Consider the following 57,671-nt stretch of genomic DNA (forward strand, 5'->3'; position numbering starts at 1 on the left):
GATGTTGCCCGGTAGCCTGGCGCTGGGGCGCTGGGGAGAAGTGCGCCTGTCACTGGAACACGATTATCCACAGCCGCTGACCGTGCTGGTGTTCGATCACGTGCCCGAAGGACTGGTAGTGGATAACCTGCCGCAATCCATCTCACTGCGCCCCGGTGAGCGCGGCGAGTTGGGCTATCGCGTGCGCCCCCTGCGACGTGGGCATTTCAATTTCAGCCGCTGCGAAATCCACTTGCCCAGCCCGTTGGGGCTGTGGTCGGCGCGACGCTGGATCGAAGCCTCGGATGCCACTCGCGTGTATCCGGACTTCGCGCGTTTATCCGGTGCCCGGTTGCAGGGTGTGGATAACTGGCTGAGCCAACTGGGCGTACGTCAGCACCAGCGGCGCGGACCAGGCCTGGAGTTTCATCAATTACGCGAATTTCGCGACGGTGACAGCCTGCGTCAGATCGACTGGAAAGCCACGGCACGCCAGCGCACGCCGATTGCCCGCGAGTATGAGGATGAGCGTGACCAGCAGATTGTATTCATGCTCGATTGCGGCCGACGCATGCGCAGCCAGGACGACGAGTTGTCCCACTTCGACCACGCGCTGGATGCCTGCCTGTTGCTGAGTTATGTCGCCTTGCGCCAAGGCGATGCAGTCGGGCTCTGTACCTTTGCCAGCGATCAGCCGCGTTACCTGGCGCCGGTCAAGGGCAGCGGCCAATTGAACGTCTTGCTCAATGCAGTCTATGACCTGGAAAGCACACGCCAGACCGCTGACTATGAGGCCGCCGCCAGCCAATTGCTGGCTCGGCAAAAACGCCGCGCCTTGGTGATCGTGGTGACCAACCTGCGTGATGAAGACGACGAAGCATTGATGGGTGCCATCAAGCGGATCGGTCGACACCATCGGGTACTGGTCGCCAGTCTGCGAGAGGAAGTACTCGACCAACTGCGCCAGGCCCCGGTACAAACCCTACCCGAAGCACTGGCTTACAGCGGCGCGGTTGACTACCTCAACATGCGCAACCAGCTGCATGATCGCCTGGGCGCTCATGGGTTGTCGGTGTTGGATAGCCTGCCGTCAGAGTTGGGCGCCGCGTTGGTGACACGTTACCTGCACTGGAAAAAAGCCGGAGTGTTCTGACGGCAAGCGCACGGCCACGGTAGGCACAGGCCCCCCATGGCCGACTGCACATGAATAATCAGACAGGGGCCTGCTGAGGGTCGAAACTGAAGTAATGCAACAAGGCGCTGATCAGCTGTGCGTATTCTTCGCACGCCTGACGCACGCGGAACCCCGAGTCGTAATGCTGCGGGTTGACATCTTCACGGCTCCACAAACAGGTCGCGGTAAGGTCAACCGCCTGAAACTCGCCGTCCGGCCCTGGAATCTTCAGGCGCAGCTCAAAATCTGCGCCGATCATCATTGGCAACTGACTGATCAGCATCAGCCCTTCTTCAGAGACGTCGCCCAGATAGCCGATTGGCTTGTCCGTAAGCCGATTGAACACCTGCAGGAAATAAGGTAGCTGATGCCGTTCGATCCGTCGTTCGATAAACATGGTGAGGTCGCCATCCAATAAAGCCAGTGATTCGGAACAAGCCCATCGCTCTCCCTGGATATCGGTGTGACAAGAAATCGTTGCCACGAGACAGCTGCCGAATCCGGGCATTACATTCTTTTGAACAGAAAGTTGTACAAACATCTATTCAAAGAATAACCCAAGACTGGAAAGAGGCCAGTTATGAAGCGACGAATACCATCATAAAGACGCCGGCCGTGGTTGCGCCGCGGTCACGCCAGAGAAATGCCCCAGCTGACGCAGGGTATCGAGCCGGGCTTGGGCTCGGTAAGCGTACTCGCTTGATGGGTATTGGCTGATGATGAATTGGTAGGTTTGGGCAGCATCGACGAACAGTTTCTGGCGCTCCAGGCACTGCCCGCGCAACATCGAAACCTCGGGCTGCACATAGCGGCGGGTGCGGCTTTCACGGTCTACCTGGGACAATTCCAGGGTGACCCGTGCGCAGTCACCCACCCCATAGGCGCGGTAAGCGTTGTTCAAATGATGGTCCATCGACCAGCGGGTGCAGCCGACAACACTGACGGCCAGGGCAGCAACGAGCAAAATTCGCATGGGGGTTCTCCTGTCTTGTGCAGTGTATCGACCTATCGTCCAAAATCTTCAAGGGCGTTCACCTTTCCACCGCAGCAAAAACAAGCCGATCGTCGATAAGTAGTGCAAACGAACAATGACTACAACGAAAGAGCATAGTAGCCTTCCCCAGCGCTTGAACTCAGGAGTCTGTGCATGTCCGTCCGTCGTACCAAAATCGTCGCCACCCTTGGCCCGGCCAGCAACTCGCCGGAAGTCCTCGAACAGCTGATTCTGGCTGGTTTGGACGTTGCCCGTCTGAACTTCTCCCACGGCTCCCCGGACGAGCACAAGGCTCGCGCCAAGCTGGTGCGGGACCTGGCCGCCAAACACGGCCGCTTCGTGGCGCTGCTGGGTGACCTGCAAGGCCCGAAAATCCGTATCGCCAAATTCGCCAACAAGCGGATCGAGCTGAAGATCGGTGACAAATTCACCTTCTCCACCAGCCATCCGTTGACCGAAGGCACCCAGGACGTCGTAGGCATCGACTACCCGGATCTGGTCAAGGACTGCGGCGTCGGCGACGAACTGCTGCTGGACGACGGTCGCGTGGTAATGCGCGTCGACACCGCTACCCCGACCGAACTGCATTGCACCGTGATCATCGGCGGCCCGCTGTCCGACCACAAAGGCATCAACCGTCGCGGCGGTGGCCTGACGGCACCAGCCCTGACTGAAAAAGACAAGGCAGACATCAAGCTCGCCGCCGAAATGGAAGTGGACTACCTCGCCGTGTCCTTCCCGCGCGACGCCGCCGACATGGAATACGCACGTAAACTGCGCGACGAAGCCGGTGGTACCGCCTGGCTGGTGGCCAAGATCGAACGTGCCGAAGCCGTGGCTGATGACGAAACCCTGGATGGCCTGATCAAGGCTTCCGACGCCGTCATGGTTGCCCGTGGCGACCTGGGCGTGGAAATCGGCGATGCCGAGCTGATCGGTATCCAGAAGAAGATCATCCTGCACGCACGCCGCCACAACAAAGCGGTGATCGTTGCGACCCAGATGATGGAGTCGATGATCCAGAACCCGATGCCGACCCGCGCCGAAGTGTCCGACGTGGCCAACGCCGTGCTCGACTACACCGACGCCGTGATGCTCTCGGCTGAAAGTGCCGCTGGCCCGTACCCGCTGGAGGCCGTCCAGGCCATGGCGCGTATCTGCGTCGGTGCTGAAAAGCACCCCACCAGCAAGACCTCCAGCCACCGCATCGGCAAGGTCTTCGAAAGCTGCGACCAGAGCATCGCGTTGGCCGCCATGTACACCGCCAACCACTTCCCGGGCGTTAAGGCGATCATCGCCTTGACCGAAAGTGGCTATACGCCGTTGATCATGTCGCGCATCCGCTCGTCGGTGCCGATCTACGCGTTCACCCCCCACCGCGAAGCCCAGGCCCGTGCGGCGCTGTTCCGTGGCGTCTATACCATTCCGTTCGATCCGGCTTCGCTGGCCCCGAACGAAGTCAGCCAGAAAGCTATCGACGAGTTGGTCAAGCGCGGCGTCGTCGAGAAAGGTGACTGGGTCATCCTGACCAAGGGCGACAGCTACCACACCACCGGCGGCACCAATGGCATGAAGATCCTGCACGTGGGCGACCCGCAGTACTGAGTGACACGCTGAAAAACATGTGGGAGGGGGTTTGCTCCCGATAGCGGTGTATCAGTCAGTTTATGTGTGACTGATCCACCGCTATCGGGAGCAAGCCCCTCCCACATTTGAACGTGCACCTTTCAAACAACTCGGTCGACTGTGGCCTGCAATGGCGTCAGTCAAGGCGAATCTCGCGGCGGTAGGATTCAGTACTCAACCACGAGGCAGGAACACATCGGCCAGCAGTTGATTGCGCGGCAGTCCTGCCAGAAACAAGCGCTTGGAAAGGGCTTCGACGCTGTCAGGATGCCCGCAGACCAAGGCCAGCGTTTGCCTCGAAATAAGCCGCAGCTGCCCCAATGCCTGGGCCAACTCATCTGCGGTCCACAACTCCACCGTAAGGTTCTGATGCTGCGCGGCCAGCGCCGTCAGGGGTTCGGCCAGGTAGTGAGCCTGGGCATCATGAGCCAGGTGAATGACGCGGATGGCACCTTGGTGATCCTGGCGCAACGCTTCACGCAACACCCCCCACAACGGACCCAGCCCAGTGCCGGAGGCCAGCAGCCAAAGCGGCCGGGCTTGCCAGTCGGGATCATACTGCAGCGCCCCGCCCCGTAACTCACCCAGGTTTAAAGCATCGCCGATCTTGAAGTGGCGAGCGGCATCACTGAATGCCCCGGGTTGACGGCAATCGATATGAAACTCCAGGTACGGGTCCTGCTGGGGCAAGCTCGCCAGGGAATAGGGACGTGCCACCTGCCCTGCCCACAACACCAGATGCTGCCCGGCGCGGTATCGCAGGCCACGCTCGGGTTGAAGGCGCAGGCGCAGCACCGTCGGACTCAGCCAATCGGCGCCCACCACCTGCGCCGCCATGCCGTCGCGCAGCGGGTCAAAGGCTTCGACCCGAAGGTCGCCGACCACCCGACACTGGCACGCCAGGCGCCAGCCGTCCTGGCGTTGCGCCGGGCTCAACGCCTGAGGTTGCTTGTCTTCAACTTCGCCCTGGCAACGCACCAGGCAGGCATGGCAACTTCCGGCGCGGCAACTGAAGGGCACAGCCACCCCCGCCTGGTTCAAGGCGTCCAGCAGGTTGCTGCCGGTAGTCACCGGCCAATGGCGTTCGCCGACGTACAGTTCAGGCATAAACGGACTCAATCACAAGGGGCGCGCACAGGGAATCATGCCTGCGACAGTTTGACCATAGTCGGGTGTATCAGCCACCGTGCCGGGTTATACTGCCGCGCCTTTTTAGCGTCGCGCCTGCACCAGTGGCGTGCCTTGGAAAGGTGGTTTCAGCCGACCGATGCACCCTCACTGAAGCCACCTTATTGAATGTTCCCTTATAGAGGAGCGCGACTCATGACCGTGATCAAGCAAGACGACCTGATTCAGAGCGTTGCCGACGCCCTGCAATTCATTTCCTACTACCACCCCGTTGATTTCATCCAGGCGATGCACGAGGCCTACCTGCGCGAAGAATCGCCGGCCGCCCGTGACTCCATCGCCCAGATCCTGATCAACTCGCGCATGTGCGCCACCGGCCATCGCCCCATCTGCCAGGACACCGGTATCGTGACCGTGTTCGTGCGCGTGGGCATGGATGTACGTTGGGATGGCGCCACCATGGGCCTGGACGACATGATCAACGAAGGCGTGCGTCGCGCCTACAACCTGCCGGAAAACGTCCTGCGCGCTTCCATCCTTGCTGACCCGGCGGGCGCGCGCAAGAACACCAAGGACAACACCCCGGCGGTGATCCACTACTCCATCGTCCCTGGTAACACCGTGGAAGTGGACGTGGCCGCCAAGGGCGGTGGTTCCGAGAATAAGTCGAAAATGGCCATGCTCAACCCGTCCGACTCGATCGTCGACTGGGTGCTCAAGACCGTTCCGACCATGGGCGCCGGCTGGTGCCCACCGGGCATGCTCGGCATCGGCATCGGCGGCACCGCCGAGAAAGCCGCAGTGATGGCCAAGGAAGTGTTGATGGAATCCATCGACATCCACGAGCTGAAGAAGCGCGGCCCGCAGAACCGCATCGAAGAGATGCGCCTGGAGCTGTTCGAAAAGGTCAACCAACTGGGCATCGGCGCCCAGGGCCTGGGTGGCCTGACCACCGTGCTCGACGTGAAGATCATGGACTACCCGACCCACGCCGCGTCCCTGCCGGTGTGCATGATCCCCAACTGCGCCGCCACCCGCCACGCGCACTTCGTGCTCGACGGTTCGGGCCCGGCGTCGCTGGAAGCGCCACCGCTGGACGCCTACCCGGAGATCGTCTGGGAAGCCGGCCCATCGGCCCGTCGCGTCAACCTCGATACCCTGACACCCGAAGAAGTGCAGAGCTGGAAGCCGGGCGAGACGGTGTTGCTCAACGGCAAGATGCTCACGGGTCGCGACGCGGCGCACAAGCGCATGGTCGAGATGCTGAACAAGGGCGAAACCCTGCCGGTGGACCTCAAGGGCCGCTTCATCTACTACGTCGGCCCGGTTGATCCGGTGCGCGAAGAAGTGGTTGGCCCGGCCGGCCCGACCACAGCGACGCGGATGGACAAGTTCACCCGTCAGATCCTTGAGCAAACCGGCCTGCTGGGCATGATCGGCAAATCCGAGCGCGGCCCGACCGCCATCGAAGCGATCAAGGACCACAAGGCCGTGTACCTGATGGCCGTGGGCGGCGCCGCTTACCTGGTGGCGCAGGCCATCAAGAAATCGCGCGTCGTCGCTTTCGCCGAACTGGGCATGGAAGCGATCTACGAGTTCGATGTGAAGGACATGCCGGTCACCGTTGCGGTGGACAGCAAGGGCGAATCCGTACACATCACCGGTCCTGCGATCTGGCAGAAGAAGATCAGTGAAAGCCTGGCGGTGGAAGTCCAATAAGTAAAGGTGGGAGGGGGCCTTGCTCCCTCCCACACAAGTTTCGGGCAGCCCATGCTATGGTGCTCGCCCCCACTGCGCCTGTTCATCCTCGTATGATCGCAATCCCTCGCCCCCTGCGCCTGACCTTCTATTCCCTGCTGATCGTCGCCGGTGCGCTGCTGGCGGCAGCTGTGGCCACGCGCCATGCCGAACGCCAGGCCTTGGTGGACGACGCTGCCCGTGCCAATCAACAGCTGGCGTTGTATGCCAACTCGCTGCACACCCTGATCGAACGCTACCGTGCCCTGCCCGCCGTGCTGGCGCTGGATTCGGAGATGATCAACGCCTTGAAAGGCCCGCTGGACGCCACCACCCAGGACCTGCTCAACCGCAAGCTGGAACGCATCAATGGCGCCGCCCAGTCGTCCACCCTCGAATTGATGGACCGCACCGGCCTGGCCGTGGCCGCCAGCAACTGGAACCTGCCCAGCAGCTATGTGGGGCACAACTACGCGTTTCGGCCGTATTTCAGCCAGACCCTGAGCCAGGGCACCGGGCGTTTTTACGCGGTGGGGGTGACCACCGGCATACCGGGTTACTTTCTTTCCAGCGCCGTGGTCGACGAACACGAGCAGTTTCTCGGCGCCATGGTGGTCAAACTCGAATTCCCTGAGCTTGAGCGTGAATGGGCCCAGGGTAACGACCTGCTGCTGGTCAGCGACGCGCGCGGGATCGTGTTTATCGCCAACCAGCCGGGCTGGCGCTACCGCAACCTGCGTGCGCTGTCGGCCAGCGACCTGGCCGAACTCAAGGCCACCCGCCAATACGACAAGAAACACCTGCAGCCGCTGGAGACCAACACCTTGCAGCGCTTCGGCGACAACAGCCACCTGATGCGCGTCAACGGCCCCGACGGCAACGCCAACTACATCTGGGAATCGCTGCCGCTCAAAGCCGAAGGCTGGACCCTGCACCTGCTGCGCAAACCCCAGTTCCCGTTTGAAGACCAGCGCAACGCCGGCCTGGCTGCCGCCGGGTCCTGGCTGGCATTGGTGTTCCTCGTGCTGTTTTTGAGCCAACGCTGGCGCCTGGCGCGTCTGCGTCAACGCAGCCGTGAAGAGCTTGAGCAATTGGTCGAGGAACGCACCCAGGCCCTGCGCACCGCCCAGGATGGCCTGGTGCAGTCGGCCAAGCTGGCGGCACTGGGGCAGATGTCCGCTGCCCTCGCCCATGAAATCAACCAACCGCTGACCGCCCAGCGCATGCAATTGGCGACCCTGCGGCTGTTGCTCGACCACGGCCGCGTGGACGATGCCTACAAGGCACTCACACCACTGGATGACATGCTCACCCGCATGGCCGCGCTGACGGGCCATCTCAAGACCTTCGCGCGTAAAAGCCCCAGCGGCCTGCGCGAACGCCTGGACCTGGCCACCGTGGTCGATCAATCCCTGCACCTGCTCGACGCACGTTTGCGCGATGAAGCCATCGGCGTGGTGCTGGACCTGACCCGCCCGGCCTGGGTACGCGGCGACGCGATCCGCCTGGAGCAGGTGCTGATCAACCTGCTGCGCAACGCCCTGGATGCCATGGCCGACAAGCCGCACAAACGCCTGGAAATCCGCCTGCACGCCGACCAGCAGCTCTGGCAGTTGAGCGTCAGCGACAGCGGCGGCGGGATTGCCGAAGAACACTTGAATAACGTATTCGACCCCTTCTTCACCACCAAGCCGGTGGGTGACGGGCTCGGCTTGGGGCTGGCGGTGTCCTACGCTATCGTGCATGAACTGGGCGGACGCCTGATCGCCGGCAACCGGGGCGACGGCGCGATATTTACCCTGACCTTGCCTGTCGCGCTGGAGACGCCCGACCTATGTTGAACGCGGTGATTGTGGTGGATGACGAAGCCAGCATTCGTACGGCCGTCGAACAATGGTTGAGCCTGTCCGGGTTTGCGGTGCAGTTGTTCAGCCGTGCCGAGGAATGCCTGGCGCAGTTGCCCAGGGACTTCCCCGGCGTGATCCTGAGCGACGTGCGCATGCCCGGCCTCAGCGGCCTGGAACTGCTGGCCGAAGTGCAGCGGCGCGATGCCGACTTGCCGGTCATCCTGCTCACCGGCCATGGCGACGTGCCGATGGCCGTCGAAGCCATGCGCGACGGCGCCTACGACTTCCTGGAAAAACCCTTCAGCCCGGATGCGCTGCTCAATAGCCTGCGCCGTGCATTGGATAAACGCGGGCTGATCCTGGAAAACCGCCGCCTGCATCGCCAAGCCGATCATCGCGCCCAGCTGGAGTCCAGTCTGCTCGGCGTATCCAAGAGCTTGCAAACCCTGCGACGCCAGGTGCTGGACCTGGCGACGCTGCCGGTCAATGTGTTGATCCGCGGTGAGACCGGCAGCGGCAAAGAGCTGGTTGCGCGCTGCCTGCATGATTTCGGCCCGCGAGCGAAAAAGCCGTTTGTCGCGCTCAACTGTGCCGCGATCCCCGAGCAGCTGTTCGAAGCCGAGCTGTTCGGCCATGAAAGCGGCGCGTTCACCGGCGCCCAGGGCAAGCGGATCGGCAAACTGGAATACGCCCACGGCGGCACGCTGTTCCTCGATGAAATCGAAAGCATGCCCTTGGCCCAGCAGGTAAAACTGCTGCGCGTGCTGCAAGAACAGAAGCTGGAGCGCCTGGGTTCCAATCAGAGCATTCATGTGGATTTGCGCATCATCGCGGCCACCAAGCCGGACCTGTTGGAAGAGGCCCGCGCCGGGCGCTTTCGCGAAGACCTGGCGTATCGTCTCAACGTCGCGCAACTGCGCCTGCCGCCGCTGCGCGAGCGCCGCGAAGACATTCCGCTGCTGTATGAGCATTTTGCCCAGGACGCCGCCCAGCGCCTGGGACGCAGCGCCGAGCCGCTAAGCGGCCCCGCGCTGGGACGCCTGCTCAGTCATGACTGGCCAGGCAACGTACGTGAACTTGCCAACGCGGCCGAACGCCAGGTGCTGGGGCTTGGCGAGCCGGAACCGGAGGGCATCGAGGCCGGGCAATCCTTGGCGGCGCAGCAGGAAGCCTTTGAGGCGCATTGCCTGAAAGCTGCCCTGACCCGGCATAAAGGCGATATCAAGGCGGTGCTGGCCGAACTGCAACTGCCGCGCCGGACTCTCAATGAAAAGATGCAGCGGCATGGGTTGGCAAGGGAGATGTTTCTTTAGCGGTCTTCCGATCGCCATCGGGGGCAAGCTGCCATAAGCGGATTTCCGCTCATCACTCCAAAACCATCAGCAACTTTCCGCTCAAAAAAACCTTGAAACCCTTCTATTCCGGGCCTTCCTCTACCTGGCACAGCTTCTGCTACAGCCCAAGCCAGGCAGTGCTCAGGCACGCTCCATAAAAACAACTAGATGAAGGATCCTTCAATGGATAACTCCAACACCTTGCCTCTGGGGTCGGCGGCTGCGCCGGCGAAAGCACGCACCACCAGCAGCCGGATCAGATCGATCTTCAGCGGCTCCGTCGGCAACATGGTCGAGTGGTACGACTGGTACGTCTACGCCGCGTTCTCGTTGTACTTCGCCAAAGCCTTCTTCCCCAAAGGCGACACCACCGCCCAATTGCTCAATACCGCCGCGATCTTCGCCGTGGGTTTCCTGATGCGCCCAATCGGCGGCTGGCTGATGGGCCTGTACGCCGACAAGGTCGGGCGCAAGAAAGCCCTGATGGCCTCGGTCTACCTGATGTGCTTCGGCTCACTGTTGATTGCCCTGAGCCCAGGCTATGAAATCATCGGTATCGGTGCGCCCATCCTGCTGGTGTTTGCCCGCCTGCTGCAGGGGCTGTCGGTCGGTGGCGAATACGGCACCTCCGCCACTTACCTCAGCGAGATGGCGACCAAGGAGCGTCGTGGTTTCTATTCCAGCTTCCAGTACGTCACCCTGATCTCGGGCCAGCTCATCGCCCTGGCGGTGCTGATCGTGCTGCAGCAAGTGCTGACCACCGAGCAACTGTATGCGTGGGGCTGGCGCATCCCGTTCGCCATCGGCGCGCTGTGCGCAGTGGTTGCGCTGTACCTGCGGCGCGGCATGGAAGAAACCGAGTCGTTCACCAAGAAGGAAAAAGCCAAGGAAAGCGCGATGCGCACCTTGATGCGCCACCCCAAGGAACTGCTCACCGTGGTCGGCCTGACTATGGGCGGCACCCTGGCGTTCTACACCTACACCACCTACATGCAGAAATACCTGGTGAACACCGTCGGCATGAGCATCTCCGACTCCACCACCATCTCAGCGGCGACGCTGTTTCTGTTCATGTGCCTGCAACCCCTGGTGGGCGGCCTGTCGGACAAGATTGGCCGTCGACCGATCCTGATCGCCTTCGGCATCCTCGGTACCCTGTTCACGGTGCCGATCCTCACCACCCTGCACACCATCCAGAGCTGGTGGGGCGCGTTCTTCCTGATCATGGCGGCGCTGATCATCGTCAGCGGCTATACCTCGATCAACGCAGTGGTAAAAGCCGAGCTGTTCCCGACTGAAATCCGCGCCCTGGGCGTAGGCCTGCCGTATGCCCTGACCGTGTCGATCTTCGGCGGCACCGCTGAATACATCGCGCTGTGGTTCAAGAGCATCGGCATGGAAACCGGCTATTACTGGTATGTGACTGCGTGTATCGCGGTGTCGTTGGTGGTCTATGTGACCATGAAGGACACACGCAAACACTCGCGCATCACCACCGACTAACTGGATGATGAGATAAAACCTGTGGGAGGGGGCTTGCTCCCGATGGCGGTGGGTCAATCAATATATTACTGACTGACACCCTGCTATCGGGAGCAAGCCCCCTCCCACATTGGGTATGATGTTTGCCCCGAAACCGAGAGCAGAACTGGCCCATGTCCGACGATATCCACTTCTACGAACCCGCCAACGGCCACGGCCTGCCCCATGACCCGTTCAATGCCATCGTCGGCCCACGCCCGATCGGCTGGATCTCATCCCACGACCGCGAGGGCCGCCTGAACCTGGCGCCCTACAGCTTCTTCAATGCGTTCAACTACATTCCGCCGATCATTGGATTTTCCAGCGTGGGGCGCAAAGACAGCCTGAACAATATCGAGCAGACCGGCGAGTTTGTGTGGAACCTGGCGACCCGCCCACTGGCCGAGCAGATGAACCAGAGTTGCGCGGCCGTTTCGCCAGAGGTGAATGAATTCGAGTTGTCTGGCCTGACGCCGGTGTCGTCGAAAGTCGTCGGCGTACCGCGAGTGGGCGAGAGCCCGGTGTCGTTCGAATGCAAGGTGACGCAGATTATCCAGCTGCAACGCGCCGACCAGCAGTTGGTACCCAGCTGGCTGGTGCTGGGCGAAGTGGTCGCGGTGCACATCGCCAAATGGCTGCTCAAGGACGGGATCTACGACACCGCCGCCGCCGAGCCGATTTTGCGCGGTGGCGGCCCGGCGGATTATTTCCAGCTGGGGCCGGAAGCGCTGTTCAAGATGTACCGCCCAGGCGCCACCAAAGCCTGACTGAAATACGCCCAGACTGTGGGAGGGGGCTTGCCCTAATGCCAGTCAGTTAGGGCTTTTTGTAGGAGCGAGCTTGCTCGCGAAAAACTCACAGGCACCGCGTTCATTCAGAAAGCCCGCGTTATCGTTGACGTTTTTCGCGAGCAAGCTCGCTCCTACAGACGGCGGTGTACGCTTAACTGACTGGCATTAGGGCAAGCTCCCACATTAGTTTGTGGCAGTTGTCCAGGTCAGCTGGCCTTCCACGTCCACATCGACCAGGCATTCAAGCTGCACCGCCGCCGCATCATCGGCGTCGGAAGCCGTCTTGAACGTCTGCCCATCGAGAATCTTGTGAAAACGCGGTGCGCCCATGCCGTCCAGTGCCTTGACGGCGACGGCGGCGCTGTAGCCGCCCTCTCCCGGTACTACGGCGGAAACGGCTTCGTGGCGGGCAAATTGTTTACGTGCCATGTTTGAACGTCCTGGCCAATGAAAAGTCGGCCATTCTAACGTTCTAGCCGGCCAGTTGCAGGTACTCGCCGTAGGCTTTGACGGCGGATGCATCGGTGAAGGTCTGGAAGTCCATGCTGCGCACGACCATGTCGTTCAGCAACTCGGTGAAGATCATCAGGGCCGGGGAATTGAAGTAGGCGCTCATCGCCTGCTCGCTGCTCCAGAAGCCCGAGATCAGCCATACATCGGGGTCGGTCTGGGAATGCTGCACGGTAAATTGCAGGCAACCCTGGGCCTGTCGGCCCGGTTCGATCAAACTGCTCAAGCGTGCACCGAGTTCGGTGCTGTACCCGGTACGGGCACGGACAAAGGCCATATGGCTCGCGGGAATGGGGGTGGACATGTTCGACTCTCCCGTTGAGAAGTGATGCTCGGCAAGCACTGTGAGGGCGTGTTGCCACAGGATCAAAGATAGCGGCGCCGGTGTGGGCACGGTTAGTCAATTCCTGCTGGCTTATTGCACAATCCTGCGAGAAGCGTAGGCAGGACGTTCCAGCGCTGGATTTATTCCAGCCCCGAACGGCATATTTCAGGGAGATGACAGCCGCCTTGCTTGCCTGATTCACGATAAGCCGCAGGATCAGGCAAGGATTGTGCAGAATCGACGTAACACTTTTTGAATACCCACCACTAAGCTGAGCACCATTCAACCAGTGTGTAGAGGACGCCCCATGTCGTCGCCCGACCTCAAGCCCATGCCCCTCGATGCCGAGATGGAAAAGCAGCGTGCCGAACTGGCCAGCATCGTGCACCGCCATACCTGGGAAGATGGCTCCTACGGCACGGCGATCACTTCGCTGTACCTGAACCGCCACAACACGCCGCGTGACTTCATGCCGGTGCTGGTGGAGCCGGCACTGTGCATCCTCGCCAGTGGCAGCAAGGAAGTGCGCCTGGCCGACGAAATCTTTGCCTACGACCCGCTCAATTATTTGGTGTTTTCGGTGGCCATGCCGGTGGCCGGGCGAATTATCGACGCCACCCCCGAAGACCCCAACCTGTCGGTGCGCATCAATATCGACCCGGCCCAGCTCACCGCACTGATCGCCGAGGCCGGCCCGATGGGCGTGCCGTCGCGTCCGACTTCCCGAGGCATGTACGTCGACCGCATCGACCATCAGTTGCTTGATGCCGTGCTACGCCTGACCCGCCTGCTGGATACGCCCAAAGATATCGCGATGCTCGCCCCGCTGATCAACCGCGAAATTCTCTACCGCTTGTTGCGCGGGCCCCAAGGCTATCGCCTGTATGAAATTGCCGTGGCCAACAGCCAGAGCCACCGAGTGAGCCAGGCGATCAAGTGGTTGAACGGCAACTACGAACAGCCGCTGCGAATCGATGACCTGGCCCGGGAAGTGAACCTGAGCGTCTCGACCCTGCACCACCGTTTCAAGGCGATCACCGCCATGAGCCCGCTGCAATACCAGAAACAACTGCGCTTGCAGGAAGCTCGGCGGCTGATGATTGCCGAAGGGCTGGAGGCCTCGGCGGCGGGGTATCGGGTGGGATATGAAAGCCCGTCGCAGTTCAGCCGGGAGTACAGCCGGTTGTTTGGCGCGCCGCCTTTGCGCGACTTGGCCCGGTTACGCCAAAGCATCTGATGCAATGAAGATCAAAATGTGGGAGGGGGCTTGCTCCCGATGGCGGTGTATCAGCTACACATCAGCTGACTGACACACTGCTATCGGGAGCAAGCCCCCTCCCACATTGGGTCCTGCGTATGTTCAGTCGAGGCCGCGGGGCAGCTGGAGGGTCACCCGCAATCCACCCTCGCGCAAATTCTGCAAACTCACCTCACCGCCATGGCTATGGGCGATATTGCGTGCAATCCCCAACCCCAGCCCATAGCCCTGCTGCTGCCCGGCCAGGCGAAAGTGCGGTTCGAACACCTGCTCCAACCGCTGCTCCGGCACGCCGGGGCCTTCGTCGTCCACATGCAGGACGAACTCGGCGCCATCGTCCTCGATGTGCAAATGCGCGTTCTGCCCGTATTTCAGCGCATTGTCGATCAGGTTGCCGATGCAGCGCTTGAGCGCCAGCGGCTTGCCCGGATAGGTGGTCAGGGCCTGCCCATGCTGGGTCACTCGCCCATTGCCGTTGGGCGCAAGGTAGGGTTCCACCAGGCATTCGAGCACGTGGTTGAGGTCCACCGGCTGGATGTTCTCGTGGATATCGGTGTCTTTCACGCATTGCAACGCGCCCTTGACCAGCAATTCCAGCTCATCCAGGTCGCGGCCGAATTTGGCTTGCAGGTTTTCGTCTTCGAGCAATTCCACGCGCAGGCGCAGGCGTGTGATGGGTGTGCGCAAGTCATGGGAAATCGCGCTGAACAACTGGCTGCGCTCAGTCAGGTAACGGCTGATGCGCTCACGCATGGCGTTGAACGCACGGCCGACTTCCACCACTTCACTGCCGCCGCCTTCGGCCACCGGCTCAACATCCGCCCCCAGGGACATGTCCCGCGCCGCCCGCGCCAGGCGCTTGAGCGGGCGGCTCTGCCAATGCACCAGCAGGCCGATGAACAGCAGCAGGAAACCGCTGGTCAACACGATAAACCACACCTGCTGGGCTGGCAGGCCTTGTTCTTCAAGGCTGGTGTAGGGTTCGGGCAACAGCGAGGCGATGTACAACCATTCACCTGGAGCGAGCTGGATCTGGGTGACCAGCACCGGCGGGTTGACCGGCTCCAGGGTCAACGCGTAGTGAGCCCAGGAGCGCGGCAGTTCGTCGAGCTTAAGCCCGGCATTGAAAATGCGCAGGTCTTCGGCGCTGACGAATTCCACCGAAATATGTACATCGGCGCCGAGGGTCTGGCGCAGCACGTCGTCCACGGCTACCAGCACCGCCTGCTTGCGCGGGGTTTCGGGCAATACCTGCATGTCCAGCGGGCGATCGTTGAGGGTCACCACAAAACGCGTGCCGCCCATGCTGCGCAACTGGTCGAGCACCAGCGGGCGATAGGCCACTGGTAATGAACGGAAGTAACTCACGCTGGCGGTCATCGAATGCGCCAGGCTACGGGCAGCCGTCACCAGGCCTTCGAGCTGGGTAGCGCGCAGTTGCGACACCCAAATCACGCTGGACAGCGCCTGGGCGAACAACACGGCGAGCAAGGTCAGCAGCAACATGCGCCCCAACAGCGAGCGCGGCACAGGCAAACGGCGGCGGCGTTCGCTCAGGTGTTCAGTGGGCATTGCCGGCAACCACGCTGGCTGCCAGTTGATAGCCGCTGCCGCGCACGGTGCGGATCAGCCGGGGTGGTTTTTCGGTATCGCGCAGGCGTTGGCGCAAACGGCTGACGGCCATGTCGACGATGCGGTCCAGCGGCATCAGGTCGCGGCCCCGGGTGGCGTTGCCGATGGTGTCGCGGTCGAGGATCTGTTGCGGATGGTCGAGAAACAACTTGAGCAAGGCAAAGTCGGCGCCGGAGAGGATCACCTCTTCGCCGTCCACATGAAACAGGCGATGGCTGATCATATCCAGGCGCCACTCATCGAACACCAACACCTCGCCGCCACTGCTGCGCTCCTGGCCGAACTGGCAGCGCCGCAGCAGCGCCTTGATCCGCGCCTGCAGCTCGCGGGGGCTGAACGGCTTGCCGATATAGTCATCGGCGCCCAGTTCCAGGCCGATCACGCGGTCGGCTTCGTCGGAACTGGCGGTGAGCATGATGATCGGCACCTGCGCCTGGCGCGGGTGCTGGCGGATCCAGCGGCAAAGACTGAAACCGTCTTCATCGGGCAACATCACGTCCAGGATGACCAGGTCGCACGGCGCCTCGTTCATCGCCTGGCGGAACCCCGCGCCATCGGCCACGCCACGGACCTGGAAGCCGGCGCGACTGAGGTAGGTTTGCAGCAATTCGCGGATTTCCTGGTCGTCGTCGACGAGGAGAATCGATTTACTGATTACGCTCACGGGGTCCTCCTTGTTGTTATGAGGCCGTCACAGCCTAAGCAAATGCCTGCTCAAGCGCCACACCCGCACCGGTCAACCCGGAGTACGGCGCGGTCACCAGCCACACCGGGATGCCCTTGAAGTAGTCACTCATGCAGCCTTTGTCGGCAAAGCTCCTGGCAAAACCGCTGCGGATAAAGAAGTCGGCAAACCTCGGTATCACCCCGCCTACGATATACACACCGCCACGCCCGCCCGTGGTCAGCACATTGTTGCCGGCCACTCGGCCCAGCCAGATGCAGAACTGGTCGAGCACTTCCAGCGCCACCGGATCGCCCGCCAGGCCCGCCGCCGTGATGGCCTCGGGCGTGTGCAGCACCGGGGTGTGCCCGTCCACCGCACAGATCGCCCGGTACAGGCGCGGCAAACCGCCACCGCTCAACGCGGTTTCAGCGCTGACGTGGCCGATCTCGCTGTAGATGTGTTGCCACAACTGGGTTTCACGCGGGCTGCTCAGGGGCAGGTCGACATGGCCGCCCTCCCCCGGCAACGCCGCCCAACGGCCTGCGCCGAGGTCCAGCAAGGTACCGACGCCCAGGCCGGTGCCCGGGCCGATCACCACGGCCGGGCGCAACGGCTCCGGGGTACCTTCGCACACCACGCGAAATTCATCGAGCTGCAAGCGGGTCATGCCCAGGGCCATGGCCGAGAAATCGTTGACCAGCAGCAATTCGTCTACCTGCAACGCCTGGCAGAAAGCCGTCTTGCTCAAGCGCCAGTGATTGTTGGTGAACTTGAATTCATCGCCGCTCACCGGGCCGGCCACCGACAGGCACACCGCGCCAATGTCACCCAGCGCCAGGCCTACCTCCCTGAGATAGACCTTGATGGCCTCCTCAGGGCTTGCGTGATCCACCGTGGCCTGCACGCGGATCGAATGCAGTGCCTGATCCCGCCACAACGCAAAACGGGCGTTGGTACCCCCGATGTCACCGACCAGCGCTAACTTCACTTAAGCGTCTCCAAGGCACAGGTAAAGGCGCTGGCGCCTTGCTCTGCGGAGCTTGCGGCCAAGCGCATGAATGCAAACAACTCGCGACCGGCGCCCACGTTATTGCCCAGCAGGCCCGTGGCCGGCGTGCGCGCGGCAAATTCTTCGGCGTCCACCTTAAGCTCCAGGGTGCCGGTAACGCCATCGACGCGAATGATATCGCCATCCTGGACCCGCGCCAGCGGCCCGCCGCTCTGGGCTTCGGGGTTGACGTGGATCGCGGCGGGGATCTTACCCGAGGCGCCGGACATACGCCCGTCTGTCACCAGGGCGACTTTGAACCCACGGTCCTGCAACACGCCAAGGAACGGCGTCATTTTGTGCAATTCGGGCATGCCGTTGGAGCGCGGGCCCTGGAAGCGCATCACCGCGACAAAGTCTTTTTCCAGCTGGCCTGCCTTGAAGGCGTCGGCCAGGTCCTGTTGGTCCTGGAACACCACCGCCGGCGCTTCGACCACTTGGTGCTCCGGCGCTACTGCCGAGACTTTCATCACGCCACGGCCGAGGTTGCCTTCCATTACCCGCAGGCCGCCTTCCGGCGAAAACGCACGGGCCACGGGGCGCAGGATGGTTTCATCGAGGCTTTCGATGGGGCCGTCGCGCCAGATCAGTTCACCGTCGACCAGGAACGGCTCCTGGGTGTAACGGCTCAAGCCCCTGCCCGCCACGGTGTTGACGTCTTCGTGCAGCAGGCCGGCCTCGAGCAGTTCGCGGATCAGGAACGACATGCCGCCCGCCGCCTGGAAGTGGTTGATGTCAGCCTTGCCGTTCGGGTACACGTGCGACAGGGTCGGCACCACCTCGGAGAGGTCGGCCATGTCCTGCCAGGTCAGGATAATGCCCGCCGACATGGCGATGGCCGGCATGTGCAGAGTGTGGTTGGTGGACCCGCCCGTGGCGTTGAGGGCGACGATGGAGTTGACGAGGGACTTCTCGTCGACGATCTCGCCGATCGGCGTGAAGTTGCCGTTGGCCTTGGTCAGGCGTGTGACCTGGTGCGCGGCCTCGCGGGTGAGTGCATCGCGCAGCGGCGTATACGGGTTGACGAACGAGGCGCCCGGCAGGTGCAGGCCCATCACTTCCATCAACAGTTGGTTGGTGTTGGCGGTGCCATAAAAGGTGCAGGTGCCGGGGCTGTGGTAGGACTTCATTTCCGATTCCAGCAGCTCTTCGCGGGTGGCCTTGCCTTCGGCGTAGCGCTGGCGCACATCGGCTTTCTGCTTGTTGGAGATGCCCGACGGCATCGGCCCACCGGGCACGAAGATCATCGGCAGGTGGCCGTAGCGCAGCGCGCCCATCATCAGGCCGGGGACGATCTTGTCGCAGATGCCCAGCATCAACGCTGCGTCGAACATGTTATGGGACAGCGCGACCGCCGTGGACATGGCGATCACTTCACGGCTGAGCAGGCTCAGCTCCATGCCCGGCTCGCCTTGGGTCACGCCATCGCACATGGCGGGCGTGCCGCCGGCGAACTGGCCGACCGAGCCGACTTCGCGCAGGGCTTTCTTGATTTGTTCAGGGAAATGTTCGTACGGCTGATGCGCCGAGAGCATGTCGTTATACGAAGAAACAATTGCCACGTTGGCGGCATTCATCATGCGCAGGCTGTTTTTGTCTTCGGTGCCGCAACCGGCCACGCCGTGGGCGAAGTTGGCGCACTGCAGCTTGCCGCGCATCGGACCGTCGCTGGCTGCGCCGCGAATGAGCGCAAGGTAAGCCTCGCGGGTGGCGCGGCTGCGGGCGATAAGCCGTTCGGTGACCTCAAGGACGCGGGGATGCATGTATAGAACTCCAGGCTAACGGATGTGGCGACCTGAGTGTCTATGCTGATCAAACGCCCGCAGCGCATGGATGGCAGGCAGTCGTTTGGATCATCGGACCAGTTGATTCAGGTCACTCGTTGTAGATTGAACAAAATATTGCCACTAAAAAGGCTTGTTTTCTATTTTTATGCGAATAATCTTGTAATTCTTACAACAAATCGACGATAGGCACTTTCCAATGACTCTACGTATCGCAATCAACGGTTTTGGCCGTATCGGCCGTAATGTTCTGCGCGCACTGTATACCCAAGGCTACCGCCAGGATTTGCAGATCGTCGCCATCAATGATCTGGGCGACAGCTCGATCAATGCCCACCTGCTCAAATATGACACCGTGCATGGCACATTCGAAGCAGAGGTCGCCCACGATCAGGAAAGCCTGACCGTCAATGGCGACCGGATCGCCGTGAGTGCCATTCGCAACCCGGCCGACCTGCCGTGGGCCGCGCACAAGATTGACGTGGTGTTCGAATGCACCGGCCTGTTCACCGATCGTGACAAGGCCGCCGCCCATATTAGCGCCGGTGCGCGCAAGGTGATCATCTCTGCCCCGGCCAAGGGCGCGGATGCGACCGTGGTCTACGGCGTAAACCATGACATTTTGCGTCAATCGCACCAGATCATCTCCAACGCGTCGTGCACCACCAACTGCCTGGCGCCGGTGGCCCAAGTGCTGCACCGCGAATTGGGCATCGAAAGCGGCCTGATGACCACGATTCACGCCTACACCAACGACCAGAACCTCACCGACGTCTACCACACCGACCCGTACCGCGCGCGTTCGGCCACCCAGAACATGATCCCGAGCAAGACCGGCGCCGCTGAAGCCGTCGGCCTGGTATTGCCGGAACTGGCGGGCAAGCTGACCGGCATGGCCGTGCGCGTGCCGGTGATCAACGTGTCGCTGGTGGACCTCACCGTGCAGCTGAAAAAAGAAGCCACGGCCGATGAAGTCAACGCGCTGTTGAAGCACGCCAGCCAGCACTCGAAAATCCTCGGCTACAACACCCTGCCGCTGGTTTCCAGTGACTTCAACCATAACCCGCTGTCATCGATCTTCGATGCCAATCACACCAAGGTGAGCGGCAAGTTGCTTAAAGTGCTGGCCTGGTATGACAACGAGTGGGGCTTCTCGAACCGGATGCTGGATAACTGCCTGGCGCTGTGTAACGCTGAATAACACGACCTGCTCGTTCCCACGCTCTGCGTGGGAATGCAGCGCCGGACGCTCTGCGTCCCGCTCCGGAGGTCGTGACGCGGAGCGTCACAGGATGAATTCCCACGCAAAGCGTGGGAACGATCAAGCCACTTGCCATTTGAGTTGATGATAAGCATTATCATTAACTGCAAATCGGTCTGGTATCACTGTGAGCCAATCTCGCTTCAACCACGTCTTTCTCACCCAACGGGTGATTCTGCTGCGCACGCTGCAACGCATGGTGAATAACCACAGCACCGCCGAGGACCTGTTGCAGGAAACCTACCTGCGCGTGACCCGGGCCCTGAGCGAGCGGCCGATCGACCACCTTGAACCCTTCGTCTACCAGACCGCGCGCAACCTGGCGCTGGATCATTTGCGTTCGCGCAGGATCCAGGCCCGCACCCTGCAGGAAGATGTACCGCTGGATATCCTGCAAAGCGTTGCCGCCCCGATCAGCACCCCCGAAGACGCGACCCAGGCCGAGCAATTGCTCGAGCACCTGAGCGTCAGCCTGGGCCAGTTGAGTGCTCGCCAGCAGCGGATCTTCATCCTCAGCCGCCTGCACGGTTGCAGCTACCAGGAAATCGCCGATCAGTTGCAGGTGTCCTTGAGCACCGTACAAAAGGAACTGAAGTTGATCATGGCCATCTGTGTAGGTGTGGCCGAACGGCTGGATCAGCCTTAAGCTTCACGCCGACAGAAGTGTCGATCCAGGCTGTAGGAAAAATGAGTAGAACGTGGCGAAGACCCGAGGAACACCGTGACGGACCCGAATAAACTGCGCCCCCACGAGCTGGCTCATGAGGTGCTGCAAGACACGGCCATGGACCAAGCCCTCGATTGGCTGATCGCCTTGCAGTGCGCGCAACCCGGCCAGCAAGCGGCATTTCAAGCCTGGCTGGCCGAGGACCCCGCGCACGCCCATGCCTTCAGCAAAGCCCAGGCCGCCTGGGGTGCCGCGCCCGTACACAGCGCCGCCGTGGCCCTGGCCGCGCCACGCAAACCGAGCGCCTGGCGCCGGATCAAACCGCATTGGAAACCCCTGGCCACCGCCGCCGTGCTGCTGCTCGGCCTGTTCAGCTTCAGCAACCTGCCGGTACGCCTGCAGGCCGACCACCTCACCGTGGTCGGTGAACGCCAGCGCCTGCAACTGGACGAGGGCGCCAACGTATTGCTGAACACCAATTCGGCGTTTTCCAGCCGCATCAAGGACCACCAGCGCATTGCCCGCCTCTACCAGGGCGAAGCGTTTTTCGACATCGCCCCCAGCCGTGGCCTGCCGCTGGAAATCGACGCCGGCCCGGTGCGCGCCAGCGTGCGTGACACCGCGTTTGCCGTGCGCTATCTCGACGGCGAAGCCCAGGTGCAAGTGCAGCGCGGCGATGTCGACCTGAGCAACACCGTCGACGACGCCCGGGTGCGCCTGAGTGCCGGTGAAAGCATCCGTATCGGCCCCAAGGGCTTCGGCCAGCCGGCCAAGCTGGACGCCGGCAAGGACCTGGCCTGGGTCCAGGGCCGCCTGGTGTTCGAAAACTGCCCGATGGGCGAAGTGCTGGCAGAGCTGCGTCGCTATTACCCGGGCTGGATCGTCAACACCAACAACAGGCTCGCCAGTGTCGCCGTCACCGGTAACTATCGGCTCGACCAACCGCTGGACGTGGTGCGTTCCCTGGCCCACATCACCTCGGCCAAACTGTCGGAATACCCGGCGCTGGTGATCTTGAACTAAATGAGAATTATTTTTACTCGATGCTGACCGGCGATACGTCTCGTTATAGCCAATGCAACTGATTCCTATTTGGTTCAGTTCGCAACTATAAGATTCGTATCTCCGGAGCGCTCTCGATGTCCTCTCGTTTCAACCGCCGGTCTTGTTCGCCCGTCCTGTCCCTGCTGACCGCCGCCATACTGATGGCCGGCGTGCCGGCAATGGCCGCCACTGCCGCCGAACCCGCACCGCGCAGCCAAGGCACCTACAGCTTCAGCATCGAACAGCAGCCCTTGGTGTCGGCGCTGAACGCTTTCACCGGCGTGACCGGCTGGCAAGTCGGCCTGCCGGCTGAGTTGGGCCAGGGTGTGTCGTCCCCTGGCGTGCGTGGGGCGTTGTCGCCGGAGAAGGCGCTGGAACGGCTGTTGGTGGGGACCAACCTGAGCTATCGCAAGCTGGGCAACAACAACATCGTCCTGGAGAAACGTGCCGCCGGCGGCGCCCTCAACCTGCAGCAGGTGACCATCAGCGCCACCCGTACCGAGCAGGATGTGGACAGCGTACCGAGCATGGTCAGCGTGCACGACCGCCAGGAACTGGACCGCCAGAACGTCAACACTACCCGTGAGCTGGTGCGCTACGAACCGGGCGTGTCGGTGGGCGGCGCCGGCACGCGCTCGGGCAATGCCGGCTACAACATTCGCGGTATCGACGGCGACCGCATTCTTACCCAGGTCGACGGCGTGGAAGTGCCCGACAACTTCTTCAACGGCCCCTACGCCAAGACCCGGCGCAACTACGTCGACCCGGAAATCGTCAAGCGCGTGGAGATCCTGCGCGGGCCGGCCTCGGCCCTGTACGGCAGCAGCGCCATTGGCGGCGCGGTGAGCTATTTCACCCTCGACCCGGATGACATCATCCAGCCCGGGCAGGACGTCGGCGCCCGCCTGAAGACCGGCTACAGCTCCGCCGACGAAAGCTGGCTGACGTCCGCCACCGTAGCCGGCCGTGTGCAGGACGTCGACGGTTTGCTGCACCTGAGCCAGCGCAACGGTCACGAAACCGAGTCCTATGATGGCAACAACGCCACCGGCCTGGCCCGCACCGGCGCCAACCCCGAAGACGCGCGCACTACCAACGTGCTGGCCAAACTGGGTTGGAATTATGGCGACGATAACCGCCTGGGCCTGACGTACGAGAAGTACAAGGACGATCGCGACATCAACCTGAAGAATGCGGTGGGCGGCCCGTTCATTGGTGGGCGCGGCTTCAACCTTTACCGTGACCGTCGCGGCAACGACACCATTACCCGTGAACGTTTCGGCCTGGAAAACAGCTTCGCCCTTGAGTCGCCGGTCGCCGACCGCATCAAGACCAGCCTCAATTACCAGATCGCCAAGACCGACCAGACCACCGCTGAAATCTATCAGTCGGGCCGTCGCGTACTGCGCACCCGCGACACCCTGTACGAAGAAAAGCAGTGGGTCTTCGATGCACAGCTGGACAAGGCCTTCAGCCTTGGCGACACCGAGCACCAGGTGACCTACGGCACCACCCTCAAGCAGCAGAAAGTCACCGGTTCGCGTGAAGGCAGCGCCACCTGCCTGGCGGTCGGCAGCGGCTGCACCGCCATCGGCGCGCCCAGCCCGTCGGCCGGCGACAGCGTGAAGAAATCCAGCGATTTCCCCGACCCGACCATCAACACCTATTCGCTGTTCGCCCAGGACCAGATCAGCTGGAATAAATGGACCTTCCTGCCCGCCGTACGCTACGACTACACCCGGCTCAAGCCCAAGCTGACCGAGGAATTCCTCAGCACCGTGAACCCCACCGGTGAATATGCGGTCGACGGCAAGGACAAAACCTGGCACCGCGTCACGCCCAAGTTCGGCCTGACCTACGCCCTGACCGATCAATACACCTGGTTCGGCCAATACGCCGAAGGTTTCCGCACACCGTCCGCCAAAGCGCTGTACGGCCGCTTCGAAAACCTCAACCTGGGCTACACCGTGGAGCCCAACCCCGACCTCAAGCCGGAAACCAGCAAAGGCATCGAAACCGGGCTTCGCGGCAAGTTCGACGAGGGCTCGTTTGAAATCGCGGTGTTCTATAACAAATACCGCGACTTCATCGACGAAGACAACGCGGTGGTCGGCGGCACCGTCGAGCAGTTCCAGGCGGTGAATATCAAACGCGCCACCATCAAGGGCGCCGAAGCCAAGGGCCGCCTGAACCTGGATGCCTTCGGTGCGCCGCAGGGCCTCTATACCCAGGGAGCGGTGTCCTACGCCCATGGCCGCAACGACGACAACGGCCAGCCGCTCAACAGCGTCAACCCGCTCAAGGGCGTCTTCGGCCTGGGCTACGATCAGGACAGCTACGGCGGCCTGCTGAGCTGGACCCTGGTGAAGAAACAGAATCGCGTCGACAGCAGCACCTTCCACGCCCCGGACGGCGATACCAGCGGACCGTTCAAGACGCCGGGGTTCGGCATTCTCGACCTGAGCGCTTACTACAAAGTCTCCCACGACGTGACCATCAACGGCGGCGTCTACAACCTCACCGACAAGAAGTACTGGAACTGGGACGACGTGCGCAGCTACGACAGCGTCGGCGAAGCCGCGGTGACCGGCCCGGCCAACCTTGATCGCCTGACCCAGCCGGGCCGCAACTTCGCGATCAATGTGATCTGGGACATCTGACGCCACCCGCTGCATCTCGCCGCCATGATCGAGCGGCGAGGTGCGGAATTTTTACTGTGCCGCGTCTTCCTGTTCGTCTAGTTGATAACCGCCCTCTTCAGAGCCAGAAAGGCGCTCCCCCTCTCAAGGACTTTTTCATGACCGCTTCTCCTACCGCAGAACGTCCAAGCCTGCGCTCCCAGCGCCTGAACCAGATCACCCACGCGCCACACACCAGGCTCGATGCGTTGGTAAAGGCCCACGCGCCGTTTGCAACCCAGGCCAACTTCGCCCGCTTCGTGGTGGCGCAGTACCTGTTCCAATCGGAGTTGGTGGCGCTGTACAACGATGCCGAACTGAACCGGATCATTCCCAACCTGGCCGAACGCTGCCGCGCAGATGCCGCCAGACTCGACCTGGGCGACCTCGACACCGAGGTGCCGGCCCCGGTTGCCGGGGCGGTGAACAACCCGAGTGTGGCCCAAGCCCTGGGCTGGCTGTTCGTCTCCGAAGGCTCCAAACTGGGTGCTGCCTTCCTGATCAAACGGGCCGTGGGCCTGGGCCTCAGCGAAACCTTCGGCGCGCGTCACTTGGGCGAGCCGGCGGGCGGCCGCGCCGAAGGCTGGAAAAGCTTCACTCGCACCCTCGATGCAATGCAATTGAGCGTCGAGGAAGAAGCCGCCATGGATAAAGGCGCCATCGATGCGTTTGTGCGCTTCACCGTCTTGCTGGAACAGGCGTACGCTAGCGCCCCTGAACTGGCCTGATCTTGAATTGAAATGCAATCAACTGTGGGAGGGGGCTTGCTCCCGATGGCGGCGTATCAGTCGACGCATTCAGTGACTGACACGCCCTCATCGGGAGCAAGCCCCCTCCCACACTTCGACCCTATTTCAAGCTGATTTCTTGTGACCTCCTGATTGCACACACCATGACCGGCAAAACCCAATCCACCTCGAAAATCGCGCAGATCCTCTACGGCCTGCTGGCCTACGTCAGCCTGGGGATCGGCTTGGTGGCGATTGTCATACCGGGTTTGCCCACCACCGAATTCATCCTGCTTGCCGCCTGGGCCGCGACCAAAAGCTCGCCACGCCTCAGCGCATGGCTGGAAAACCACCGTCTGTTCGGGCCGATCCTGTTCAATTGGCGCAATGGCAAGATCATCGCGCGCCGGGCCAAAGTCAGCGCCACCGTCAGCATGGTTCTGTGCGCCGCCCTGATGCTGGTGATGCTCGATCACGGCTGGCCGATCTACCTGGCAATCGCCGGCATGAGCTTGGGCAACCTGTGGATCTGGTCGCGCCCCGAGCAGCTTGCACGGCCCGTATAACGCTGCGTGTAGGGGTTTTCCTACCGCTCATCGCCTGTTATTCATGAATTGATTTGTGACGCCGATGTTTCAGACATGGCGCCGAATGGACTTGGCTCTGCGCATCTCAACAAGTCCATTTGTGAGTGAACCTATGTTCGACACCCTCTCCATCCGCTTGAAAATCGTGCTGCTGTCCGGCCTCTGCCTGTTAGGGGTGATCGCACTGGTGGTTGGCATCAATATCTACAACACCAACCAGAACGATCAGTTGGTCAGTGACTCAAGCTCACGAATGCTGACTGCCAGCGTAGAACAACTGCTGCAAGCCAAGGCGGCCGAACAGGCCGTGCAGTTGCAGAAAACCTTCAACGAAAACCTGCTGGTGGTCGCCGCCCTCGCCGATCAAGTCAAAGACCTGCGCACCCTAGGGGCCAAGCGTTCGCTGGACGCGGGTGCCCTGCGCGAAGACATCAACCAGAGCGTAAAAACCGCTTTTGAGCGTAACACCAAGGTGCTGGGCATCTGGCTGTCGTTCGAACCCAACGGACTGGATGGCAAGGACAGCGAGTTCATCGACGACAAAGCGCGCGTTTCCAACGAAAAAGGCCGCTTCTCCAGCTACTGGAGCCGGGCCGGCGGCGACAGCCTGAACACGATCATGGTTGAAGATGACCTGACGAAAACCAGCCTCAACCTCAGCGGCACGCCCTACAACATTTGGTACACCTGCCCACGGGACACTCGGACTACGTGCCTGTTGGACCCGTACGAAGACACGGTGGCCGGCAAACCCGTGCTGATGACCACCATCTCCCTGCCCTTGATCGTGGATGGCAAGGTTATCGGCGTCGTCGGTGTCGATATCGCCCTCAACGCCCTGCAAGCGGTCACCGACGCGGCGCAGAAAGACTTGTTCAACGGCGCGGCGCACTTGGAGGTGCTGTCCAGCACCGGCCTGATCGCGGCCTACAGCGGTGAACCGGCCAGAGTGGGCAAGAACCTGATCGACACGCTTGGCGCCGAAGGCAAAGAGATCGTGCAACTGCTTGCCAACGACCGCCCCATGATCCGCGAACAGGACGAGACTATTCGCGCCGTGTACCCCGTCAAGCCGATACCCGACGCCAAATCCTGGGGCGTGGTGATCAAACTGCCCAAAGCGGTGATGCTGGCCGATAACGTGAAGCTGCAAGGTGTGCTTGATGACGCACAGGCCACAGGCACCCTCAAGGCCTTGCTGGTAGCGGCTGCCGCCGCCCTGGTAGGCCTGCTGCTGATCTGGCTGACGGCCACCGGCGTGACCCGCCCGATCAACAGCGTGGCGGCCATGCTCAAAGACATCGCCAGCGGCGACGGCGACCTCACCCAGCGCCTGGCCTACAGCAAAAAAGACGAACTGGGCGAGCTGGTGAACTGGTTCAACCGCTTCCTCGACAAGCTGCAACCGACCATCGCGCAGATCAAACAAAGCATCACCGAAGCGCGCGGCACTGCCGACCAATCCTCGGCCATTGCGCGCCAGACCAGCGAAGGCATGCAGGTGCAATTTCGCGAAATCGACCAGGTGGCCACCGCGTCCAATGAGATGAGCGCCACCGCCCATGACGTCGCCAACAGCGCCTCCAACGCCGCCAGCGCGGCACGCGGTGCGGATCAGTCGGCCCGCGAAGGCATGTCGATCATCGAACAAAGTACTCGTGATATCACCACGCTTGCTGAAGAAGTCAGCAAGGCCGTCGGCGAAGTCGAGGCGTTGGCCGTCAACAGCGAACAGATCGGTTCAGTCCTGGAGGTGATCCGCAGCATCGCCGAACAGACCAACCTGCTGGCGTTGAACGCGGCGATCGAAGCGGCGCGCGCCGGGGAAAGCGGACGCGGTTTTGCGGTGGTGGCCGATGAGGTGCGTAACCTGGCCAAGCGCACCCAGGATTCGGTAGAGGAAATTCGCCTAGTGATCGAACGCATCCAGAGCGGCACCCGTGGCGTGGTGGCGACCATGCATTCGAGCCAGCACCAGGCCCAAAGCAATGCCGGGCAGATCCACCAAGCCGTGCAGGCCCTGGGCAAAATCAGCGACGCGGTGACGGTGATCAGCGACATGAACCTGCAAATCGCCAGCGCCGCCGAACAGCAAAGCGCGGTGGCAGAAGAGGTCAATCGCAACGTCTCCGCGATCCGCACCGTCACCGAAACCCTCACCGGCCAAGCCACCGAATCGGCAGCCATCAGCAGCCAGCTCAATGCCCTGGCCAGCCAGCAAATGAAGTTGATGGATCAGTTCAAGGTCTAAATAACACCACACCTCACTGTGGGAGGGGGCTTGCTCCCGATAGCGATGTGTCAGTAACAGATAAGTCGGCTGACACTCTGCTATCGGGAGCAAGCCCCCTCCCACACTGGTATCACCTTTTTCCTTACAGGCCGGTCCAGGCTTGGACGAACGCGGTCAGGTCTTCCTTCGGCGCGGTGCGCGGCGGGTTCTGGGGGGTGCCCAGGTAGAGGAAGCCAATCACTTCCTCGCCGGGTACCAGCCCCAGGCCTTTGGCGACGTGGGCCGAGTAGGACAACTCACCCGTGCGCCACACGGCACCAATCCCCTGGGCATACGCCGCCAGCAGAATGCCATGGGCCGCGCAGGCGGCTGCCAGCAGTTGTTCGGATTTGGGCACCTTGAAGTGCTCCTGCAGACGGGCAATCACCACCACTACCAGCGGCGCGCGCAACGGGCCGTTCTGGGCTTTATCGATGGCGGCTTGCGGGGCATCGGCGTCTTGCAGGCGGGCGGCTTCGGCCAACAGCGTACCCATCTGCTCACGGGCTGCACCTTCCACGGTGAGGAAGCGCCACGGGCGCAGTTGGCCGTGGTCGGGCGCACGCATGGCGGCGGCGAACAGCACGTCGCGCTGCTCCTGGGTCGGTGCCGGTTCCAGCAGGCGCGGCACGGAAACACGGTTGAGCAAAGCGTCGAGAGCCTGCATTGGCCACCTCCAGAAAAAAATGTGCGCTCATTCTAGCGGAATGAATCGGGATGCCACCAAACGATAATTGCTCTTATTCAAACTGCCCCGCCCTGTTAGACTTTGCCCCCACATTTTCCGCCTTCGTTCAGGAAACTCGATGTTCCGTTCGTTACTTCACCTGTGCGCAGCGTTGATGGCCCTGGGCCTGACCGCCTGCGACGACGCCCCGCAGTTTACCCAGGCCGAGCCGGGTGAAGCGCGCGCTGGCGGTGCTACCACGGTGAACAAGCGCGACCAGAACGCGTTTTCCCTGCCCTCGGCCAACCTGGCGCCCACCCGCCGCCTGGACTTCAGCGTCGGCAACAGTTTCTTTCGCAGCCCCTGGGTGATCGCGCCCTCGACCACCACCGCACGTGACGGCCTGGGCCCGCTGTTCAATACCAACGCGTGCCAGAACTGCCATATCAAGGACGGCCGGGGCCACCCGCCGCTGGCCGATGCGCCCAATGCCGTGTCGATGCTGGTCCGCCTGTCGATTCCGGATGCGCCACCTTACGCCAAGCTCATCGAACAGCTCGGCGTAGTGCCCGAGCCGGTCTACGGCGGGCAACTGCAGGACATGGCCGTGCCCGGCGTAGCGCCGGAAGGCAAGGTGCGGGTCGATTACACACCGGTCAACGTCCAGTTCAAGGACGGCACGGTGGTCGAGTTGCGCAAGCCTGACCTGCAGATCACCCAGCTCGGCTACGGCCCGATGCACCCCGACACGCGTTTCTCTGCACGCATCGCCCCGCCGATGATCGGCCTGGGGCTGCTCGAAGCCATCAGCGACGCCGATATCCTGCGCAACACCGATCCGAAAACCGCTGACCGTGAGGCCATCGTCGGCCGGGCGAATCGGGTGTGGGATGACGCCGCGCAAAAAACCGTGCTGGGGCGATTTGGCTGGAAAGCCGGGCAACCCAACCTCAATCAACAAAATGTTCACGCGTTTTCTGGTGATATGGGCCTCACTACCTCCCTGAGACCCTTCGATGACTGCACCGACGCCCAAGTCGCCTGCAAACAGGCACCCAACGGCAACGGCCCCGAAGGCGAGCCGGAAGTCAGCGACAACATCCTGCGCCTGGTGCTGTTCTATACGCGTAACCTCGCCGTGCCGGTGCGCCGCGACGTCGATGCGCCGCAGGTGCTGGCCGGTAAAAACCTGTTTTACCAGGCCGGCTGCCAGGGCTGTCATAAGCCGACGTTCACCACGGCCGCCAACGCCGCCGAACCTGAGCTGGCCAATCAAGTGATCCGCCCCTACAGCGACTTGCTGCTGCACGACATGGGCGAAGGGCTTGCCGACAACCGTACCGAATTCAAAGCCGGTGGCCGCGACTGGCGTACCCCGCCGTTGTGGGGCATCGGCCTGACGCAAACCGTGAGTGGTCACACCCAGTTCCTGCATGACGGCCGCGCCCGCAACCTGCTCGAAGCCGTGCTCTGGCATGGCGGGCAAGCGCAAGCGGCGCAGCAGCATGTGTTGTCGTTCAACGCCGAGCAGCGCGCCGCGTTGCTGGCGTTCCTGAATTCTCTATAAGCTTTGCCCCAATTACAGAAGGGAGCTCGACATGTTCCGTCCCAAGTTGTTGTTCACCAGCCTGGCCGCCCTTGCCCTCGGCGCCTGCTCGCCCCAGGACCCGCAAGCGGTGACCTCGGCGGCCATCGCCAAGCAAGTCATCCTGCCCACTTACAGCCGCTGGGTTGAAGCCGACCGCCAACTGGCCGTCAGCGCCCTGGCCTACTGCCAGGGCAAGGAAAGCCTGGACACCGCCCGTGCCGACTTCCTCCACGCGCAAAAAGCCTGGGCCGAGTTGCAACCGCTGCTGATCGGCCCGCTGGCCGAAGGCAACCGCGCATGGCAAGTGCAGTTCTGGCCGGACAAGAAAAACCTGGTGGGTCGCCAGGTCGAACAGTTGGTCGCCAGCCAGCCACAGATCGACGGCGCCGCCCTCGCTAAATCCAGCGTGGTGGTGCAAGGCCTGTCGGCCTACGAATATATCCTCTACGACGCCAAGCCTGACGTCGCCGACGAAGCCCAGAAAGCCCGTTACTGCCCGCTGCTGATGGCCATCGGCGAACGCCAGAAAGCCCTGGCCGAAGAGATCCTGGCCAGTTGGAACAGCACCGACGGCATGCTGGCGCAGATGAGCAAGTTTCCGAACCAGCGCTACGCCGATTCCCACGAAGCCATTGCCGACCTGCTGCGTGTGCAAGTGACCGCCCTGGATACCCTGAAGAAAAAACTCGGCACGCCGATGGGCCGCCAGACCAAGGGCATCCCGCAACCGTTCCAGGCCGATGCGTGGCGCAGCCAGTCGTCCCTGCAGAGCCTGGAAGCCAGCCTCGCGGCGGCCCAGACCGTATGGGTAGGCGTCGACAACAAAGGCCTGCGCGGCCTGTTGCCGGCCGATCAGAAAGCCCTGGCCGACAAGATCGACGCCGCGTATGCCGCGTCACTGAAACTGTTCGCCAGCAACCAGCGCTCCCTCAACGAACTGTTGAACGATGACGCCGGGCGCCAGCAGCTCAACGATCTCTATGACAGCCTCAACGTGGTCCATCGCCTGCATGAAGGCGAGTTGGCCAAGGCGCTGGGCATCCAACTGGGCTTCAACGCCAACGACGGTGACTGATGATGCTCAGGCGACAGGCTTTGGCGGTAGGCAGCGTGCTGCTCAGTGCATTGACGTTGGGCGGCTGGACGCTGTTCAAGCAGAAAGACAAGAGCCCCCTGCTGCTGTCGGCGCGGGATGACGCCGACGGCAAGCACTACGCCGTCGGTTATCGCCTGGACGGCACGCAGGTGTTCGCCACCCAGGTCGGCCAGCGCTGCCACGACATCGTCAACCACCCGACGCTGCCGATCGCGCTGTTCGTCGCCCGCCGCCCGGGCACCGAGAGTTACCTGGTCGACCTGCGTGACGGCGCGCTCCTGCAAACCATCACCTCGAACCCCAATCGCCACTTCTATGGGCACGCGGTGATCCACAAGAGCGGTGACTGGCTGTACGCCACCGAGAACGACACGTCCGACCCCGGCCGTGGCTTGCTCGGCGTGTACCGGTTCGAAGACGAGCGGTTGGTGCACAGCGGGGAAATCTCCACCCATGGCATCGGCCCGCACCAGGTCTCTTGGATGCCCGACGGCGAAACCCTGGTGGTGGCCAACGGCGGCATTCGCACCGAAGCCGAAAGCCGTGTGGAGATGAACCTCAACGCCATGGAACCGAGCCTGGTGCTGATGCACCGCGACGGCCGCCTGATCAGCAAGGAAACCCTGGGCCAGCAGATGAACAGCGTGCGCCATATGGGAATCGCCAGCGATGGCACCATCCTCACCGGGCAGCAGTTCATGGGGCCGTCCCAGGAGCGCTCCGAGCTGCTCGCGATCAAGCGTCCGGGCCAGCCGTTCGTGGCCTTTGCAGTGGCCGATGCGCAGTTGCAGGCGATGGGGCACTACACCGCCAGCGTCGCGGTGCACAGTGAGCTGCGCCTGGTGGCGTTGACGGCGCCGCGTGGTAATCGGTTTTTTATCTGGGACATGGACAGTGGCGAGTTGCGCCTGGACGGCCCGCTGCCCGATTGCGCCGGGGTCGGCGCGGTGGCGGACGGCTTTGTCGTGACCTCGGGCCAGGGGCGCTGCCGCCTCTACGATTGCCGTCAGAAACAGCCGGTAGCGACGCCGCTGACCTTGCCTGCAGGGTTATGGGATAACCACCTGCACCTTATGACGTAACCACCCGCCTCGATCTCAAGGCTCCTGCGCCGACGCCCAGGAGCCTAGCCGCCGACAACCACCAACGCCTGGCACATCGCCTACGCAATCTGTGGAATTGCTTCTCATCCGAGAGACTTGTCCCACAACAACTTGCGAAGCTACCCCTTATCCCCTTCCTTGTTCTGACGAAGACTGCGGCGCTCAGCGCAGTGCCGCTTGGTCGTGCGTGCTCGCGCTTCGTTAACCCTGCACACGTCTTCACAAGGACTCCATTATGACCATGCCGGGCCGCCGGATGATTATCATGCTCAGCCTCGTTCTGTCAGTCGTGCTGATGCTCGCCGGCTACAAGACGTACTGGATTTATCAGCAACTGCAGCGTTTGCATGGGCCAACGCCACCCGTCAGTGTGGCGACGTCCAATGCCTTTGAAATCCCCTGGCAGCGCCAAATGCCTGCCGCGGGCACGCTCAAGGCGTTGCAAGGTATCAACCTGAGCACTGAGGTGCCCGGTGTCGTCACACAGTTGCACTTTGAGTCAGGGCAAAGGGTCGAGGCTGGACAGACCCTGCTGCAGCTCGAGCACCAAACCCAACAGGCAGAGTTGGACGTGGCAAAGGCCGACCAGCGCCTGGCCCGTCAGAACTTTGAGCGCGGTCGAAAACTGGTGGACATCAGCGCCATCTCCAAAGGCGAATTCGATCGGCTCGGTGCTGAACTCAACCGCAACACTGCCCTCGTTGCACAGCGCACCGCAGCGCTGGAAAAGAAACACATCACCGCCCCTTTCACCGGCACCATCGGCATCCGCCAGGTCAACGTGGGTGATTACCTGCAAAGTACCCAGGTTATCGCCAGCCTGCAGGACACTCGCCGCCTTTACGTGGACTTTTATGTGCCCGAGCAAGCCGTTCAACTGATCAGGATCGGGCAGCCGGTTCAGGTTGAAGTCTCGGCACGCCCAGGCACCTTCAGCCTCGCCGAGGTGAGCGCCATCAACCCGATCGTCGATGACAGCACGCGAAATGTGCTGGTGCGCGCGACGCTGCCCAACCCACGCGACGACCTGCTCCCGGGAATGTTCGCCCATTTACGGGTGCTGCTGGACGAACCGACTGCGCAAACCGTGATCCAGGAAAGTGCGATCGCCTTCAACCCTTATGGTCAGTACGTTTACGTGATAACCCGAGGCAACAACGGCGAGCCGCAGGCCTCCGATAACGGCGATACACCGCAACTGATAGCCGAGCAGCGCTTGATCGAAACGGGCGAGCGTCGCAATGGCCTGGTGGTGGTTTCCAAGGGGCTGAGCAAGGGCGAACAGGTGGTCACCGCCGGCCAGCTCAAACTGAAACACGGCACACCCGTGCGGATCAGCATTGACCGAAGCCAGCCGGATGGGCAGCCGATGCCACATCAGGAGGGCGCAGAATGACCTTCACCGACCGGTTCATCCGTCGCCCGGTACTGGCCGTGGTGGTCAGTCTGTTGATCGTGCTGCTGGGCTGTCAGGCCTACGAAAAACTGCAGCTGCGCCAGTTTCCGCAGATGCAGAACGCGCTGATCACTGTCACCACCGTCGCCCCGGGTCTGAGTGCGCACACCATCCAGAGTTACATCACACAACCCTTGCAACAAAGCCTGGCCAGCGCACAGGGCATCGACTATATGACGTCTTCCAGTCGCCAGAATATCTCGATTATCTCTATCTATAGTCGGCTCGACGCCGACAGTGACCGCTTGTTCACCGAGCTGCTGGCCAAGTCCAATGAAGTCAGGAACCAGTTGCCCAGCGGGATTGAGGATCCGGTGCTGAGCAAAGTTGCAGTGGACAGCACCGCGCTGATGTACCTGAGTTTTTCCAGCAAAACCATGAACAATGCTCAGATCACGGACTACCTGCAGCGCGTGGTCCAGCCGCGACTGGTGACACTGCCGGGCATGGCGCAAGCGCAGATCATCGGCAGCCAGAGCTTCGCCATGCGCCTGTGGCTCGACCCGATAAAACTCGCAGGGTTTGGTCTGAGCGCCGCTGACGTGACCCAGGCAATCAGACGCTACAACGTACAATCTGTCGCGGGGGACCTTACCGGCGAATATGTCGTCACCAGTGCGACCACCAACACTGAACTGCAATCGGCCGAGGGGTTCAGTGCGATTCCCGTGAAAACCGACGGCGACAATCAGGTGCGCCTGGGAGACGTCGCACGCGTGGAGCTGGGCTCGCAAAATTACGACAGTTTCAGCACCTTCAATGGCACCCCTGCGGTTTATATCAGTATTCAAGCCACACCCGACGCCAACCCCCTGGAGTTAGGCAAGCGTGTCCGCGAACTGATCCCACACCTGCAATCGCAGCTCCCGCCCGACTTGCATTCGGATATCGCTTACGATTCGACGCTTTACATCAATGCCTCGATCGACCAAGTGCTGTCCAGCCTGGTAGAAGCCGTACTGATTGTAGTGTTGGTGGTGTTTTTGTTCCTGGGCTCCTTGCGCTCGGTGATCATTCCCGTCATCACCATTCCGCTGTCGCTGATTGGCACCTTGTTCCTCATGCAGCTGATGGGCTATTCCATCAACGTCCTGACGCTGCTGGCCATGGTTCTGGCGATCGGCCTGGTGGTCGATGACGCCATCGTGATGATGGAAAACATTCACCGCCACATCGAACAGGGTAAGTCCCCACTTGAGGCCGCGATCAAGGGGCAAGAGAGGTTTGCATCCCGGTGGTGTCGATGACCATCACGCTGGCCGCAGTCTATACACCCATCGGTTTCATGCAGGGCCTGACCGGGGCGCTGTTCAAAGAGTTTGCCCTGACCCTGGCCGGCGCTGTGGTGATTTCCGGGATCGTGGCGTTGACGCTGTCACCGATGATGTGTGCCATTTTGCTGCGCCCTGAAACACAGCCACAGGGCCTGACGCGGGTGCTGGACCGATTCTTCAACGCGTTGAAAACGCGCTATCAGCGCCGTCTGCACCAGATCATGCAAGCGCAGTCCGTGGTAGTGGTATTCGCCGCGCTCGTACTCTGCCTGATCCCCGTCATGCTCACGTTCACCCTCTCGGAGTTGGCGCCCGACGAGGACAAGGGCCTGATTTTTATCCTGTCCAATGCGCCCCAACCGACCAACCTGGCGTACCTGAACCGCTACACCCAGGACTTTATCGAACCCTTCAAAACCTTTCCCGAATACCAGGCATCCTTCCAGATCAACGGCCTGGACGGCGTACATTCAGGCGTTGGCGGCTTCCTGCTCAAACCCTGGGAGGAACGTGAACGTACACAGATGAGCGTCCTGACACCCTTGCGCGAAAAACTCGACAACAACCCCGGCCTGCAAGTCTTCGCGTTCAACCTGCCTTCCTTGCCAGGCACAGGTGAAGGGCTGCCCTTTGGCTTTGTCATCAGCTCCCAGCAGGACCACAACTCGATGATCGGCGTGGCCGAGCGCATCAAACAACGCGCGATCGACTCAGGAAAGTTTGCCTACGTGGATATCGACCTGGCCTTCGACCGACCCGAAGTAACGGTCGAAATTGACCGGACCAAGGCCGCCCAGATGGGCGTGTCCATGGAGGATCTGGACCTGACCTTGAGCACCCTGCTGGCTGAAGCGGAAATCAACCGATTCAGTATCGACGGTCATCTCTACAAAGTGATTGCTCAAGTGGAGCGCAGCTATCGGGACAACCCCGCCTGGCTGAGCCAGTACGCAGTCAAAAACGCCAAGGGCCAATTACTGCCCTTGTCGACGCTGACCACAGTCTCCAGCCCACAGGTTCGGCCACGGCAGTTGAATCAGTTTCAACAGCTCAATTCAGTCACGGTGTCGGCCTTTCCGATTGTGGGTATGAGCAACGCACTGCAGACCCTGCAAACCATCGCCCAGGAGGAGGCGCCAGCGGGCTATACCTTCGATTACCGCAACGCGACACGTCAGTTCGTGCAGGAGGGAAATGCGCTATGGGGCACGTTTGGCCTGGCGTTGGCGCTCATCGGCCTGGTATTGGCGGCGCAGTTTGAAAGCCTGCGCGATGCCCTGGTGATACTGGTGACGGTACCGCTGTCGGTATGCGGTGCATTGATCGCACTGTTTCTGGGTTGGTCCACCCTGAATATCTACACGCAAATCGGGCTGGTCACGTTAATCGGCCTGATCAGCAAGCACGGCATCCTGATCGTTGAGTTCGCCAATCAACTGCGCAAGGAAAAAGGCCTGTGCGCGCGCGCTGCGGTCGAACAAGCGGCTGCGATTCGCCTGCGGCCGATTCTGATGACGACCCTGGCAACGGTAATGGGCGTCGTCCCGCTGATTTTTTCCAGCGGTGCGGGTGCGGTCAGTCGGTTCGATATCGGTATGGTGATCGCCACCGGCATGTCGATTGGTACCCTATTCACCCTGTTCGTCCTGCCGACGGTGTACACGGCGCTGACCAAAGCTGACAAGGTGCCCCCTCAATAGCGTGATCGGTGAGTGCGCCTTCAGTTCACTGCAGTGACTTGCGCTCACCCGATTGCCCCCGCTGAGTCCCAAAAAAAGGGCCTCGCATCGCGAAGCCCTTCCTGGGGGGTTCAATCGTTTCAACTCTGCGGCCTCATCGCTTGAGACATCCCGAACATGAATAACAGCAATTCATGATCGGGCTTGGCCGCCACACTGACCTTGGCGACACGTGGCTGCAGGCATAGCCCACCGCCTTGCGCCGCACTGAGTACCTGTGTGCGAGGCTGTTCCCACGCAGCCAGGGCGAGGGCTGCAATGCCCAACGCCCCGACCAGGAACACACCTCGTGCTATTTCTAGCTTCATCTGGTTAAACCCTTGATAGCGCTGCCAAACGCCGTCTCATAAAAGTAGCTGAGTTTTTTCCAGTCGGTATCGTTCCACGACGAATGGCGGCGCAATTGCAGCATGTCATGGGAGGCGGCCCGATAAGCGGTCAGACGCTGGCGACATTTTTCAAAGTCCAGCAACGCCACTTCCACAGTCACCGCATCGCCCTCGCCGGTGACCCGCACGAAGATGTGCTTGATATACAGGCAACCATGCTGCCAGCGCCCTTTGTGCATGCGCGCCAGGGTAGTGGCCAGCTCCTTGAGCAGGCGTTCATGCACCTCCTCGCCGTATTGCTCACGACCACCGGCGGCGTACCAGTTTTCGATCTCGTCGAAACCGTCCAGCGAAGCGGTGACCAGCAAGGCTTTCCATTGATGCTCGGGGTCGCGTCGCGCCTCGCAGAACACCATCTCCGGCACCCGTACATCGAGCAAGCGCAGGCCCCTGAGGGCATCACGTTCACGCAACACGGTCGGACGTCCAAACGGATGCAGCCAACTGCGGTAGATGTGGCCGGTCTGGCGCTTGCAGTAGAGCAAACGGCCATTGGAACTGACCACCCGCTGTACGCCACTTTCACCGCCACGCCGACGATTGGGCTCTTCTACCCATTCGCCCTGCTGGCGCCAGAAAAAATCAAATCGTTCTTCGGGAGCTACATGACTGCCGACTACGCACTCAACTGCCATCCTGTTACCTCTTACGCAATACATAGACTCGCCACATGGCGTAGAGCGGCATGAAGTCCAGGGATTCCTGAACCCGGAAACCGGCCTGCTCGAATTCTGCCTCGACAGTAGCAGCCGGTAACACAAACCGGTTTTGGTAACCTTCCTGCTCACCTTTCTTACGACGACGCACTTCGGCGCGCTTACGCTTCCAAGCCTTGAAATTGCCATCCACCCACAGCGAGATAATCACGCTGTCACGGGTAACACGTTGAAACTCCCGCAGTATTGTCATCCTGTGCGCTGGGTCACCGATGTGGTGCATCAAGCGCATGCAGAAAATACTGTCGACCGAATTATCTGGCAAATCGATATCAAAGGCAGATGTCTGCAAAGGACGTACCCGTTTCACCACTTCCGGGGGTTGGGCCACCGTGGCGACCTTCAACATCGAGGCCGAATTGTCGGCCCCGATAATCACGCGGTTGGGTTTCTCGGCCAGCAACGGCCAGAATCGCCCTGCACCACACGGCAGGTCTAACACCAGGCCGGGCTCACCGGCCATGGCCAGCGCTGCGCGCGCCAGCTGCTCGTCGCGTTTGTGGGACCACCGGCGGGCCAGATTGTCCTGATGCTTGAGCAAATAGCGGTGAGCGTGGTTATCGTCGTACTTTTCAGAAAACTCTAACTTGATCGGCGAAGGCATCTTACATCTCCAATTACTGATGCCTACAACCCTAAGCAGCGAACTGTGATCAACAAGTCAACTCGTTGTGAAAAACTTGTCCTGTCCAATTGCATACATTTCAAGACTTTACAGAAACATTCAGTAGCATCGGGCCATCTTCGCTGAAAAACCGGCGTCGTGCAGCAGCAAATTGTCAGACTGAGCGGTCAGGTTTTGACTTGATCCAATTCCACATGAAAACGGCAACCATTGGGCTCCATGGTGCTCAGAGTCACGCTCCAGCCTTGGTTCTCACAGATGCGCTGCACCAGCGACAAGCCCAAGCCCAGCCCCTCGCCGCGCTTCTCGCTGCCCCGCACAAACGGCTCGAACATCGCCTCACGCTTGTCTTCAGGAATGCCCACGCCGGAATCCTCCACCACAAAACCGCTGGGCTCCAGGGTGAGGCGGATAAACCCTTGCTCGGTGTAATGCAGTGCATTGCGCAACAGATTGCCCATCACCGCATGCAGGAAGGTGGTGTTGTAGCGGGTATCCAGCGGATTGCCTGGGCAGTAGATCAGTTCAAGGCCCTTTTGCTCGATGGGCCCGCGCCAGATCCCGAGCAGGTCCTCAGCCACCTGTGTCAGGTTGACCTGGGCCGACATGGCGGCATCGTCATGCTGGGCACGGGCCAGCATCAGGAAGGTCTGCACCAGTTCGCGCATTTCTTCACAGGCCCGGGCGATTCGCTGGACCTGGTTGCGCCCCCGTTGATCGATTGCCGGGTTCTCCAGCAACAGCTCGCAGGAACTGGCCAGCACCATCAAGGGTGTGCGCAATTCATGGCTCACATCGCTGGTAAACAACTGCTCGCGAGACAGCGCCTGGCGCAAGCGACCCAGGGTGGCATCGAACGCCACCGCCAACTCGCCCACTTCGTCGGCCGCATAATCCGGTGCCAGAGGCGGGGCAAGCCCGAGCAACTGGTCGCGATGGCGCACCTGGCGCGCCAGCCGTACCACCGGCGCCATCACCTTGCGCGCCAGCACCCAGCCGAGAAACACCGCCAACGCCAGGCTGAGCACGAAGCCCACCAGCACCACGGCAAACAGGACGCGCTCGCGCTCTTCGAAATCGCTCTGGTCCTGCAGCAGCACATAACGCCGGCCATCGATCACCTCGACCATGGCGTGGTATGACAGCGACTCGCGAAACACTTCATGAAAGCCTGGGTCCAGATGCCGCAGGTCCTTGGGCAGCTCGAAATCGCCGGGGCCGCCGCTGAAATAAAACAACTGGTCAGGCTCCGGCCGGTGTCGCCAGTCTTCCATGCTGTCCATCAACAGCAGCCGTTGCAGATCGCCACCCAGGCCCGCCGAAATCAACTTCTCTTCCACCAGGTGCACCGTCGCGACGATGCCCATGGCGAAAGCCCCCGCTACCAACGCGCTCATCAAGGCAAAGGCGATGATGATCCGCTGGGCAAGGCTTTGCTTAAACTCCATCACGGCCCTCGGCGAGGCGATAACCCACACCGTGCACCGTTTGCAGCAGCGGCTTGGCGAAAGGTTTGTCGATCACTTGGCGCAATTGGTGGACGTGGCTGCGCAAGCTGTCGCTGTCCGGGCAATCATCGCCCCACAAGGCTTCTTCGAGAATTTCCCGACGCAATACGTGCGGGCTTTTCTGCATCAATACTGCCAGCAGCTTCAGGCCGACCGGGTTGAGCTTGAGCATGCGCCCTTCGCGCGTGACCTCCAGGGTGTCGAGGTCGTAATGCAGGTCGCCCACTTGCAACACACGCCGCCCGCCACCCTGGGCCCGGCGCAGCACCGCTTCGATGCGCGCGGCCAGTTCGGACAAGGCGAACGGCTTGAGCAGGTAGTCATCGGCCCCGGACTTGAAGCCCTGCAGCCGGTCGTCCAACTGGTCGCGGGCGGTGAGCATGATCACCGGGGTGTCGCGGCGTGCATCTTCACGCAGGCGTTTGCACAGGGTGTAGCCATCGATGCCGGGCAGCATGATGTCGAGCACGATCAAGTCGTAATGCTCGGTGGCGGCCAGGTGCAGGCCCGACAAACCGTCCTGCGCACAGTCCACTGTGTAGCCTTTGAGCCCCAAGTAATCGGCCAGGTTGGCCAGAATATCGCGGTTGTCTTCAACCAATAAAATTCGCATGGGCAGTGTCTCCGTACGCGGTAACGGCCGTGTTGGCTCGCGCAGCTTAAGGCCAAGTGCGGCTCAGGGATAGAGCGGCGAGGCCCGTCGATAAAGGTTTTCAACTGATTGGGCAGCCAAACGAGTTTTTCACTATAGCTTCACAAACTGACTACAGTGTCAGCGTGAAGATCGCCGCCATTGATAAAAGGAAATTTGACATGGGGCTCCCCAAAACCGCGCCTGTGCGCTATTTGCTGTTGATAACCGGCGCCTGGCTGGTTGTTTTCCTGCTCACCCGCAGCGTGCTGCTCATCACTCACCTGGATGAAGTCGGCGGTAACCTGCTGCCGGTGTTCGGCGTGGGCTTGCTCTACGACCTCGGCTTCCTGGCCTACGCGGCATTGCCGCTGGGGCTGTACCTGTTGCTGTGCCCGCCAGCGTTGTGGCGCCGCCGCGGTCATCGCTGGTTTTTGCAAGCGCTGCTCACGGCGAGCCTGTTCGCGATGCTGTTTACCTCGGTGGCCGAATGGCTGTTCTGGGATGAATTCGGCGTGCGCTTCAACTTTATCGCCGTTGATTACCTGGTGTACTCCGACGAGGTGTTGAACAACCTGCTGGAGTCCTACCCGATCGGCAAGCTGCTCAGCCTGCTGGCGATGCTCGCGCTGATCCTCAGCGTGGCCCTGCGCAAGCCCTTCAACGCCGCGATGGCCGCGCCCCTGCCGGCGCTGCGTGGCCGGTTGGTGAATGCCGTGGCCTTGCTGGTGGTCGCCGGCCTCAGCCTGCAATTGATCAGCCAGGACAGCCCGCGCACCCAAGGTGGCAACGCCTACAACAACGAACTGGCCAGCAATGGCCCCTATCAGTTCTTTGCCGCGTTCCGTAACAACGAACTGGACTACACGCAGTTCTATAAAAGCCTGCCAACCGACGTAGTCGCCAAGCAATTGCGCGCCGAACTCAGTGAACCCAACGCCCGTTTCATCGGCCAGGACCCACTGGATATCCGCCGCACCATCACCAACCCTGGCACGCTGCGCAAGCCCAATATCGTGCTGGTCACCATCGAAAGTTTCAGCGCCAAATACATGGGCAGCAACGGCGACGAGCGCCACCTCACGCCCTACCTCGATGCGCTGCGCCAACAGAGCCTGTACTTCAATAACTTCTATGCTACCGGTACGCGCACCGACCGTGGCCTGGAAGCCATCACCCTGGCGGTTCCTCCTACGCCTGGGCGCTCTATCGTCAAGCGCATCGGCCGCGAAAGCGGTTTCGCCAGCCTTGGGCAGCAGCTTTCCGCCATTGGCTACGACAGCGTGTTCGTCTACGGCGGGCGCGGTTATTTCGACAACATGAATGCGTTTTTCAGCGGCAATGGCTATCGCGTCGTCGACCAGAGCAGTGTGCCCGAAGCGCAAATCTCGTTTAAAAACGCCTGGGGCATGGCCGACGAGGACCTGTACAAACAAACCCTGAATCTGGCCGATGCCGACTACGCCAAGCAGCAGCCGTTTTTGCTGCAGTTGATGACCACCTCCAACCACCGTCCCTACACCTACCCGGACGGGCGTATCGATATCAAATCCGGCAAGGGCCGTGACGGCGCGGTGAAATACACCGACTACGCCATCGGCCAGTTCCTCGACGCCGCGCGTCAGAAGCCCTGGTTCGATAACACGATCTTCGTGTTCGTCGCCGACCACACCGCCGGCAGTGCAGGCAAGGAAGACTTGCCCATCACCAACTACCAGATCCCCCTGTTCATCTATGCACCGAAGCTGATCGACGCCCGGGAAACCGCGCAACTGGCCAGCCAGATCGACCTGGCGCCGACGCTGCTGGGCTTGATCAACCTGAGCTACGAATCAACGTTCTTTGGCCGCAACCTGTTGCAAGACAACCCGCTGCCACCGCGCGTGGTGGTCGGCAACTACCAGCACCTTGGCCTGTTTGACGGCACGAACCTGGCGATTCTCAGCCCGCGCAAAGGCCTGCGTCGTCATGACCAGGCGCTGGGGGACAGCCAGGAACTGCGCGTCGGCAGCGACGACCCGTTGATCCAGCGGGCGATCACCTATTACCAAGCCGCCAGCTACGACTACAAGCAACAACTGCTGAGTTGGAGAGCCCCCAAGGAAGAGGCCCCAGCCCTGAGCACACGCTAATCAAAACGTCCCGTGCGGGTGAGTACGGGACGTTTTTTACCAAGGTCCGTCATGAAGCCCCCCGCCTCCCTACCCGTTTCTAAACCGCTTAATTTTTGGCTGTGTCTGGGCCTCCCCGTCGGCGCCGCATTGGTCTTGCTGCTTCTGCAGCTGACCTCGCTGGACATGGACCTGGCCAAACGCTTCTACGACGCCGAGCAGGGCGGCTTCATCGGCCGCTATAGCTTCTTCCTCGAAGACATCCTGCATGATCGAGCCAAGCAGCTGGTGATCCTGTTTTCGGTACTGGCGATTCTCGGGCTGGTCGGCAGTTTCATCCTGCAGCGACTCAAGCCCTACCGCCGTGAACTGGTCTGCCTGGTACTTTCCCTGGCAATGGCGACGGCCTTTGTGGCGCCGTTGAAAACCATCACCGCTGTGCAGTGCCCCTGGAGCCTCAAGGAATTCGGTGGCCAGGAAACCTACAGCGAACTGCTCAGCCCTCGCCCGCCGACCGATAAACCCGGTCGCTGCTGGCCCGGCGGGCATGCGGCAACCGGCTTTGCCTTGTTCGCCTGGTTCTTCGCCCTGCGCGATCGTCGGCCACGCATGGCGCGCAACGCGTTTATCTTCGCGGTGGGCTTGGGCAGCGTCTTTTCCGTCAGTCGCATGTTGCAAGGGGCGCACTTTTTTTCCCACAACGTGTGGACGGCGATTTTCTGCTGGCTGATCTGCCTGGGCATGTATTGCCTACTGTTGTACCGGCCATCGAAGCCCGCCACGTCCCGTTGACGGCTTGCGCAACACCCATAAAAAAACCCCGCCTGCATCGCTGCAGACGGGGTTTTTTAACTAGCCGGGTAAGGCTGGCTTACATCATGCCGCCCATACCACCCATGCCGCCCATGTCTGGCATACCGCCGCCAGCGCCTTCAGCCTTAGGCTTGTCGGCGATTGCAGCTTCGGTGGTCAGGATCAGACCGCCGATGGAGGCTGCCGCTTGCAGCGCGGAACGAGTCACCTTGGTTGGGTCCAGGATGCCCATTTCGATCATGTCGCCGTAGACGCCAGTCGCAGCGTTGTAACCGTAGTTACCTTTGCCGTTCTTGACTTCGTTGACCACAACGCTTGGCTCGTCGCCGGAGTTGGCAGCGATCTGGCGCAGCGGTGCTTCAACGGCACGACGCAGTACAGCGATACCAACGTTCTGGTCAGCGTTGTCGCCGGTCAGGTTGGTCAGGGCTTCCAGAGCACGGATCAGCGCAACGCCACCGCCAGGTACCACGCCTTCTTCAACGGCTGCACGGGTTGCGTGCAGGGCGTCTTCAACGCGGGCCTTCTTCTCTTTCATTTCGACTTCGGAACCGGCGCCAACCTTGATCACCGCAACGCCGCCGGACAGCTTGGCCAGACGCTCTTGCAGTTTTTCACGGTCGTAGTCCGAGGAAGTCTCGGCTACTTGAGCGCGGATCTGAGCGATACGCGACTCGATGTCACCTTCAACGCCAGCACCGTCAACGATGATGGTGTTTTCCTTGGAGATGGTCACACGCTTGGCGCTACCCAGGTTTTCCAGGGTGGCGCTTTCCAGGCTCAGGCCGATCTCTTCGGAGATAACGGTACCGCCGGTCAATACGGCGATGTCCTGCAGCATGGCCTTGCGACGGTCGCCGAAGCCTGGAGCCTTGACGGCTGCAACCTTGACAATGCCACGCATGTTGTTCACAACCAGAGTCGCCAGGGCTTCGCCTTCAACGTCTTCGGAAACGATCAGCAATGGGCGGCCGGCTTTGGCAACGGCTTCCAGCACTGGCAGCATTTCGCGGATGTTGGAGATCTTTTTGTCGACCAGCAGGATCAGCGGGCTGTCCAGCTCGGCAACCATGGTGTCTGGCTTGTTGACGAAGTACGGGGACAGGTAGCCACGGTCGAACTGCATGCCTTCTACAACCGACAGTTCGTTTTCCAGGCCCGAGCCTTCTTCAACGGTGATCACGCCTTCTTTGCCGACTTTTTCCATGGCTTCGGCAATGATGTCGCCGATGGAGCTGTCGGAGTTGGCGGAGATGGTGCCTACCTGAGCGATTGCCTTGGTGTCAGCGCATGGCTTGGACAGGTTTTTCAGCTCGGCAACGATGGCGATGGTCGCCTTGTCGATACCGCGCTTGAGATCCATCGGGTTCATTCCGGCAGCGACGGCCTTGTAGCCTTCGTTGACGATGGCCTGAGCCAGTACGGTCGCGGTGGTGGTGCCGTCACCGGCGTCATCGTTGGCACGGGAGGCAACGTCTTTGACCAGCTGCGCGCCCATGTTTTCGAAACGGTCTTCCAGTTCGATTTCTTTGGCGACGGAAACGCCGTCCTTGGTGATGGTCGGAGCGCCGAAGCTCTTCTCGATGATCACGTTACGGCCTTTCGGGCCCAGGGTCGCTTTTACTGCGTCAGCCAGGACGTTGACACCGGTGAGCATTTTCTTGCGAGCGGAGTCGCCGAATTTAACTTCTTTAGCAGCCATGATCGATATTCCTTAAATACTTTGGAGTAAACGGGAAAATGAGCGGGGAAATCAGCCTTCCAGTACGGCGAGAATCTCGTTCTCAGCCATTACCAGCAAGTCTTCGCCGTCGATTTTCACAGTGTTGCTGCCGGAGTAAGGGCCGAAAACAACCTTGTCACCGACTTTAACGGCCAGCGCACGTACATCACCGTTGTCCAGGGATTTGCCTGGGCCGACAGCGAGAATCACGCCATGGTTGGCTTTTTCAGCAGCCGAACCTGGCAGGACGATACCGCCAGCGGTTTTCTTTTCTTCTTCGCTGCGACGGATGACGACGCGGTCGTGCAGAGGACGAAGGTTACTCATTGTCGATCTCTCCTAATGTGTTTTTCATCGGCCGGTATCAATTCCGGCGGGTTAAATTCCGGCGGTGCCGGTCGCGGCTCGCTGGGCGAACTGCGGAAGTCTGTCTAGTGTCACCACCAGAAACCTTGCGGTGACCGTTACATAAGGGCGCCCAGGCTTATTACAAGGGCCAGCGCAGTAAATTTTTTGTGTTTGCCCAAGGATGAAATGCAACACGGCACCCGAAGGTGCCGTGCCGGTGAAGCAGTTATTTGTTGTCGCGGTGTTCGAATTCGCCTTCGATCACATCGCCTTCACGCCCCAAGGGCTGGCGCGGGGCCGGGCCGCCACGGGGTTGCAGGTCGTCGGCAAAAGCACGCTGGCGCAGGGCCGCTTCTTCGGCACGCTGGCGCATCTTGCCGGCCAGCAATTTGCGTGTGACCGGCAGCAGCATGACCAGGCCCACCACGTCGCTGATGAAACCCGGCAGGATCAACAGGCCACCGGCCAGGGCCATCATCAGGCCTTCGAGCATGGTCTGGGCGGGCAGCTCGCCGCGGTTCAGGCTTTCACGGGCACGCAGTGCCGTCGCCAGCCCGGCGACGCGCAGCACCAGCACGCCGAGCATCGAGCCGAGAATGATCAGCAGCAGTGCCGGGAAAAATCCGATCGCACCGCTGACTTGAACGAATACGAACAGCTCCAGCACCGGAAACAATAGAAAAAGCAACAAAAAAGGGCGCATCAAATGGTTCCTCAACGCAAGAATGCCTTGCTAGTTCACCTTAGATGACGTCGCCTTTTCGTGAATTCAAGCACTAACGTCTGATTTTTTCGGCCAGGATTCGGCGTGAGCCAATGAAACCAAGGCTTCGCGTACTTGTGTCGGCGTGTTGCAAGGTTCGCCAAACGGCAGCCAGTGCAGGGACTGGCCGATACGCAGGTGCATGCCTTCGCTGTCGATGCCGGCCAGTTGCGCAGGCTCGGTCGTCGGTAAACCGGCAAGGTCGACGTAATGGGCGATGGCCTTGGCGTGATCGCTGTTCATGTGTTCGATCATGCTGCGTTCGGCGTTGCCCGCGAACGGATTGGCCAAGGTCAGGCGGTCGACCCAGTGGATCGCGCCGAACCCGCCGATATACCGGTGGCGCACCGGCTGGAGCACCCAGAAATCGAAATCGTGGGCCTTGTGGTAGTTGGCCGACTCGGGGAAGTAACGGTAATAGCGCTCGGCGGCGGCTTCGATCGCAGCGGCGTCGTCGAGTTTTTCGGCTTGCGCCAGGTAGGTCAGGCGCCCGACGGCCTGCACATCGTCGGCTTCGCGCTCACCCACCAGCAACGAACACTTGGGGTCGTTCTGCAGGTTGTGGGTGTGCTGGGCGATGCGACTGATCAGGATCAGCGGCCGGCCCTGCTCGTCGAGGCAGTACGGCACGACCGAACCGAAGGGAAAACCGGGCATGGCTTTGGATTGTGTGGCCAAGGCCCCACGGTATTCCTTGAGCAACAGCTCTCGGGCGTTCCTGGCAACGTGCGCGCTCAATGTATAACTCCTGGGTTGTTTCGCCGCCCATGGCATATGGGAATGGATCTCAACACAAGGTAATCAATATCCGCGCAGGTTGCCAGGGTGCTCGATGCCGCGTTACCAGGCCACGCCAAACCCTGCGGTGTAGCGGGTCTTGCTCAAGCTGCTGTCGGAGTCGCCGCTGATGACGTCGCGCTCGGCCTTGAGATTGAGCGAGGCCCATTCGGTGACCTTGTAGCGCAGGCCCATCTCGGCATCCAGGGCATACTCGGCCGGACCGTCGATCGGCTTGCCCAGCTCACCGTTGGTGAAGAATTCCACGGTCTTGCCTACCAGGTAGCGGTTGTAGTTCCACTTCATGGCCAGGGAATAGAAGTTGTCCTTGCCGCCATCGGCGTATTCGTAATCGGTGCGGTTGATCAGCGAGCCGAGGGAGAACGCGCCCAGTTCATCGTCCCAGAACTGATAGCCCGGGCCGGTACCGACGGTGCGTTGGCGCGCCAGGTCTTCGACCTTATCGCGCTTGTAGGTCAGGCGGCCCTGCCAGAACCAGTGCTCGGTGATGAAGCGGTCCAGATCGTATTCCAGGGCCCAGTTATCGGTGGTGGTGACGTCGTCCTGGAATTCGCGGTTGTACTCGCCCTTGCCGGTATGGCGCCACTGGCCGTGACGGGCCGAGGTCTTGAAGTCGACGTCGTAGTCGTTGGTGTCTTTGTCGGCGCGCTTGTAGTCCAGCGCCAGGTCGATGTTGCCCTTCCACACCAGGTCTTCGATCACAGGCTTGGGCTTGAGGATCTGCTGGATACTGGCCAGGTCCACGGTCTTGGGTGCTTCGCCGTTGGCCAGCACGACTTTGCCATCCTCCGCAGCCTTGAGGGACTTGGCCTTTTCACCACTATAGGCGTCCTGCTTGACCAGCAACTCCTGGTCGCTCTCCAGGGTTTTCACCTGCTTCCAATCCACCGGGATGGCGCCCCCGTAGCTGGTTTGGATCAGCAACTTGCCACCGTCGAAAACTTTGATCTTGCCGGTCAGGCGGTCACCGTTCTTCAACCAGACGGTATCGGCGAGCAGGGGCGTGGAAGCACTGAGGACAGCGAGGCACAGCAGGGTTCTGGACAACATAAGCAGATACGGGGCTCGGGGTTGGCGAAAAGAAGGGGCTATCGTCGTGGATAGCCTGAACTGACTCAACTATTTATAGTGAGTTCCATGCTCACCCCCAAGTTTACAGACGTTTCTTACAAAAACACCGACGTTCTCAACGGATAGCCCCACAGTGAATGAACCTGCCGACACCCCGCAAAGCCCCGCCGACATACGCCGCACCGCGCTTTACCTAACCTTGGCGCAAGTGCCGACAGGTTGCGTCGTAAGCTACGGCGAGTTGGCGCACCTGGCCGGGTTGGGGCGCGCCGCACGCTGGGTCGGGCGTACCCTGAGCCAGCTTCCCGCAGACACCCGACTGCCCTGGCATCGGGTGCTGGGTGCCGGTGGTCGGATAAGTCTGCCGGTGGGCAGCGCCTCAGGTGACGAGCAACGTGCGCGTTTACGCAGCGAAGGTGTCAGCATCCTGAACAATCGCGTTGATATTCAGCGCCATGGCTGGCGCCCGGTAGAGCACAGCGGTTAGAGTGCGCGCTTTGTTTCCGCAAATCTGAGGCAGACTCCAGCCCATGCCCCGTAAAACCTGGCGCGCCGCGCTCGCCGCCTATGCCAGCCCCTCGACGTTAGTGCTGTTGTTGCTCGGTTTCGCTGCCGGCATGCCTTATATGTTGGTGTTCTCGACGCTTTCCGTATGGCTGCGTGAAGCGGGTGTGGCCCGCGAGACCATCGGTTATGCAAGCCTGATCGGGCTGGCCTACGCCTTCAAGTGGGTCTGGTCGCCGCTGCTCGACCAATGGCGCCTGCCATTGCTCGGTAAACTCGGGCGCCGGCGTTCCTGGCTGGTGCTTTCCCAGTCGCTGGTGATCCTCGGATTGATCGGCATGGGCTTTTGTGACCCACAAAAACACTTGTCCTGGCTGATTGCCATTGCCGTCGTCGTTGCCTTCGCCTCGGCCACCCAGGACATCGCCGTCGACGCCTACCGCCTGGAAATCGCCGACGACAGCCGCCAGGCCGCCCTGGCCGCCAGCTATATGTCCGGTTATCGCATCGCTGCCCTGCTGGCCACGGCCGGCGCGCTGTTCTTTGCCGAAGGCTTCGGCTCCACCGGTTTCAACTATAAGCACTCGGCATGGACCGGCACCTATGTGCTGTTCGGCGTGTTGATGGTTCCGGCCCTGCTCACCACTCTGTTGATGCGCGAACCCAACGTGCCGCTGCGCACCCAGTTGCAGGCCGGGCGCTATAGCTTCGTGCATCAGTTGGCGTCAGTGTTCGTGCTGATTGTGCTGCTGGTGTCGGTGCCTGCCATGTTTACCCAGCTGTACAACACGGATTTCGCCAGCGTGCTGTTCCAGGGCGTGAGCCTGTGGGAACTGCTGATGGAAGACCGTGCTTTCCTGCGGGCCATCCTTTATATCCTGCTCACCGCCCTGTGCCTCTCGGCCATGGGCCGCCGTGGCCTGGCGCCGGTACTGACGCCGGTTAACGACTTTATCCTGCGCTACCGCTGGCAGGCGTTGCTGCTGCTCGGGTTGATCGCCACCTATCGCATGTCCGATACCGTCATGGGCGTGATGGCTAACGTGTTCTATATCGACCAGGGTTTTACCAAGGACCAGATTGCCGGGGTCAGCAAGATCTTCGGCCTGATCATGACCCTGCTCGGCGCCGGCATGGGCGGCCTGTTGATCGTGCGGTTCGGGATTCTGCCGATCCTGTTCATCGGTGGCGTGGCCTCGGCTGGCACCAATCTGTTGTTCGTGATGCTCGCCGACATGGGCCCCGACCTGCAGATGCTGATCGTCACCATTTCCCTGGATAACTTCAGCTCCGGCCTGGCCACCTCTGCGTTTGTCGCCTACCTGTCGAGCCTGACCAACCTCAAGTTCTCCGCCACCCAATACGCGCTGCTCAGCTCGATCATGCTGTTGCTGCCGCGCCTGATCGGCGGGTACTCAGGGGTGATGGTGGAGAAGTTCGGCTATCACAGTTTCTTTATGATCACCTGCCTGCTGGGGGTGCCGACGTTGTTCCTGATTGCCCTGCACTGGTTCCAGGAGAATCGGCGCGCCCAGTTGAATCCCCCGCAAGAAGACTGATACGACTCGGTCAATGTGGGAGGGGCGGTGCGACGATTCGACTTGCTCCCGATAGCAGGGTGTCAGGCGCTTATGTATCACTGACCCACCGCTATCGGGGGCAAGCCCCCTCCCACATTTGGATCTCCTACAGTCAGTCAGATCCCCCGCAATGTCACGCCTGTACTCCAGCAGCAAGCGCCCGTACAATCCCAAGTCATTTCAAGTCCAAGCAACCGACAACGGCCTACCATGCGTACCAGTCAATATTTGCTCGCCACACAGAAAGAAACGCCTTCCGATGCGGTTGTGATCAGCCATCAGCTGATGCTGCGCGCCGGCATGATCCGCAAACTGGCCTCCGGCCTGTACACCTGGCTGCCCATGGGCTTGAAGGTGATGCGCAAGGTCGAAGCCATCGTTCGTGAGGAAATGAACGCTGCTGGCTCTCTGGAAGTGTTGATGCCGAGCACCCAACCGGCTGAACTGTGGCAGGAATCCGGACGCTGGGAAGAGTACGGCCCCGAGCTGCTGCGCTTCAAGGACCGTCATGGCCGCGATTTCTGCGCCGGCCCGACCCATGAAGAAGTCATCACCGACCTGATGCGCAACGAGTTGAGCAGCTATAAACAGCTGCCTCTGAATCTGTATCAGATCCAGACCAAATTCCGTGATGAAATCCGCCCACGCTTCGGCTTGATGCGCGGCCGTGAATTCATCATGAAGGACGCCTATTCGTTCCATGCCGACCAGGCGTCCCTGCAGGCGACCTACGACCGCATGCACCAGGCCTACTGCAACATCTTCACGCGCCTGGGCCTGAAATTCCGCCCGGTTGAAGCGGACAACGGTTCCATCGGCGGTGCCGGCTCCCACGAATTCCACGTGCTGGCCGAATCCGGCGAAGACGACATCGCGTTCAGCAACGGTTCCGACTACGCGGCGAACATCGAGAAAGCCGAAGCCATCCCACGGGAAACCTCGCGCCCAGCGCCAGCCGAAGAACTGCGCCTGGTCGACACCCCGGATACCAAGACCATCGCGGCCCTGGTGGAAAAATTCAATCTGCCGATTGAAAAGACCATCAAGACCCTGATCGTGCGCGCCGAAGAAGAAGGCAAGCTGATCGCCCTGGTGATCCGTGGCGACCACGAGCTCAACGAAATCAAGGCGGCCCAGCAACCTGGCGTGGCCAGCCCGCTGGTCATGGCCACCGATGCCGAACTGCGCGACGCCATTGGCGCCGGCGCCGGCTCCCTCGGCCCGCTGAACCTGCCGCTGCCGATCATCATCGACCGTTCGGTCGAGCTGATGAGCGACTTCGGTATCGGTGCGAACATCGACGACAAGCACTACTTCGGCGTGAACTGGGAGCGTGACCTGCCGGTTCCGACCGTGGCCGACCTGCGCAACGTCGTGGCCGGCGACCCAAGCCCGGATGGCAAGGGTACCCTGGAGATCAAGCGCGGCATCGAAGTCGGGCACATCTTCCAGCTGGGCAACAAGTACAGCAAGGCGATGAAGTGCGAAGTGCTGGGCGAGAACGGCAAGCCGATCACCCTGGACATGGGCTGCTACGGCATTGGTGTGTCCCGTGTGGTCGCCGCTGCCATCGAGCAGAACAACGACGAGAAAGGCATCATCTGGAGCGACGCCCTGGCGCCGTTCCAGGTTGCGCTGGTGCCGTTGCGCTATGAAACCGAGCAAGTACGCGAAGCCACCGACAAACTGTATGCCGAACTGACGGCCGCCGGTTTTGAAGTGCTGCTCGATGACCGGGACAAGAAAACCAGCCCGGGCATCAAGTTCGCCGACATGGAACTGATTGGCATCCCCCACCGGATCGTGGTCAGTGACCGCGGCCTGGCCGATGGCAATCTGGAATACAAGAGCCGGACCGAAGCCGAGGCCCAACCGTTGCCGGTGGCTGACGTGCTGTCTTTCCTTCAGGCGCGTATTCGTCGCTGAAAACCAGATCAAGAGAAGTCATGTTCAAGCGAAACACCAGAGCCCTGGGGGGCGCCGCCTTGTGCGGCGCCCTGCTGGTCAGCGGCTGCGCCAACCAGATGTCGCAACGCAGTGAGCACGAGGAGCGGGTTGAGCGCAAGTTGCTCGACCACAGCCTGCAGATCGATGTAGGTGAGCCCAAAGTGCTGGAGCTGCCGCAACGTCGGGTTCGGATTCACGAGCAAAAGACCTTTGAAGTCACCGAATTCGAAGTCACTCGGCGTTACGACCGCTACACGCCTTATCAGCCCTGGCGCAAACTCTACGAGATGCCCCTGGGTGCCGTGGCGCTGGTGGCTGGCGCGGGGGCCAATGTGGTGAACATCTTCGCCCTCGGCAACCTGCCCGCCAGCATGACCCGCGATTGGCTGAGCTACGGCGTGGACGGCATTAACCCGTTCATGAACGTGCAATCCCACGGCCGTGCCCAGCAGAACCTCGCGGGCATCGATGAAGTCCAGCGTGACAAGCGCCTGGAGTATTCGAGCCTGCCCTGGAGCGAACGCCCGGTACAGGTCACCGCCGGCAAACAGACCCATGAACTGACCACCGACCGCGACGGCGTCCTGCGCCTGAACCTGTTGGACAGTCCGTTTGCCGAACAGGACCTGAACCGCATCACCACCTTGAAGATCAGCGTGGAAGACGGCCAGGACGACGTGCACACGGATTCGACCCTGGCGATCAGCAGCACCCTGCGCGGAAAATTGCTGGAAGCCCATGGCCTGATCTACGACGATTTGGAAGACGACGAAGTCAACCAGTGGGTACACCGGGTCAAGCGCCTCTCGGAGCTGGGCCTGGAAGAAGAAGCCAGCGAACTCGAACAAAGCCTGATCGAACTCACGCGCAATGACCCAGAGTTGCAGCAGGAGTTTTTGCAGGCGCTGGCCAAGGATGCCGGGCGGTTAGTCGCAGACCCTGACGCACGCTGATCCCAGGTTTCTTTGTAGGAGCGAGCTTGCTCGCGAAAAACTCACAGGCACCGCGTTCTTCCAGGAAACACGCGTTATCGTTGACGTTTTTCGCGAGCAAGCTCGCTCCTACAGGAGGCACCCGGTTTTTTACCAGGAAAACTCGAGCTGTTCGTTACCGCTGCTCAAATCCAGCAAGCGCACGCCAATCCCCAACAACCGCACCGGCTTCCCACCACGGTTGAACGCCTGGGTCATCAGCTGTTGATAACTCTCCAGGTCCCGCCCTGCCCCGGCCTGCTCCAAAGTGGTCTGGGTAAAGTCATGAAACTTGACCTTCACGAACGGCTTGCCCGCCCGGTAGCTGCTGTCGATACGCGCCATGCGCCCGGCCAGGGTGTCCATGAGTTCGGGCAGTTTTGCCAGGCAGCTTGAAAGATCCGGCAAGTCCACATCGTAGGTATTTTCCACGCTGATCGATTGCCGCCGGCTGTCGTTCTGCACCACGCGGTCATCGATCCCACGGGCGAGGCTCCAGAGGCGCTCACCAAAACTGCCGAATTCGCGCACCAGCGCCAGCTTGTTCCACTCCCGCAATTGCAGGCAATCTTCAATGCCCAGGCGCGCCAGCTTGTCGGCAGTGACCTTGCCGACCCCATGCAACTTACTCACCCGCAACTGGGAGACGAAATCTTCGACCTGATCCGGGGTAATCACAAACAGGCCGTTGGGCTTTTTCCAGTCGCTGGCGATCTTGGCCAGAAACTTGTTGGGCGCCACGCCCGCAGACACGGTGATGTGCAATTGATTGGAGACACGCCGGCGAATGTCCTGGGCGATGCGCGTGGCACTGCCGCCAAAGTGCGGGCTGTCGGAGACGTCGAGGTAGGCTTCATCCAGCGACAACGGCTCGATCAAGTCGGTGTAGTCGCGAAAGATCGTCTGGATTTCCTTCGATGCTTCTTTATAGGCATCCATGCGCGGCTTGACGATCGTCAGGTCCGGGCACAACTTCAACGCGTGACGGGATGACATCGCCGAGCGCACCCCATACGCCCGCGCTTCGTAATTGCACGTAGCGATCACCCCCCGCCGATCTGCCGAACCGCCGACAGCCAAGGGTTTTTGCGCCAGGCTCGGGTCGTCGCGCATCTCGATGGCGGCGTAGAAGCAATCACAGTCGACGTGGATGATTTTGCGCTGCGTCATATAAACGGGGTGTGGACCAACGGATGGCCAGTATCGCATTCACCCCTGTATATAGCACCAGTAGTTTGAATCTTCTGCCTGAGCGGTACGAAATATCGCAGATGAATTTGTTTTCTCAATCGAATTCAGCCCTCCAATAGAGCTGAAAGCCTCGGCCCGACTGGCTCCGCGCCCCTACCACGCTCGCCTTGGAGAGCTAAGCGATTGAACCACAAGCGCTTTTCTTCTATTTTCGGGTTGACACACTCGCGATCCTCTGTAGAATGCCGACACACAGACGCGGGATGGAGCAGTCTGGTAGCTCGTCGGGCTCATAACCCGAAGGTCGTCGGTTCAAATCCGGCTCCCGCAACCAAACATCAAAAAAGGCTACTCGAAAGAGTGGCCTTTTTTGTGCGCGCCTGTTTTACCTCCCCTCCTGTAGGAGCGAGCTTGCTCGCGAAAAACTTCAACACACCGCTGGCTATCTGAAGCGCTGCGTTATCGTTGACGCCTTTCGCGAGCAAGCTCGTTCCTACAATGAAAGTGGCAAGGCCTTGATTTTGAATAAATCACCGTTAATTTGAGCCATCGACTCATTAACGGTTGACACCTCGTCGCTGGACTGTAGAATGCCGCCCACAGACGCGGGATGGAGCAGTCTGGTAGCTCGTCGGGCTCATAACCCGAAGGTCGTCGGTTCAAATCCGGCTCCCGCAACCAAACATCAAAAAAGGCCACTCGAAAGAGTGGCCTTTTTTGTATCCGGTGAAAAAGTTCTTCTGAAACAATGGCATGGCATCTTTCATGAAACCGTAGACGGTTTGTAGAGTCCATCCCATTGCACGCTATGCTCGATGCTCAAGCGCTACCCTCTACGACCAATGGCCGCAGTCGCCCCACTCGGTGATCCGCGTTAATATTTGTAATTATTTTGTCCATAGGGATTGGTAACTTGGCTGGATACCTCCATCCTGTCGCGCACAATCCACGAGGTGATTGATGCGCGCCAACTCGTCTGAACCACACGACACTGTCACAGCGGAACAACCGATCGCTCCCACTCGATTGCGTTGGCTGGATCTGTTGAGCAAATATCGTCAACCCATCGGCCTGGCCGTTACGTTGCTGCTGTTTGCAATTGCCCTGATCGCCTGCCGACACCTGCTGCTGGAACTCGACCTCTACGCGCTCCATGACTCGATCCTGGAGGTGCCTAAACCGGCCTTGCTCGGCGCGTTCGCGGCAGCGGTGGCCGGCTTCATCATTCTGTTGGGCTATGAATTTTCCGGCGCACGTTACGCCGGCGTGAAACTGCCCGCCAAGACCCTGGCCCTGGGCGGCTTCACTGCCTTTGCCATCGGCAACGCCATCGGCCTGTCGATGCTCTCGGGCGGCTCGGTGCGCTACCGTTTATATGCACGCCACGGCATTGGTGCGTCGGAAGTCGCCCACATGACCGTGTTCGCCAGCCTGGCGCTGGGCTGCGCGCTGCCGCCACTGGCCGCGTTGGCCACGCTGAGCAACCTGCCGGCGGCATCGACCTACCTGCATTTACCGCAGAGCCTGTTGGGCGGTGTCGCCGGTGCGGTGCTGCTGTTGTCGGCCATGCTGTGCATCGGTATCTATCGCCGTCGCCTGCCGGAACAACCCTATCCGGATAACCTGCTGGTCAAGGCCGGGCGCCGCACCCTGCGCCTGCCTGGTCGTCGCCTGACGTTCCTGCAACTGATCATCACCGCGCTGGACGTCGCCGCCGCAGCCGCTGTCCTTTATCTGCTGCTGCCCGAAGCACCGCCTTTCGGCCCGTTCCTGTTGGTGTACCTGCTGGCCCTCGCCGCCGGCGTGCTCAGCCATGTACCGGGAGGCGTGGGGGTTTTCGAAGCGATCCTGCTGGCAGCCTTCGCCGACAAACTCGGCGCTGCGCCACTGGCTGCTGCCCTGCTCTTATACCGGATGATCTACGTGGTGTTGCCGCTGCTGATCGCCTGTATCTTCCTGCTGATCAACGAGGCCCAGCGCCTGTTCCAGACTCAGCAGGGCCTGCGCGTCGCATCCGGCCTTGCGGCACCGGTGCTGGCCGTACTGGTTTTTTTGTCCGGCGTGGTCCTGCTGTTTTCCGGCGCCACGCCGGAGATCGATTCACGCCTGGAAAACATCGGCTTCCTGATTCCCCACCGCCTGATTGACGCGTCGCACTTCGGTGCCAGCCTGATCGGCGTGCTGTGCCTATTGCTGGCCCAAGGCCTGCGTCGACGTTTATCAGCCGCCTGGATGCTGACCATGGTGTTGCTGCTAGTCGGCGCCCTGCTCTCACTGCTCAAGGGCTTCGACTGGGAAGAAGCCAGCCTGATGACCATGACCGCCGTGCTGCTGGCGATCTTCCGGCGCTCGTTCTACCGCGCCAGCCGCCTGACCGAACTGCCCTTCTCGCCGCTGTACCTGGTGGCCAGCGTCTGCGTGTTGGGCGCGTCGATCTGGCTGTTGCTGTTTGCCTATCAAGATGTGC

Annotated in this window: 47 protein-coding genes, 2 tRNA genes and 2 pseudogenes (2 of these 51 running past the window's edge); 30 read left to right on the top strand and 21 right to left on the bottom strand. The window is 61.1% G+C overall.

The features are described from left to right. Positions 1–1,132, top strand: the 3' portion of a protein-coding gene (locus C4J88_RS21380; RefSeq protein WP_124408052.1) for a DUF58 domain-containing protein. The gene continues 200 nt to the left of window position 1, outside the view; the window shows 1,132 of its 1,332 coding nt (coding positions 201–1,332); the start codon falls outside the window, past its left edge; the stop codon is at positions 1,130–1,132. Positions 1,133–1,190: 58 nt separating this feature from the next. Here C4J88_RS21380 and C4J88_RS21385 read toward each other — a convergent pair whose 3' ends face one another. Both C4J88_RS21385 and C4J88_RS21390 read right to left on the bottom strand, forming a co-directional pair. Further along, a complete protein-coding gene (locus tag C4J88_RS21385; RefSeq protein WP_124369016.1) occupies positions 1,191–1,550 on the bottom strand; it encodes a PilZ domain-containing protein in 360 nt (119 codons plus the stop codon). Positions 1,551–1,751: 201 nt separating this feature from the next. Further along, complete coding sequence (locus C4J88_RS21390; RefSeq protein ID WP_124364211.1) at positions 1,752–2,126, bottom strand: tol-pal system YbgF family protein; 375 nt, start codon at positions 2,124–2,126, stop codon at positions 1,752–1,754. Positions 2,127–2,300: 174 nt separating this feature from the next. On the opposite strand from C4J88_RS21390, the gene pyk reads away from it, so the two are divergent. Beyond that, positions 2,301–3,752, top strand: a complete 1,452-nt coding sequence (pyk, locus tag C4J88_RS21395; protein ID WP_124408053.1) for a pyruvate kinase — start codon at positions 2,301–2,303, stop codon at positions 3,750–3,752. A 195-nt stretch (positions 3,753–3,947) separates the two neighbouring features. Here the strand turns inward: pyk and C4J88_RS21400 are convergent, their stop codons facing one another. Then, complete coding sequence (locus C4J88_RS21400) at positions 3,948–4,880, bottom strand: iron-sulfur-binding ferredoxin reductase (protein WP_124368191.1); 933 nt, start codon at positions 4,878–4,880, stop codon at positions 3,948–3,950. A 216-nt stretch (positions 4,881–5,096) separates the two neighbouring features. Here C4J88_RS21400 and C4J88_RS21405 point away from each other — a divergent pair, with 216 nt between their 5' ends. The 5 genes from C4J88_RS21405 to C4J88_RS21425 all read left to right on the top strand — a co-directional run bounded on the left by C4J88_RS21405 (position 5,097) and on the right by C4J88_RS21425 (position 12,107). Continuing rightward, positions 5,097–6,620, top strand: a complete 1,524-nt coding sequence (locus C4J88_RS21405) for a fumarate hydratase (RefSeq protein ID WP_010208051.1) — start codon at positions 5,097–5,099, stop codon at positions 6,618–6,620. Between the two features lie 92 nt (positions 6,621–6,712). After that, a complete protein-coding gene (locus C4J88_RS21410; protein WP_124408054.1) occupies positions 6,713–8,479 on the top strand; it encodes an ATP-binding protein in 1,767 nt (588 codons plus the stop codon). Further along, positions 8,473–9,798 carry a sigma-54 dependent transcriptional regulator gene (locus C4J88_RS21415; RefSeq protein WP_124405164.1) on the top strand — a complete coding sequence of 442 codons (1,326 nt, stop codon included), beginning with the start codon at positions 8,473–8,475 and terminating at the stop codon, positions 9,796–9,798. The genes C4J88_RS21410 and C4J88_RS21415 overlap by 7 nt, the downstream gene beginning before the upstream one ends. 204 nt (positions 9,799–10,002) lie before the next feature. Beyond that, entirely contained in the window at positions 10,003–11,322 is a 1,320-nt protein-coding gene (locus C4J88_RS21420; RefSeq protein WP_124408055.1) for an MFS transporter, read from the top strand. 152 nt (positions 11,323–11,474) lie between these two features. Next, on the top strand, positions 11,475–12,107 hold the full coding sequence (locus C4J88_RS21425) for a flavin reductase family protein (RefSeq protein ID WP_124408056.1): 633 nt from the start codon (positions 11,475–11,477) through the stop codon (positions 12,105–12,107). A 207-nt stretch (positions 12,108–12,314) separates the two neighbouring features. Here C4J88_RS21425 and C4J88_RS21430 read toward each other — a convergent pair whose 3' ends face one another. Further along, positions 12,315–12,560 carry a hypothetical protein gene (locus C4J88_RS21430; RefSeq protein ID WP_124408057.1) on the bottom strand — a complete coding sequence of 82 codons (246 nt, stop codon included), beginning with the start codon at positions 12,558–12,560 and terminating at the stop codon, positions 12,315–12,317. Positions 12,561–12,603: 43 nt separating this feature from the next. Then, the gene (locus C4J88_RS21435; protein WP_124368198.1) at positions 12,604–12,945 is read right to left on the bottom strand and encodes an antibiotic biosynthesis monooxygenase family protein; all 342 of its coding nucleotides are present in this window, start codon (positions 12,943–12,945) and stop codon (positions 12,604–12,606) included. Between the two features lie 328 nt (positions 12,946–13,273). Between C4J88_RS21435 and C4J88_RS21440 the strand changes: the two genes are divergently transcribed. Then, positions 13,274–14,203: an AraC family transcriptional regulator gene (locus C4J88_RS21440; RefSeq protein ID WP_124364219.1), complete on the top strand. Its 930-nt coding sequence runs from the start codon at positions 13,274–13,276 to the stop codon at positions 14,201–14,203. A gap of 123 nt (positions 14,204–14,326) precedes the next feature. Here the strand turns inward: C4J88_RS21440 and C4J88_RS21445 are convergent, their stop codons facing one another. The 4 genes from C4J88_RS21445 to edd are packed head-to-tail and all read right to left on the bottom strand — an operon-like array spanning position 14,327 to position 19,334. Then, positions 14,327–15,754 (bottom strand): ATP-binding protein, encoded by a 1,428-nt coding sequence (locus C4J88_RS21445; protein WP_218567120.1) that lies wholly within the window; start codon positions 15,752–15,754, stop codon positions 14,327–14,329. Positions 15,755–15,785: 31 nt separating this feature from the next. Beyond that, the gene (locus C4J88_RS21450) at positions 15,786–16,520 is read right to left on the bottom strand and encodes a response regulator (protein WP_124364221.1); all 735 of its coding nucleotides are present in this window, start codon (positions 16,518–16,520) and stop codon (positions 15,786–15,788) included. Between the two features lie 34 nt (positions 16,521–16,554). After that, on the bottom strand, positions 16,555–17,511 hold the full coding sequence (locus tag C4J88_RS21455) for a glucokinase (protein ID WP_124408059.1): 957 nt from the start codon (positions 17,509–17,511) through the stop codon (positions 16,555–16,557). Then, on the bottom strand, positions 17,508–19,334 hold the full coding sequence (edd, locus tag C4J88_RS21460) for a phosphogluconate dehydratase (protein WP_124368203.1): 1,827 nt from the start codon (positions 19,332–19,334) through the stop codon (positions 17,508–17,510). Before edd ends, C4J88_RS21455 begins: the two co-directional genes overlap by 4 nt. Before the next feature lie 220 nt (positions 19,335–19,554). Between edd and gap the strand changes: the two genes are divergently transcribed. The 8 genes and pseudogenes from gap to C4J88_RS28165 all read left to right on the top strand — a co-directional run bounded on the left by gap (position 19,555) and on the right by C4J88_RS28165 (position 28,571). Further along, positions 19,555–20,556: a type I glyceraldehyde-3-phosphate dehydrogenase gene (gap, locus tag C4J88_RS21465; protein ID WP_124364224.1), complete on the top strand. Its 1,002-nt coding sequence runs from the start codon at positions 19,555–19,557 to the stop codon at positions 20,554–20,556. A gap of 187 nt (positions 20,557–20,743) precedes the next feature. Next, entirely contained in the window at positions 20,744–21,262 is a 519-nt protein-coding gene (locus C4J88_RS21470; protein ID WP_124368204.1) for an RNA polymerase sigma factor, read from the top strand. A gap of 75 nt (positions 21,263–21,337) precedes the next feature. Beyond that, positions 21,338–22,306, top strand: coding sequence for a FecR domain-containing protein (locus C4J88_RS21475; RefSeq protein ID WP_124408060.1), 969 nt, complete (start codon positions 21,338–21,340; stop codon positions 22,304–22,306). A gap of 116 nt (positions 22,307–22,422) precedes the next feature. Then, positions 22,423–24,987 carry a TonB-dependent receptor gene (locus C4J88_RS21480; RefSeq protein ID WP_124408061.1) on the top strand — a complete coding sequence of 855 codons (2,565 nt, stop codon included), beginning with the start codon at positions 22,423–22,425 and terminating at the stop codon, positions 24,985–24,987. Positions 24,988–25,124: 137 nt separating this feature from the next. Continuing rightward, positions 25,125–25,733: a biliverdin-producing heme oxygenase gene (locus C4J88_RS21485; RefSeq protein WP_124408062.1), complete on the top strand. Its 609-nt coding sequence runs from the start codon at positions 25,125–25,127 to the stop codon at positions 25,731–25,733. A 164-nt stretch (positions 25,734–25,897) separates the two neighbouring features. Further along, positions 25,898–26,299 carry a YbaN family protein gene (locus C4J88_RS21490; protein WP_124368208.1) on the top strand — a complete coding sequence of 134 codons (402 nt, stop codon included), beginning with the start codon at positions 25,898–25,900 and terminating at the stop codon, positions 26,297–26,299. Positions 26,300–26,573: 274 nt separating this feature from the next. Continuing rightward, positions 26,574–27,713: pseudogene (locus C4J88_RS28160) on the top strand (HAMP domain-containing protein); the annotation flags it as partial. A 102-nt stretch (positions 27,714–27,815) separates the two neighbouring features. Continuing rightward, positions 27,816–28,571, top strand: coding sequence for a methyl-accepting chemotaxis protein (locus C4J88_RS28165; protein WP_372238023.1), 756 nt, complete (start codon positions 27,816–27,818; stop codon positions 28,569–28,571). Positions 28,572–28,695: 124 nt separating this feature from the next. On the opposite strand, the gene C4J88_RS21500 is transcribed toward C4J88_RS28165, so the two are convergent. Further along, on the bottom strand, positions 28,696–29,259 hold the full coding sequence (locus C4J88_RS21500; RefSeq protein WP_124408063.1) for an NAD(P)H nitroreductase: 564 nt from the start codon (positions 29,257–29,259) through the stop codon (positions 28,696–28,698). Between the two features lie 139 nt (positions 29,260–29,398). Here C4J88_RS21500 and C4J88_RS21505 point away from each other — a divergent pair, with 139 nt between their 5' ends. The 5 genes and pseudogenes from C4J88_RS21505 (at position 29,399) to C4J88_RS21525 (ending at position 37,476) form a co-directional block, all read left to right on the top strand. Continuing rightward, entirely contained in the window at positions 29,399–30,826 is a 1,428-nt protein-coding gene (locus tag C4J88_RS21505; protein ID WP_124408064.1) for a di-heme oxidoredictase family protein, read from the top strand. Between the two features lie 31 nt (positions 30,827–30,857). Beyond that, a complete protein-coding gene (locus tag C4J88_RS21510; RefSeq protein WP_124364232.1) occupies positions 30,858–31,922 on the top strand; it encodes an imelysin family protein in 1,065 nt (354 codons plus the stop codon). Positions 31,923–31,924: 2 nt separating this feature from the next. Next, a complete protein-coding gene (locus C4J88_RS21515; protein ID WP_124408666.1) occupies positions 31,925–33,025 on the top strand; it encodes a DUF1513 domain-containing protein in 1,101 nt (366 codons plus the stop codon). Positions 33,026–33,287: 262 nt separating this feature from the next. After that, positions 33,288–34,442, top strand: coding sequence for an efflux RND transporter periplasmic adaptor subunit (locus C4J88_RS21520; protein WP_124408667.1), 1,155 nt, complete (start codon positions 33,288–33,290; stop codon positions 34,440–34,442). Continuing rightward, positions 34,439–37,476, top strand: a pseudogene (locus C4J88_RS21525) (multidrug efflux RND transporter permease subunit). The gene C4J88_RS21520 and the pseudogene C4J88_RS21525 overlap by 4 nt, the downstream one beginning before the upstream one ends. Before the next feature lie 119 nt (positions 37,477–37,595). Here C4J88_RS21525 and C4J88_RS21530 read toward each other — a convergent pair. From C4J88_RS21530 to colR, 5 genes are all read right to left on the bottom strand, one after another. Continuing rightward, on the bottom strand, positions 37,596–37,823 hold the full coding sequence (locus C4J88_RS21530) for a hypothetical protein (RefSeq protein ID WP_124364233.1): 228 nt from the start codon (positions 37,821–37,823) through the stop codon (positions 37,596–37,598). Continuing rightward, positions 37,820–38,539, bottom strand: a complete 720-nt coding sequence (locus C4J88_RS21535; protein ID WP_124368214.1) for a lipopolysaccharide kinase InaA family protein — start codon at positions 38,537–38,539, stop codon at positions 37,820–37,822. Before C4J88_RS21535 ends, C4J88_RS21530 begins: the two co-directional genes overlap by 4 nt. A 4-nt stretch (positions 38,540–38,543) precedes the next feature. Next, entirely contained in the window at positions 38,544–39,224 is a 681-nt protein-coding gene (locus C4J88_RS21540; RefSeq protein ID WP_124368215.1) for a class I SAM-dependent methyltransferase, read from the bottom strand. A gap of 188 nt (positions 39,225–39,412) precedes the next feature. Continuing rightward, a complete protein-coding gene (locus C4J88_RS21545) occupies positions 39,413–40,693 on the bottom strand; it encodes a HAMP domain-containing sensor histidine kinase (protein ID WP_124368216.1) in 1,281 nt (426 codons plus the stop codon). Further along, positions 40,683–41,366, bottom strand: a complete 684-nt coding sequence (gene colR / locus C4J88_RS21550; RefSeq protein ID WP_124364237.1) for a two-component system response regulator ColR — start codon at positions 41,364–41,366, stop codon at positions 40,683–40,685. Before colR ends, C4J88_RS21545 begins: the two co-directional genes overlap by 11 nt. A gap of 200 nt (positions 41,367–41,566) precedes the next feature. On the opposite strand from colR, the gene C4J88_RS21555 reads away from it, so the two are divergent. Next, positions 41,567–43,516: an LTA synthase family protein gene (locus C4J88_RS21555; protein WP_124368217.1), complete on the top strand. Its 1,950-nt coding sequence runs from the start codon at positions 41,567–41,569 to the stop codon at positions 43,514–43,516. A 51-nt stretch (positions 43,517–43,567) separates the two neighbouring features. Beyond that, positions 43,568–44,287 carry a phosphatase PAP2 family protein gene (locus tag C4J88_RS21560; RefSeq protein WP_124408065.1) on the top strand — a complete coding sequence of 240 codons (720 nt, stop codon included), beginning with the start codon at positions 43,568–43,570 and terminating at the stop codon, positions 44,285–44,287. 79 nt (positions 44,288–44,366) lie between these two features. Here C4J88_RS21560 and groL read toward each other — a convergent pair whose 3' ends face one another. The 5 genes from groL to C4J88_RS21585 form a co-directional block, all read right to left on the bottom strand. After that, the gene (gene groL, locus C4J88_RS21565) at positions 44,367–46,010 is read right to left on the bottom strand and encodes a chaperonin GroEL (protein WP_057723897.1); all 1,644 of its coding nucleotides are present in this window, start codon (positions 46,008–46,010) and stop codon (positions 44,367–44,369) included. A 51-nt stretch (positions 46,011–46,061) separates the two neighbouring features. Next, positions 46,062–46,358 (bottom strand): co-chaperone GroES, encoded by a 297-nt coding sequence (locus tag C4J88_RS21570; RefSeq protein ID WP_124408066.1) that lies wholly within the window; start codon positions 46,356–46,358, stop codon positions 46,062–46,064. A 247-nt stretch (positions 46,359–46,605) separates the two neighbouring features. Then, positions 46,606–47,082, bottom strand: a complete 477-nt coding sequence (locus C4J88_RS21575) for an FxsA family protein (protein ID WP_124364241.1) — start codon at positions 47,080–47,082, stop codon at positions 46,606–46,608. A 66-nt stretch (positions 47,083–47,148) separates the two neighbouring features. After that, positions 47,149–47,880 (bottom strand): HugZ family protein, encoded by a 732-nt coding sequence (locus tag C4J88_RS21580; protein WP_124408067.1) that lies wholly within the window; start codon positions 47,878–47,880, stop codon positions 47,149–47,151. A gap of 102 nt (positions 47,881–47,982) precedes the next feature. Then, complete coding sequence (locus C4J88_RS21585; protein WP_124408068.1) at positions 47,983–48,990, bottom strand: DUF481 domain-containing protein; 1,008 nt, start codon at positions 48,988–48,990, stop codon at positions 47,983–47,985. Positions 48,991–49,144: 154 nt separating this feature from the next. Between C4J88_RS21585 and C4J88_RS21590 the strand changes: the two genes are divergently transcribed. The 4 genes from C4J88_RS21590 (at position 49,145) to C4J88_RS21605 (ending at position 53,995) form a co-directional block, all read left to right on the top strand. Further along, a complete protein-coding gene (locus C4J88_RS21590; protein WP_124405180.1) occupies positions 49,145–49,498 on the top strand; it encodes an MGMT family protein in 354 nt (117 codons plus the stop codon). A 43-nt stretch (positions 49,499–49,541) separates the two neighbouring features. After that, complete coding sequence (locus C4J88_RS21595; protein ID WP_124368222.1) at positions 49,542–51,074, top strand: AmpG family muropeptide MFS transporter; 1,533 nt, start codon at positions 49,542–49,544, stop codon at positions 51,072–51,074. A 231-nt stretch (positions 51,075–51,305) separates the two neighbouring features. Continuing rightward, positions 51,306–53,021: a proline--tRNA ligase gene (locus tag C4J88_RS21600; RefSeq protein ID WP_124364246.1), complete on the top strand. Its 1,716-nt coding sequence runs from the start codon at positions 51,306–51,308 to the stop codon at positions 53,019–53,021. Between the two features lie 20 nt (positions 53,022–53,041). Continuing rightward, positions 53,042–53,995 carry a hypothetical protein gene (locus tag C4J88_RS21605; protein ID WP_124408069.1) on the top strand — a complete coding sequence of 318 codons (954 nt, stop codon included), beginning with the start codon at positions 53,042–53,044 and terminating at the stop codon, positions 53,993–53,995. 129 nt (positions 53,996–54,124) lie between these two features. Here C4J88_RS21605 and dinB read toward each other — a convergent pair whose 3' ends face one another. Then, positions 54,125–55,183, bottom strand: coding sequence for a DNA polymerase IV (dinB, locus tag C4J88_RS21615; RefSeq protein ID WP_124371739.1), 1,059 nt, complete (start codon positions 55,181–55,183; stop codon positions 54,125–54,127). Positions 55,184–55,461: 278 nt separating this feature from the next. Between dinB and C4J88_RS21620 the strand changes: the two genes are divergently transcribed. From C4J88_RS21620 to mprF, 3 genes are all read left to right on the top strand, one after another. Then, positions 55,462–55,538, top strand: a tRNA-Met gene (locus tag C4J88_RS21620). A gap of 270 nt (positions 55,539–55,808) precedes the next feature. Then, positions 55,809–55,885: transfer RNA gene (locus C4J88_RS21625), tRNA-Met, on the top strand. A 279-nt stretch (positions 55,886–56,164) separates the two neighbouring features. Continuing rightward, positions 56,165–57,671, top strand: partial view of a bifunctional lysylphosphatidylglycerol flippase/synthetase MprF gene (mprF, locus tag C4J88_RS21630; protein ID WP_124408071.1) — the 5' portion only. It continues 1,136 nt past the right edge of the window; only the first 1,507 of its 2,643 coding nucleotides appear in the window; its start codon is at positions 56,165–56,167; its stop codon lies beyond the right edge, outside the window.

Source organism: Pseudomonas sp. R4-39-08 (assembly GCF_003852275.1).
In the GTDB taxonomy this organism is placed as follows: domain Bacteria; phylum Pseudomonadota; class Gammaproteobacteria; order Pseudomonadales; family Pseudomonadaceae; genus Aquipseudomonas.

What these genes read in the sequence shown, in the direction of transcription:
- C4J88_RS21510 (WP_124364232.1), top strand. Translation starts at nt 30,858, where the DNA reads ATGTTCCGTCCCAAGTTGTTGTTCACCAGCCTGGCCGCCCTTGCCCTC.
- C4J88_RS21545 (WP_124368216.1), bottom strand. Translation starts at nt 40,693, where the DNA reads ATGGAGTTTAAGCAAAGCCTTGCCCAGCGGATCATCATCGCCTTTGCC.
- C4J88_RS21400 (WP_124368191.1), bottom strand. Translation starts at nt 4,880, where the DNA reads ATGCCTGAACTGTACGTCGGCGAACGCCATTGGCCGGTGACTACCGGC.
- C4J88_RS21440 (WP_124364219.1), top strand. Translation starts at nt 13,274, where the DNA reads ATGTCGTCGCCCGACCTCAAGCCCATGCCCCTCGATGCCGAGATGGAA.
- C4J88_RS21505 (WP_124408064.1), top strand. Translation starts at nt 29,399, where the DNA reads ATGTTCCGTTCGTTACTTCACCTGTGCGCAGCGTTGATGGCCCTGGGC.
- gap (WP_124364224.1), top strand. Translation starts at nt 19,555, where the DNA reads ATGACTCTACGTATCGCAATCAACGGTTTTGGCCGTATCGGCCGTAAT.
- C4J88_RS21430 (WP_124408057.1), bottom strand. Translation starts at nt 12,560, where the DNA reads ATGGCACGTAAACAATTTGCCCGCCACGAAGCCGTTTCCGCCGTAGTA.
- C4J88_RS21535 (WP_124368214.1), bottom strand. Translation starts at nt 38,539, where the DNA reads ATGGCAGTTGAGTGCGTAGTCGGCAGTCATGTAGCTCCCGAAGAACGA.
- C4J88_RS21570 (WP_124408066.1), bottom strand. Translation starts at nt 46,358, where the DNA reads ATGAGTAACCTTCGTCCTCTGCACGACCGCGTCGTCATCCGTCGCAGC.
- C4J88_RS21540 (WP_124368215.1), bottom strand. Translation starts at nt 39,224, where the DNA reads ATGCCTTCGCCGATCAAGTTAGAGTTTTCTGAAAAGTACGACGATAAC.
- C4J88_RS21415 (WP_124405164.1), top strand. Translation starts at nt 8,473, where the DNA reads ATGTTGAACGCGGTGATTGTGGTGGATGACGAAGCCAGCATTCGTACG.
- C4J88_RS21485 (WP_124408062.1), top strand. Translation starts at nt 25,125, where the DNA reads ATGACCGCTTCTCCTACCGCAGAACGTCCAAGCCTGCGCTCCCAGCGC.
- C4J88_RS21480 (WP_124408061.1), top strand. Translation starts at nt 22,423, where the DNA reads ATGTCCTCTCGTTTCAACCGCCGGTCTTGTTCGCCCGTCCTGTCCCTG.
- C4J88_RS28165 (WP_372238023.1), top strand. Translation starts at nt 27,816, where the DNA reads ATGCAGGTGCAATTTCGCGAAATCGACCAGGTGGCCACCGCGTCCAAT.
- dinB (WP_124371739.1), bottom strand. Translation starts at nt 55,183, where the DNA reads ATGACGCAGCGCAAAATCATCCACGTCGACTGTGATTGCTTCTACGCC.
- C4J88_RS21500 (WP_124408063.1), bottom strand. Translation starts at nt 29,259, where the DNA reads ATGCAGGCTCTCGACGCTTTGCTCAACCGTGTTTCCGTGCCGCGCCTG.
- C4J88_RS21425 (WP_124408056.1), top strand. Translation starts at nt 11,475, where the DNA reads ATGTCCGACGATATCCACTTCTACGAACCCGCCAACGGCCACGGCCTG.
- C4J88_RS21555 (WP_124368217.1), top strand. Translation starts at nt 41,567, where the DNA reads ATGGGGCTCCCCAAAACCGCGCCTGTGCGCTATTTGCTGTTGATAACC.
- C4J88_RS21385 (WP_124369016.1), bottom strand. Translation starts at nt 1,550, where the DNA reads ATGTTTATCGAACGACGGATCGAACGGCATCAGCTACCTTATTTCCTG.
- pyk (WP_124408053.1), top strand. Translation starts at nt 2,301, where the DNA reads ATGTCCGTCCGTCGTACCAAAATCGTCGCCACCCTTGGCCCGGCCAGC.
- C4J88_RS21410 (WP_124408054.1), top strand. Translation starts at nt 6,713, where the DNA reads ATGATCGCAATCCCTCGCCCCCTGCGCCTGACCTTCTATTCCCTGCTG.
- C4J88_RS21560 (WP_124408065.1), top strand. Translation starts at nt 43,568, where the DNA reads ATGAAGCCCCCCGCCTCCCTACCCGTTTCTAAACCGCTTAATTTTTGG.
- C4J88_RS21405 (WP_010208051.1), top strand. Translation starts at nt 5,097, where the DNA reads ATGACCGTGATCAAGCAAGACGACCTGATTCAGAGCGTTGCCGACGCC.
- C4J88_RS21600 (WP_124364246.1), top strand. Translation starts at nt 51,306, where the DNA reads ATGCGTACCAGTCAATATTTGCTCGCCACACAGAAAGAAACGCCTTCC.
- C4J88_RS21435 (WP_124368198.1), bottom strand. Translation starts at nt 12,945, where the DNA reads ATGTCCACCCCCATTCCCGCGAGCCATATGGCCTTTGTCCGTGCCCGT.
- C4J88_RS21530 (WP_124364233.1), bottom strand. Translation starts at nt 37,823, where the DNA reads ATGAAGCTAGAAATAGCACGAGGTGTGTTCCTGGTCGGGGCGTTGGGC.
- C4J88_RS21605 (WP_124408069.1), top strand. Translation starts at nt 53,042, where the DNA reads ATGTTCAAGCGAAACACCAGAGCCCTGGGGGGCGCCGCCTTGTGCGGC.
- C4J88_RS21585 (WP_124408068.1), bottom strand. Translation starts at nt 48,990, where the DNA reads ATGTTGTCCAGAACCCTGCTGTGCCTCGCTGTCCTCAGTGCTTCCACG.
- groL (WP_057723897.1), bottom strand. Translation starts at nt 46,010, where the DNA reads ATGGCTGCTAAAGAAGTTAAATTCGGCGACTCCGCTCGCAAGAAAATG.
- colR (WP_124364237.1), bottom strand. Translation starts at nt 41,366, where the DNA reads ATGCGAATTTTATTGGTTGAAGACAACCGCGATATTCTGGCCAACCTG.
- C4J88_RS21490 (WP_124368208.1), top strand. Translation starts at nt 25,898, where the DNA reads ATGACCGGCAAAACCCAATCCACCTCGAAAATCGCGCAGATCCTCTAC.
- C4J88_RS21520 (WP_124408667.1), top strand. Translation starts at nt 33,288, where the DNA reads ATGCCGGGCCGCCGGATGATTATCATGCTCAGCCTCGTTCTGTCAGTC.
- C4J88_RS21595 (WP_124368222.1), top strand. Translation starts at nt 49,542, where the DNA reads ATGCCCCGTAAAACCTGGCGCGCCGCGCTCGCCGCCTATGCCAGCCCC.
- C4J88_RS21515 (WP_124408666.1), top strand. Translation starts at nt 31,925, where the DNA reads ATGCTCAGGCGACAGGCTTTGGCGGTAGGCAGCGTGCTGCTCAGTGCA.
- C4J88_RS21420 (WP_124408055.1), top strand. Translation starts at nt 10,003, where the DNA reads ATGGATAACTCCAACACCTTGCCTCTGGGGTCGGCGGCTGCGCCGGCG.
- edd (WP_124368203.1), bottom strand. Translation starts at nt 19,334, where the DNA reads ATGCATCCCCGCGTCCTTGAGGTCACCGAACGGCTTATCGCCCGCAGC.
- C4J88_RS21390 (WP_124364211.1), bottom strand. Translation starts at nt 2,126, where the DNA reads ATGCGAATTTTGCTCGTTGCTGCCCTGGCCGTCAGTGTTGTCGGCTGC.
- C4J88_RS21575 (WP_124364241.1), bottom strand. Translation starts at nt 47,082, where the DNA reads ATGCGCCCTTTTTTGTTGCTTTTTCTATTGTTTCCGGTGCTGGAGCTG.